This window comes from Massilia sp. SYSU DXS3249, from assembly GCF_053668055.1.
This window is the reverse complement of sequence record NZ_JBSIPX010000005.1, coordinates 1-57,671: the sequence shown is the minus strand read 5'-3', so window position 1 is coordinate 57,671 and position 57,671 is coordinate 1. Positions and strand designations below refer to the sequence as shown.

Genomic DNA, 57,671 nt, shown 5'->3' with positions numbered 1-57,671 from the left:
GTTGATGGCGTTGCTGAACGCGTGGTAGTTCGCCGAATTGCGCGAATCCTGGCTGGTGCCCACGCCGTCATAGGTGCCGGTGTGGTTGATCACGCGGTTGCCGACGGTGCCGGCGACCGAGTTGCCGGCTGGGCCCACTGCCGTGATACGGCCCCATGGACCGCCGCCGAGACCTGCGTCGAAGTGGTTCGGGCCGTACTGGAAGCGGGTCAGCGCGCGATCGCGTGCCCACACGGTGCCCTGCTCGGCGTGCGACAGGCCGAACATCAGGGAGCCCTTGTCACCGGCGATGCCGTACGACAGTGCCCAGTCTTCGGTCTTGCCGTCGCCTTCTTTGTTCTGGCCGACGTAGCCGCTGAACTGGCCGCCTTCCATCTGCTTTTTCAGGATGATGTTGACCACGCCTGCGATCGCGTCCGAGCCGTAAATGGCCGATGCGCCGTCTTTCAGGATTTCCATGCGTTCGATCATCGACGACGGAATGGTCGACATGTCGGTGAAGCCGTCAACCGACTGGCTCCAGCGCTTGCCGTCCACCAGCACCAGCAGGCGGTTCGAACCGAGGTTGCGCAGGTTCAGGAACTGGCCGCCCATCTCGCGGTTCGAGGTCAGCACCGCGCCACGCGAGAAGTCCGGGCTACCAGCCGAGGACAGCGTGTTCAGGATGTCGCCGACCGTCACCAGGCCGCTTTTCTGAATCTGTTCCTGGCTCATGATCTGGATCGGCTGAGCGGTGGCCAGGTCGACGGCACGAATACGGGAACCGGTCACTTCCACGCGCTGCAGTGGCGCGTCGGTGGTGGTAGCGGTTTGTGCAAAGGCGGACATCGCGCTGACTGCCAGGGTGACGGCAACCGCGATTTTGGTACGTTGATACATGGACTCTCCGAAAAAATAATTTTTGGGTGTTTCGTATGCAGCTGTATCGGCTTGTGACTTCGGACAAGCAGACAGGAAACCATCGCTGGCGCCCGGTCGAGACTCGTATTTATTGTCGACAAGACTTGCGTATGGAACACTTTCAGTTGATCAATGTCAACAGGCGGTGCCAAAAATCGTCTTAAAAGCAACACAACAAAGACGGCCAAAAATTTTGTTTTTCTTTTACTGGTTTTTGTGCATACATAAATACAGGCGCGAACGCTTGCCCGCCCTGCATGAAAGCAGGGCGGCGGCGCATTGTCATAGGGAGAGGGTGCACCGAAGTGGTGCATTGCAGCAATAAAAAGTGCAGCCCGGCTGGAATCGGGCGGAAACGCGGATGGACCGCCGTTGATGCTTATTTGATACTTAGCCGAAAATGCTGTCCCACAGCGCGCGCACGTTGGCGCTGTGTTTCTCGACCAGCGCGAGCGCCAGGCGGGCTTCGCGGCCTTGCAGCCGCAACTGGTGCTGCAGCTTGCGCATGGCGCGGTAGGCATCGGCCGCGGCGACCGCAAGCGCCTTGTCGACCAGGCCGAGCTCCGCGCTGCGATGCAGCAGCGCGATGTTGCCGGCGTTCGCCGTGAGCTGCGGATGGACCGCCGAATAACGCAGCACCAGGTACTGGACGATGAACTCGATGTCGATCATGCCGCCGCTGTCCTGCTTCAAATCGAACAGGTCGGTGCGGTTGGGATAGGCGTCGTGCATGCGCTTGCGCATCTTGACGACTTCGGCCTTGAGTTCTTCGGCTTGCGCGCTGCGGTCGCGCCGCAACACGCTTTCCCGGATCGCCTCGAAGCGCGCGCCGATGGCGGCGTCGCCTGCGCAGAAGCGGGCGCGCGTGAGCGCCTGGTGTTCCCAGACCCAGGCCGCGTTGTGCTGGTAGCGCTCGAAGGCGGACAGGGAACTCACCAGCATGCCGCTGGCGCCGTCCGGGCGCAGGGCGGTATCGATGTCGAACAGGATCCCGGCCGGCGTATGCGCCGTCATCCAGGTAATGAAGCGCTGCCCCAGCTTCGCGTAGTTCGACGGCGCCATGTCGTCCTCGTCGTCGAACAGGAAAATGACGTCGAGGTCGGACACGTAGCCGAGCTCCTTGCCGCCCAGCTTGCCGTAGGCGATGACGGCGAAGCGCGGCTCCTCGATGTGGCGGGTAGCCACCGTGCGCCAGGCCCAGCGCACGGTAGCGGCGACGACGACGTCGGCCAGCGCCGACAGGTGGTCGGCCAGGCGCTCGACCGACAGCTCGCCCGCGAGGTCGAGCGCCAGCAGCCGGAACAGCTGGGCGTGGTGGGTCTCGCGCAGGATGTCGAGCTGGCGCTCGGTGTCGCCTGCGGCTTCCCCGAGTTTCGCGTCGAGGCTGGCGGCCAGATGGGCCGGCTCGTCGATGCCGCCGCGGTCGTCCAGCAGTTCGTCGAGCAGGATCGGGTGCAGGGTCAGGAAGGTGGCGGCCCAGCCGCTGGCATGCATCATGCGGATCACGCGTTCCAGCGTGTGCGGGTATTCGGTCAGCAGCGACAGGTAGGCCGAGCGGCGCGCGATCGCCTCCAGGAAGTCGAGCAGGCGCGCTAGGGTGGCGCCGTGGCTGCCGACCCCGGCTTCCTCGACGATGCGCGCCACCTGAGGCAGCGCCAGGTTGACCAGGGCCAGCAGGCGCGCGCGGCTGGCGTCGGGCAGTCCCTGCAGGCGCGGCGCGTTCCAGGTGCCGGCCAGGCGCCGCGCGCTGCCGGCCGCATCGTCGTAGCCGAGCCCGGCCAGGTGGGCCTCGATCGCGGCCACGGCTTCCGGATCGGCCGCGATGGCCTCCAGCCCGGCGCTTTCCTCGGCGGCGGGGGCGCTCTTGTCGGCGAACATGTCGTCGAACTGGCTTGCGACGAAGGCGCGCTCTTCCTCGAGGCGCTCGAGCATGGCGGCCACGCTCGAAAAACCCATCATCGTCGCCACGACCAGGCGGTCGGCGTCATTGGCGGGCAGGGTATGGGTTTGCGCGTCTTCCAGGTATTGCAGGCGGTGCTCGAGATTGCGCAGGAAGTTATAGGCGTCGAGCAGGCGCGCGACGGTGTCGGGCGCCATCAGCTCGCGCTCGGCGAGCAGGCGCAGGGTCTGGCGCGTGGAGCGCTCGCGCAGGGCCGGGTCGCGCCCGCCGCGGATCAGCTGGAACACCTGGGCCAGGAATTCGATCTCGCGGATTCCACCGCGCCCCAGCTTGACGTTGTTGCTGCGGTCCGGGTGCAGGCGTTCCTGGCGGTTGACCTCGGCGCGGATCTGGGCGTGCATATTGCGGATCGCGTCGATCACGCCGAAGTCGAGGTAGCGGCGGAACACGAAGGGGCGCACGATCGCTTCCAGCGCCGCGATGTCTTCCTGGGTGCCGGTGACGGCGCGCGCCTTGACCCAGGCATAGCGTTCCCACTCGCGTCCCTGGACGATCAGGTATTCCTCGACCATGTTGAGGCTGGCGGCCAGCGGCCCGGAATTCCCGTTCGGGCGCAGTGCCATATCTACACGGAACGTAAAGCCGTCTTCCGTCACTTCCGACAGGGCGCCGATCAGGCGCCGCCCGAGGCGGATGAAGAATTCGTGGTTCGACAGCTGGCGCTGCCCGGGCCCGGCCGCTGTCTCCCCATCTTCCGGGTAGACGAAGATGAGGTCGATGTCTGACGACACGTTCAGTTCGCCGCCGCCCTGTTTTCCCATCGCCAGCACCAGCATCTCCTGCGGCCGCTGCGATTCGGCGCCGACCGGCATGCCGTGGGCCGCCACCAGTTCGTCCATCAACTCGGCCACATGGGTGCGGATGGCGAAATCGGCCAGGCCGGTCATGGCGCTGACGACTTCGTCCAGGTCGGCCAGTCCGTCGAGGTCGCGCCGGATCAGGCCGCAGACGACCAGGTTGCGCAGGCGGCGCATGGCGCCCGGCAGCTTCGCTCCGCCGGCCAGTTCCTGATCCAATAACGCGCCGAAATCCGGGCAGGCCAGCGATAATCGGGCCAGGTCGGCCACGCGCTCGGCGCGGCCGGGCGCGGCATTCGTCCAGCGCTGGTAGTAGCGGGACCCGAGATGGGGAGCAGGCTGGGATGCAGGGGCGTCGGAAGCAGGGGGCATGGGAGGGTCCGGCAGGAGTGGAAAAGCGGGTCCGGCAGGCATGCTTGCGGTAAAATTGCCCGCCGTGCTGCCCCGGTCAGCACGATGGTAAGGTAGACGCCGCATTCGTAGCAAGCGCTCTTCTTTCAAAGATTTCAGTTGTTTATAAGTACTTTACGGCGAGCCTTTTTATTAGCACCTTGATGCACAATCCGGAACCGCAGGCAGCTGAGGCAGTCGACGCGCACGAGCCGCACCAGCCGCTTGCGGCGCGCTGGAGGCGCCTGCGTGCGGCCTACCGCTATGCGAACCTGGCTTCGCACCACGTGCTCGGGTTTACCGTCAAGCTGGTGCTGTTCGTGTATTTCGCGCTGGCCCTGCTGTTCCTGGCCTTGCGCTACGCCATCCTCCCGAACATCGACCTGTATAAAGACGACATCGAGCGCCTGGCCAGCCGCGCGCTCGGCAACCAGGTGTCGATCGCGCGCATCTACGCGTCCTGGGACGGCCTGAATCCCTCCCTGTTCCTGGGCGATGTCACCCTGGTCGACAAGGGCAGGCGCCAGGTGCTGGCGCTGCCCTCGGTATCGGCCACCCTGTCGTGGTGGAGCGTGCTGGCGGCCGAGCCGCGCTTCGAGACGCTCGAACTGATCCGGCCGCACCTCGACGTGCGGCGCGACGCGGCCGGCGTCATCCATGTGGCCGGCATGCGCATCGACCCTCAGGACGAGGAAAAGGGCGGGCCCGGCGGCGACTGGGCGTTTCGCCAGCGCGAAATCCTGGTCCGCCAGGGCCGGGTCGACTGGGTCGACGCCCAGCGCGGCGCGGCGCCGCTGGCCTTGCGCGACGTCACGCTGGTGCTGCAGAACCACTGGACCACGCACCGTCTCGCGCTGAAGGCGACGCCCCCCGCGGCGCTGGCCCAGCCGCTGGACGTGCGCGCCCGCTTCACCCATCCGCGTTTCGGCAGCCGCTCGTCGGACATCGCGCGCTGGAAGGGCGAGATTTACGCCGACCTGCGCGAGGCCGACCTGGCCGCCTGGCGCCAGTACCTCGACTATCCCTTCCAGGTCGGCAGCGGACGCGGTTCGCTGCGCGCCTGGATGGAACTCGACCAGGCGCGCCTGGCTGGTTTCACCGCCGACCTGGCGCTGGCCGGCGTGGCCGCGCGCGTCAAGCCCGACCTGCCGGCCCTGCGCCTGGCTAGCGTATCGGGCCGGCTGTCGGCGCGCGAGGAGCTCGTGCCCGGCAAGGCGGACGGCAAGCCGACCTTCGGCGCCAACGGCCACACGGTCAGCCTGGACAATTTCGTCGTCGTCACCCGCGACGGCCGTGCCTTGCCGCCGGCGACGATCAGCGAAACCTTCACGCCCGCGCGCAACGGCAAGCCGCAGCGGGTCGCGGTCCAGGCGCGCCAGGTCGACCTCGCCGCGCTGGCCGAACTGGCCGCGCAGCTGCCGCTATCCAGTGTGCAGCGCCAGGCGCTCGCCAGTTTCGCGCCGCGCGGCCGGCTGCTCGATTTTTCCGCCTCCTGGGACGGGCGCCTGGATGGACAGGCTCCGCGCCTGGCGGGCTACCGCGTCAAGGGCAGGGTGGCAGGGCTGAGCCTGCAGCCGCAGGCGGCACGCGCCGCAGTCGCGGCGGCGCCCGGCGTGCCTGCGCAGGCCGCCATGCCGGCCATTCCCGGTTTCGACAATCTTTCCGGCAGCATCGACGCCACCGACACCGGGGGCAGCCTGACGCTCGACTCCTCGGCACTGGCGCTGCGCATGCCGGCCTGGTTTGAGGAAGCGGCGATGCCGCTCGACCGGCTGGCGCTGGGCGCGCGCTGGAGCTACCAGCCCGGGGAACAGTTGCTGGTCGAGGTCGACAAGCTCGAGTTCGCGCAGGGCTCCTTGCGCGGCAGCCTGTCCGGACGCCATCAACTGCCGCTGGGCCAGGGACATGGCCCGGGCGTGGCCGACATCACCGGCACCCTCGACGGCTTCCAGATCGCCCAGGTCGGCCGCTTCCTGCCGCTGGCCACGCCGCCCGGGCTGCGGGGCTGGCTCACCTCGGCCCTGCAGGGCGGGATGCTGAACGACGTGCGCCTGCGCCTGCGCGGCGACCTGGCCGATTTCCCCTTCCGCGCCGACAATGCGGCCGAGCGCGCACGCGGCGAATTCCGCGTCGCGGGGCGCCTGGCGGGCGCCGTGCTGGAATACGCGCCCGGCCACCGCCTGCCGGACAACAAGCCGCAGTGGCCGCTGGCCGAGGGCATCGACGGCAGCATCGTGTTCGACCGCGCGCGCATGGAGATCCACGGCGAGTCGCTGCGCACCCTCGGCCTGCAATTGAAGGACGTGCGCGCCGTGATCCCGAGCCTTGGCACCCACGACATGATGCTCGACATCGACGGTACGGCCAGCGGCGCGCTGCAGGACTTCCTGCGCTATGTGGCAGCCAGCCCGGTGCTGGGCTGGATCGGCCATTTCACGCAGGACACGCAGGGCAGCGGCAACGCCCGCCTCGGGCTGAAGCTGCAGATGCCGCTGGCGCACCTGCCCGATACCAAGGTGCAGGGCGCGCTGCAATTGCAGAACAACGACGTCCAGCTGCTGCCCGACCTGCCGCCGCTGCAGGCCGCCCTCGGCAAGGTCGAGTTCAACGAGCACGGCTTCAACCTGAACGGCATCGGCGCCAGTTTCCTCGGCGGCCCGCTGGCGCTCAGCGGCGGCACGGGGCGCGACGGCGCGATCGCGATCCGCCTGGGCGGCACCCTGATGGCCGACGGCATGCGGCGCAGTGCGCCGCCGGCGCTGGCGCGCCTGGCGGGACGCCTGTCCGGCAGCACGCGCTACACGGGCGCCATCACGGTGCGCGAGCGCCGGCTCGGCGTCACGATCGACTCGACCCTGGCCGGGCTCGGGATGGAACTGCCGGCGCCGCTGAACAAGGCGCAGGCGGACAGCCTGCCCCTGCATTTCGTGCTGGACGGCGCGCCGACCGTCGACGGCGTCGGCCGCGACGAGCTGCGCCTGTCGCTGGGCAACGCGGTGGCCGCGCGCTACCTGCGCAGCCGGCAGCCGAACAGCGCCTGGGTCGTGGAACGTGGCGGCATCGGCGTCAACGTGCCGGCGCCCGAGCCGGACGAGGGCATGAGCATCAACGTCGACATGAAGTCGCTCAACGTTGATGCATGGCTGGCGGCGGGGCGCGCGATCGCCGGGGAAAGTGATGGCGCCGCGCCGGGTGCTGCCGGTGGAGCTGGCCCGAACTTCGCCCAATACGTGATGCCGACCACGATCGCGGCGCGCGCCACCGAACTCTTCATCGGCGAGCGGCGCATGGCCGACGTGGTGGTGGGCGCCTCCCACCGCGGCAGCGCCTGGCAGGCGAACCTGAATTCGCGCCAGGCCTCGGGCCACCTGACCTGGAGCCAGGGGCAGGGGCAGGGCGTGGGCAAGGTCACGGCGCGCCTGGCCTCGCTCGTGATCCCGGCCTCGTCGGCGGCTGACGTCAAGGATCTGCTGGAATCGAACCGCGGCGCGAGCGCGACCATTCCCGCGCTCGACATCGTGGCCGAGCGCTTCGAGCTGTTCAACAAGCAGTTCGGCCGCCTGGACCTGCAGGCGAGCAACGTGCAGGCGCTGGCCGGCAAGGAGTGGCGCATCGACCGCCTGACCCTGACCAACCCCGACGGCCAGCTGAAGGCGACCGGGCGCTGGCTGACCAAGGACGGCAAGAGCAATACCGGCATGAATTTCACGCTCGACATCCTCGACGCGGGGCGCCTGCTCGACCGTCTCGGCTTCCCGGAAACCCTGCGCCGCGGCAAAGGCAAGATGTCGGGCGACATATCCTGGAGCGGGCTGCCGTATTCGCTGGACATTCCGACGCTGTCGGGCCAGATCGAGATGAACGTGGGCGGCGGCCAGTTCCTGAAACAGGACCCGGGCGCGGCCAAGCTGCTGGGCGTGCTCAGCCTGCAGGCCCTGCCGCGCCTGCTCAAGCTCGACTTCCACGACGTGTTTTCGGAAGGCCTGGCTTTTGATGGCATCAGCGCCAACGCCATGATTACCCGCGGCATCATCAAGACCGACAATCTCAAGATGCACGGCGTGGCGGCCACCGTGCTGATGGACGGCACGGCCGACATCGCGAACGAATCGACCAACTTGCGCGTCGTCGTCATTCCCGAGTTCAACCTCGGCACCGGCCCGCTGGTGTACGGCCTGGCGGTCAACCCGGTCATCGGCATCGGCTCGTATCTTGCGCAATTGTTCTTGCGCGCACCGGTCATGAAAGCGCTGACTTATCAAATGCAGATTACCGGGCCGTGGAAATCGCCTACCATTACCAAGATCGACAACCCGCCGCCGCGTCAGGCGGCCTCAGCGAAAGAGAAATAAGATGACTCGTGTCGCCGCAGTCCAGATGGTATCCACGCCGATCGTCGAGGAAAATCTTGCCACCGCGCGCCGCCTGGTGGCCGAGGCCGCCGCGACCGGCGCCACGTTGGTGACGCTGCCGGAATACTGGCCGATCATGGGCATGACGGACACCGACAAGGTCGCCCATGCCGAGCAGCCTGGACAGGGTGCTATCCAGGAATACCTCTCCGGCCTGGCGCGCGAACACGGCATCTGGCTGATCGGCGGCACGCTGCCCCTGGTCTCGCAGGACGCCGGCCGCGTGCTCAACACCACGCTGGTGTACGACCCGCAAGGATCGGCCATCGGCCGCTACGACAAGATCCACCTGTTCGGTTTCAACAAGGGCAGCGAATCCTATGACGAGGCGCGCACCATCGTGCCCGGGGACGCCGTCGGCAGCTTCGACGCGCCCTTCGGCCGGGTCGGACTGTCGATCTGCTACGACTTGCGCTTCCCGGAACTGTTCCGGGCGATGGGCGAGTGCGCACTGATCGTGGTGCCGGCCGCATTCACCCACACCACCGGCCAGGCGCACTGGGAAGTCCTGCTGCGCGCCCGCGCCATCGAAAACCAGTGCTACGTGCTGGCCGCGGCCCAGGGCGGCACCCATGCGAACGGCCGCCGCACCTTCGGCCACAGCATGCTGGTCGACCCCTGGGGCGAGGTCAAGTCGGTGCTGCGCGAAGGCGAAGGCGTGGTCGGCGGCGAGCTCGATGCGGCTTTCCTGGCCGGCGTGCGCGAGAGCTTGCCCGCCCTGCGGCACCGCAAGATGTAAACGTAGGGTGGTCGGCTCCACCCATTGCCGATGCGCGTTCGCGCCGCATGCGCCTGCTTCGCGTTCCGCGGGAATTGAGCCCGCTTCACCCCACGCGTCGATCGTTGACGGCGAGACCGTCCGGACCGATCACGGAGCCGTCCACCTAACGGACACCGGAATCGCCGCGACAACGCCCGCCGTGCCCGCCCGTCCCCGCACCTGTACGATCCGGACGGATATGGCACAATGCCCCAATCCACACGAGACACAACGCAAAATGATCCCATTCGAACCGAACCTTTCCTCCCTGGCCGTCGCCCGCGATGTGCTGCTGACGCCGTTTGGCCTCGATGAAGGCAAGCTGCTGCGCACCCTCGGGACGATGTTCACCCATAAAGTCGACTACGCCGACCTGTATTTCCAGTTCACCAAGAGCGAAGGCTGGAGCCTGGAAGAGGGCATCGTCAAGACCGGCAGCTTCTCGATCGACCAGGGCGTCGGCGTGCGCGCCATTTCCGGCGACAAGACCGCCTTTGCCTATTCCGACGAAATTTCCGAAATCGCGCTGCTGGACGCGGCGGCGGCCACGCGCACGATCGCGCGCGCCGGCGCCGGCCGCGTGAAGGTGGCCAGCGTCGCCCAGCCGACCGGCGGGCGCTCGCTCTACCTGCCGCGCGATCCGCTCGCCTCGCTCGACGCCACCGCCAAGGTGAAGCTGCTCGAGCGCGTCGAAAAGATGGCGCGCGCCAAGGACCCGCGCGTGGTGCAGGTGATGGCCGGCCTGGCCGGCGAATACGACGTGGTGCTGGTGGTGCGCAGCGACGGCGTGCTGGCGGCCGACATCCGCCCGCTGGTGCGCGTCTCCGTGACCGTCATCGCCGAGCAGAACGGCCGGCGCGAAACCGGTTCTTCCGGCGGCGGCGGACGTTTCGATTACGGTTATTTCGACGACGCCATCCTCGAGCGCTACGCCGACGAAGCCGTCAAGGCCGCGCTGGTCAACCTCGACGCGCGCCCGGCCCCGGCCGGCCCGATGACGATCGTCCTCGGACCGGGCTGGCCCGGCGTGCTGCTGCACGAAGCGGTCGGCCACGGCCTGGAAGGCGACTTCAACCGCAAGGGCTCCTCGTCCTACGCCGGCATGATCGGCCAGCGCGTCGCCGCCAAGGGCGTCACCGTGGTCGACGACGGCACCCTGCAGGACCGCCGCGGCTCGCTGAACATGGACGACGAGGGTAATCCAACCCAGTGCACGACGCTGATCGAGGACGGGATCCTGAAGGGTTATATCCAGGACACGATGAACGCGCGCCTGATGAAGATGCCGATCACCGGCAACGCCCGCCGCGAATCCTTCGCCCACCTGCCGATGCCGCGCATGACGAACACCTACATGCTGGCCGGCGACAAGGACCCGGCCGAGATCCTGGCTTCGGTCAAGAACGGCCTGTACGCGGTGAACTTCGGCGGCGGCCAGGTCGACATCACCAACGGCAAATTCGTGTTCTCGGCCAGCGAAGCCTACATGATCGAGGACGGCAAGATCACCTACCCGGTGAAGGGCGCCACCCTGATCGGCAACGGCCCGGACGTCATGAACCGCATCTCGATGATCGGCAACGACATGTCGCTCGACTCGGGCGTGGGCGTGTGCGGCAAGGAAGGCCAGAGCGTGCCGGTCGGCGTCGGCCAGCCGACGCTGCGCATCGATGGCGTGACCGTGGGCGGGACGGCGTAAGCCTCGTCCCCGGCGAAGACGACATGCCCGGCACTGCCGGGCATTTTTTTGCGCTGCGGGCCGCCAGCGCTTGTGCTTGACAGGTAGGGTGGACGGCTCCACCGGGCCATATGCAAGCACGCGGCAGGTGCGCCGTCCACGCGTTCAAGCTGTGCATCGCGGAGTCGTAAGGAACAAGTGTCGCCACTGTCATTGCGACGCCATGGTTCACTTCTCAGAACTTGTACGTCAGCCGCATGTACACCGTCGTTCCCAGCGGGTCCGTATAGCGCGGGTCGTAGCCCAGCTGGAAGTTGGTGACCTGGTTCGTAAACGGCGGCTCCTCGTCGAACAGGTTCTTGATGCCGGCGGTCAGTTCGAACTGCTTGTTGCCCGTGTAGGTCGTCGACAGCGACCAGATCGAATAATGGTCGACGTTGTTGGCGAACTCGGGTGCGACGGCCGTGTTCTGGTCCTCGTAGTGCGACATGTAGCGGTTGGCGAGGTTGAAGGTGTAGTCGCCGCGCACCAGTGTCAGCAGCAGGTTGTGGCGCCAGCGGAACACGGGCGTGGCGTCGGCATAGCGGCCGGCGTTCTGGGTGAACGCGCCGCCGGGCTCGTTCTGGTACTCGTACTTGTCGACATAGGTGCCGTCGATGCTGAGGCTGAGGTTGCCCCAGGGGTTGCGCGGTAGCCGGTACAGCAGCGACAGGTCGAGCCCGCGGGTACGCACCTCGCCCAGGTTGTCGGTGATGCCGAGCACGTAGTTCAGGCGGGTGCCGGTCGGGTCGTACACGAACAGGTCCTGGTAGCGCGCGAAGTTGCCGAAGATGGTCTGCTCGGCCAGCGCGCTGATCTGGTCCTTGAGCTTGATGTGCCAGTAGTCGGCCGACAGTGTCAGCGAAGGGATCGGCTCGAACACGATGCCGACGCTGTAGGTGCGCGAGCGCTCCGGGTCGAGGTCCGGGTTGCCGCCGCCGCGGATGAGCTGCTGCTGCCCGCACACGATGTTCGGGTTGGCGCCCGGCACGGCCGCGCCGCCCGGGCACAGCCGCGGATCGTCATAGGTGTCGGACGTGTTGGTGGTCGATTGCGGGCCGAACAGGTCGAACAGCGTCGGCGCGCGGAAACCCTTGTTGAAGGACCCGCGCACCAGCACCTGGCGGGTCGGCTGGTAGCGCAGCGAGACCTTCGGATTGAAGCTGCCGCCGACGTCGCTGTAGTGGTCGTAGCGGCCGGCGAAGTTCAGTTCCAGGTCCTTGATGACCGGTACGTTCAGCTCGGTGAAGATGGCGGAAATGCTGCGCTGGCCGGACTGGTCCTGGGCGTCGGCATAGCCCGAGCTGGAGGCCTGTCCGGCCAGAGCCCGGTTGACGAAATACTTGGCCCGGTCGCGCCGGAATTCGGCGCCCACCGCAAAGCCGAGCGGCCCGGCGGGCAGCGTCATCAGTTCGCGGCTGGCGCGCGCATCGACGGCGCTGCTGGAAATGCGCGCATGCACATATTCGCCCAGCAGCAGGGAGTTTTGCAGGAAGTCGGCGCCCTCCGGGCTCTGCGGGCCGAAGGGGTTCAGGATGCCGGCGCCGACGCCGTCGATGATGCGCTGGTCGATCAGGTAGCCGCCGCGGAAAGAGCTGCGCGCGCGTCCCAGCGAGTGCGAGATGCCGGTGTTGTAGTCCCAGCCGGCGATGGTGCCCTCGAGGCTGGCCAGCAGGCGCACGGTGTTGCTGCTGTCGTAGTTCAGGCGCCGGCCGGACTCGATCGGGCGCCAGCTGATGTCGAGGGCTTCGCCGGTCAGGCCGGGGAAGGCCGGCACGATGCCGTTGCCGGGATAGTAGGGGCTGGCGGCGGTCATGGTGATGCCGAGGTTCGACATCGGCGGCGGCGCCACCTGCGATTCGTTGGTGCTGCGGCCCCAGAGGAATTCGATGCTGGCCAGGTGGTCCGGGGTCAGTTGGCGGTTGAACTTGCCCATCGCGCTGTACTGGCGCGTTTCGGGTATCAGGTCGATATATTGGGTGTAGTCGAATTCGCACACCTGGTCGCCGTCCGTCGCGGGTGCCGTGTCGGGCGGGCGGCAGCCGGTCGCGAAATACGGGTTGCCGGCCACGCCCAGTTCGGAGAAGAAGTTGGCGGGGAAGGTGGTGCGGCTCACTTCGTTCATGCCGCGATCGGGACGCACGCCGGTGCGCGCGAAGCTGCGGTCGGTCGCGCGCAAGGGGCTCTGCTGGTGGTAGTCGAGCACGCCGAACATGCTCCAGCCGTCGCGGCCCAGGTCGCCGTAGCCGCCGGACAGGTTGAGGCGCTGCTCGTTGCCGCCGCCGCGGCGCCACGGCTCGTATCCTTCGAAGGTGAGGGCGCCGCCCTTGACCGAGCGCTTGGTGATGAAGTTGATGACGCCGCCGATGGCGTCGGTGCCGTAGATGGCGGAGGCGCCGTCGCGCAGCACCTCGACCCGCTCCAGCGCCGCCACCGGGATGATGTTCAGGTCCACCGTGTCGGCGAAATACGGGTGGTTGGCCAGCCGCCGGCCGTTGAGCAGCACCAGCGTCTTGTCCCCGCCGAGGCCGCGCAGGTCGGCCGTGGAGCGCCCGCCGGTGCCGGAGCCGACCGCGGATGCGCCGACTTCCGAGGCCTGGTTCATCGGGATCGTGTTGAGTACTTCCTGCACGGTCGTCAGACCCTGTTTGGCGAAGTCGGCGGCGCGGATGGTGGTGATCGGCAGCGAGCTTTCCGTGGCGATCCGTTTGATGGACGAGCCGGTCACTTCGACGCGCTGGATCGGCTGGCCGGTGGTGTCCTGCGCGCCGGCGAGCGGACAGGCCAGCAGGCCCAGGCCTGCGGCGGCGCCGAACAGCCGGCGCACGGAACGGGACAACAGTGTTTCATTCATTTCCGGCTCCTGGTATCGGGTTGTTGGGTGCCCGCTGCAGCACATCATGATGTCGAGCGCCTGGCAAAACCTCCATGGCGGCGTTGCATCGTCCCGCCGTACTCCCGAACTGTCTTCAACGATGCGTCGGGTGGCCGCATCCCTTGAAGGTTTTGTCAGGCGCTCTTAAACGCAAAGAAATTTATCGTTAGCATGAACAAGCAGCGTGTGGCAGATTGGTGAAACAAGTCTTGCATCGCAGGTCGCGATTCGGGTCGATTCGCTCAAAAAAATCCGGTTTTGTGGAATAACTGCGACTCGGCAGACCATGCGATGTGCGGGCGTCCGGGCACACCGGACGCCTGTCCTCGCGCGGCCGTCACGGGCGCCTGCCCGGGACGGCCGCCGCATCACAACGCATCAGAACGGATCAAAACGTGTAGCGCGCCCCCACCTTGAAGTTACGCCCGAGCGCGCCGTAGAAATCGAGCGGATTGTAGGCCTGTGCGCCATAGGTCAGCGGGTCGAGCGGCGCGATCTTGTCGAACAGGTTCTCGATCGTGCCGAACACTTCCCAACCTGGCTGCGGCTTCCAGCGCACGACCAGGTCGAAGGTCGTAAACGAGGCCAGCTTGCAGCCGGTCGGTGCATCGTCGCCGTTGGCAAAGTGGCTGGCGCAGCCGGCCGGGTCGTTTTTGAAGAGCACGTTGTCGATCGCCCCGCGGTAGTTGGCGTTGAGCGCGACCCGCCAGTCGTCACGGTCCCAAGCCGCGCGCAGGTTGACGCGGTGGTCTGGGGTGCCGACGCAGTTGGAGACGTCGCAGTTGCCGTGGGTGCCGGCGAAGTCGCGCGAGCTGCCGTCCTGCTCGGTGCGCTCCCACTTGTCGATATAGGTCCACTTGCCGTCGAGCAGGATGTTGCCCCAGCCTCCAGGCAGGCGTACCGTGTGGCGGGCGTCGACGTCGAGGCCGCGCACCTTGGTTTGCGCGGAGTTGACGTAACTCGCCAGCACGGCCGTGATGGCGCCGGGATCCCCGACGACGCCTGGTTCGGCGGTCGTGGGGTCGCGGGCCACGCTGCCGGCGGCAATGGCGGCGTCGATCAGTTGCTGGTTGATCTCGTTTTTGCGCTTGATCTGCCAGACGTCGACCGAAATGCTGGTGCGCGGCAAGGGGTCCCAGATGACGCCGAAGTTGATGCTGCGCGAGCGTTCCGGATCGAGGTCCGGGTTGGGTGAGGTGATGAGCGCGACCTGGGCCGGGTTGCAGGCGGCTTCGACACCGAGCGCGCAGCGCAGCGGGTCGGATGCGGTGGAGAAGGCGGCCAGGCCGCCGACGCCGTTCTCGGCCGCGCTCGGGGCACGGAAGCCCTTCGCGAAGGTACTGCGCAGGGCGAGCTGGGGCAACGGCGTCCATTTGACGCCGACCTTCGGCGTCCAGGAGTTGCCGACGTCGGTAAAGCGGTCCCAGCGCAGCGCGCCAGTGACTTCCAGGCCCGGCAGCACCGGCGCCAGCGCCTCGCCGTACAGCGCGAATACGTTGCGCGCGCCGCTGTAGGCCGAGTAGCCCAGCCCGATCACGTTGCCGCGCTCGGTGCCGGTGACCGGATTGAGCTCGGTCTCCTCGCGCCGCCATTCGGCGCCCGCCGCGACCCCGATCGCGCCGCCCGCCAGTTTGCCGAACTCGCGCGTGACCTTGACGTCGCCCTGGATGATCTTGGTCGCGGCATCGCTGGCGATCCTGGGGGACAGCGCCGCGTACACCGCCGGGTCGTTCAGGCCCGCGTTCTCGGCAATGCGCCAGAAGGTGCCGATCGGCAGCGCCGCGTAGGCCGGGCTGGTGCCGAGCGCGGCGGCGATGTTCGCCGCGCTCGGGTCGAGCAGGGCGAAGGCGACGTCGCGCTGCAGGAAGCCGGAGCGTTCGTTGGTGACGGTGCTGCGTGAAAACAGCAGGGAGGTGTCATACTCCCAGCCGGCCAGGGTACCCTTCACGCCGGCCAGGGCACGCACGAAAAAGCCGTCGATGGCAGCCTGGCGCGGGCCGACGTCGCCGGCCAGGTAGCGCAGGCGGGCCGCCGTGCCGAAATACGGGTTGTCCGGATGGTTGGGACCGAACTGTACCCCGGCATTGCTGACCGGTCCGCCCGGGAACCCGACGTTGGCGCTGACGGTGGACGGCGTGGTGGACGTGTTGGTCTTGCTGCTGTAGAGGTTCCACTCGGTATAGGCTTCCATGGCCGGCGCCAGGTTCCAGGTGCCGCGCCCGAACAGGCTGTAGTTTTCCTGTTGCGGCTGGATCTGGTTGTACACCAGTGTCGAGTCGATCAGGCAACCGCCGCCCGGGTCTCCCTGGGGCTGGCTGGTGAAGTTCGCGCAGGCCGCGCCGGGGAAGGTGCGGGTGAAGCCGCTCGCCGGGTCGAGGCTGCCGCGGTTGTAGTAGTTGTTGGTGGCCGGGTTGCGCACGTTGCCGTTGATGGCGCTGCCGGCCGCGTTGGGGCCGGTGATGGCGCCGGTGCCGCCGAGCGCCTCCTGCGCCGAAAAGCCCCATGGACGCAGGTCGATGCGGCCGATGTAGCGGCGGTCGGCGCGGTCGCGCAGCCAGACGTCGTTCTTGCGCTTGAACTCGAAATTGAGCAGCACGTTGTAGCGGTCGGCATCGAGGTCGCCGAAGCCATGGGTGACAGCCAGGTTCTGCTCCTCGCCGTCCCACTCTTTGGTGATGCCGAGAGAACCGCGCACCGTCGTGCCCTTGAAGTCGTGCCGCAGGATGATGTTGACCACGCCGGCGATGGCGTCGGAACCGTAGATGGACGAGGCGCCGTCCTTCAGGACCTCGATGCGGTCGACGGCGTCGGTCGGGATCACGTTCAGGTCGGTAAACACCTTCTGGCCGTCGTCGGCCAGGCCATACGGGGCCATGCGCCGGCCGTTGAGCAGCACCAGGGTCGACGCCGTGCCGAGGCCGCGCAGCGAAATGCCCGCGGCGCCGGCTGCGAAGCCGTTGCCGAAGCTGGTGGGCACCGAGCCCTGGTTGTCCACCGCCAGCGTCTGCAGCAGTTCGGTCACGGTGCTCTTGCCCGAGCGCTCGATGTCGGCACGGTTGACCACCAGTACCGATGAGGCGGTCTCGGCTTCGGCGCGGCGGATGTTACTGCCGGTGACAACGACACGCGCGACCGGCCGCTCGGCCGCTTCCTGGGCAGCTGCTGGCGGTAATGCCATCAGCGGTGTCAATGACATCATTCCGACGGCGCCGCCGCCGGCAAACAGGCGGCGCACCGACCGGGATAACAGGGTTTCAATCATGTCCGGACTCCAAGGGTCGTAAGAGAAAATCCCTGTCCGCTGGCTACAGCTTGCGCCGGCTCATGTATTGGATGCAGAGAAATTGACCCAGTACAAAGATGTGTGCAGGCCGGACGGGGGCTTGCCCAGACTTTTGCATTGCTGACAACGGGACGTCTGATATCTCTCAATTGTCAGCAGTGCGCTTAGAGAGCTGTCGGTTTGGCGCAACTGGTTGCATGCAAACGCATTTGCATGCGGCGGAAAAAGCGCGTGCTGCGCTGCGGCATAAAGAGCTTGCCAATGTTCACACGTTGGCGTTATAGTCAATTCGACCTTACTCGGATCTGCTCATGCGCAACGCCGCTTTTTTTACCCGCTATTTTTGGTTTAGCCATTCCGGCCTTCAGGCGGTGGAGTAGCGGCAGGTTCACGCAATCACGAACAGACCGAACGACCAGAAACCGCCAGAGATGGCGGTTTTTTCATTTGCAGCCCAGATAAACGAAACGGAGTACCGCATGCCCCGCACCGACGATCTACGCATCCGCGAAATGAAGGAACTGACGCCGCCTTCGCACCTGATCCGCGAGTTTCCGGTCACCCCGGCGGCGGAGGAAACCGCCAGCGCGGCGCGGGTGGCGCTGCACCGCATCCTGCACGGCCAGGACGACCGCCTGATGGTGGTGATCGGCCCATGCTCGATCCACGACCCGAAGGCCGCGCTCGAGTACGCGCGCCGCCTGGCCGAGCAGCGCCGCCGCCTCAAGGGCGACCTCGAGATCGTGATGCGGGTGTACTTCGAAAAGCCGCGCACGACGGTGGGCTGGAAGGGGATGATCAACGACCCCTACATGGACAACAGTTTCCGCATCAACGACGGCCTGCGCATGGCGCGCGAACTGCTGCGCGACGTGAACGAAATGGGCCTGCCGGCCGGTACCGAATTCCTCGACGTGATCAGCCCGCAGTACATCGCCGACCTGGTCAGCTGGGGCGCCATCGGGGCCCGGACCACCGAGTCGCAGGTGCACCGCGAACTGGCGTCGGGCCTGTCGTGCCCGGTTGGCTTCAAGAACGGCACCGACGGCAACATCAAGATTGCGGTGGAGGCGATCAAGGCGTCCTCGCAGCCCCACCATTTCCTGTCGGTGACCAAGGGCGGGCACTCGGCAATCGTCTCGACCTCCGGCAACGAGGATTGCCACATCATCCTGCGCGGCGGCAAGACGCCGAACTACGACGCCGCCAGCGTCGACGAGGCCTGCCGCCAGATCGCCGCGCTGGGCCTGGCCTCGCGCCTGATGATCGACGCCTCGCACGCGAACAGCTCGAAAAAGCCCGAGAACCAGGTGCCGGTGTGCGCCGACATCGCGCGCCAGATCGCCGGCGGCGACGAGCGCATCGTCGGCGTGATGGTCGAATCGCACCTGCTGGGCGGGCGCCAGGACCTGGTGCCCGGCGCCGAGCTGGCCTACGGCCAGTCGGTCACCGACGGCTGCATCGACTGGGAAACCAGCGTCGGCGTGCTCGAAGGGCTGGCGCAGGCGGTGCGCCAGCGCAGGTTGCGCCAGGAATAAGAGCGCTTTCGGAATAAAAAACGGCAGACCGCGAGGTCTGCCGTTTTGCTTTGCCGCCCTCTGGAATCAGAAAGTGGCGGTCAGGTTCATGAACACGCGGCGGCCGAACGCATCGTAGACCTGCGGGTAGGTGTTGCCGTTGCCGAAGACCGCGGCCACCACGCCGGTGATCGGCGGATCCTTGTCCAGCACGTTGTTGATGCCGGCGCGCAGGGCGAACATCTTGTTGATCTGCCAGTTGCCTGCCAGGTCAAGGTAGTTACGCGAAGCCAGGGTCTCGTCGGCCGGTTCGAACTCGGTTGCCAGCAGCGGGTTGCTGCTCGTTGCATCGAGCTTGACCGAGTCGATGTGACGCCAGGTCACGGCCAGTTCGACGCCGCGCCATGGGGTGCTCCAGGTTGCGCGCAGCTTGTGGCGCCATTCCGGCATCGGGGTGCCGCAGCTGGTGCCGTGCAGGCCGGCGCAGTCGTACTGGCCCGAGCCCGGGAAGTCTTCCTGCTTGAACTCCTTCAGCCAGGTGCCGCTGAAGTTGAAGTCCAGGCCGCCCCAGGCGCCGAACTTGGCGCCGTAGTTGGCGCTCAGGTCGACGCCCTTGGTCGACATCACGCCCAGGTTCTGGTTGGTGGCGATCACGTTCGCGGTTGGCAGGGCCCACAGGGTGCCCAGGCGGTCACGGGTGATCAGCGAGCAGAAGGTCGGGTCGCCGGTTTCCAGGCACTGCGCCAGCGTGGTCGATGCCGGCAGGCCGCCGATCACGTCTTCGACTTTCATGTCGAAGGCGTCGATCGTGAAGCTCAGGTTGCGCATCGGAGTCAGTACCAGGCCCAGCGTGTAGGAGTCCGAGGTTTCCGGCTTCAGGTTCGCGTTGCCGCCGAAGATGGCGTTGTACTGCTGTGCCGGGCTGTCTTCGATGTTGCCGTATTGCGCTGCGGTGACGCCGGTCAGGGCGCACTGGGCAAGCGTCGCTTCCGGCGCCGTGCCGGCGCATGGGTCGCTCGACATGCCGAACAGGCCCAGGCCTTGTGGCGTGAACAGCTCGACGACGTTGGCGGCGCGCACCGCGCGCTGGTAGGAGAAGCGCAGCTTGGCCATCTCGATCGGCGCCCATTCGATGCCGAGGCCGTAGGAGTCGGTCTTCTGGCCGGTCGAGTAGTCGGAGCGGCGGGCGCTGGCATTCACGCTGAGCAGATCGGCGAACGGCTGCTTTTCCAGCACGGGGATGCGTGCTTCGGCGTAGAAGTCGCGCACGCTGAACTGGCCGGAGACGCCTTGGGTCGGGCCGCCCTGGCCGGCGAGGTCGCCGGTCTGGTAGGCCGCATCGGTTGCCAGTTCCAGCTTCTCGGTGCGGTGCTCGGCGCCGAAGGCGAGGCCGATGCCTTGCGTCGAGGTTGGCAGCTTCATGCCGTACTCGCCCAGGTCGGTCGACAGGGTGATGCCCTGCACGCTTTGCGAGGTGCTGCCTTTCTGGAAGCCCGGGGTCTGCAGGTAGGCCAGCGCTTCAGGCGTGACCTTGCCCAGCGCCCAGATGTTGTAGGGGACGCAGTTCGGATCGGTGCCGTCGATCACGCTGGCACAGGTCGGCACGCCGCCAGGACCCGGGACGACGTTGACGGCGCGCGCGCTGCGGGCGATCGAGAAGTCGTTCAGGTAGGTTTCCGAGTACAGGACCTTGCCCATTTGCGCGAACACGTCGTAGTTCCAGTTGCCGATCTCGCCCTTGACGCCGATCACGCCGCGGTAGGAGGTATGGCGCTGGTCATCCTGGCGGCCGCCGCCTTCGACGTTGCGGCGGAAGATGAGGGCGTCGGCGGTGTCGCCGGGGCCGGTCAGGCCGAGCGCATTGCGCCATGCCGTCGACAGGAAGGGGTTTTCCCAGCGGATCGCATTCGGACCCGAGGCATCAAGGCCGAACAGGCCCGATGGCGCAATCTGGGCCACGGTACGGTCATCGTGGAAACTGCCCTCGGCGTACAGGCGCGCCTTGTCGTTGATGTCGTAACGGACGAAGGAGCTGAAGGTGTAGCGCTCGGACGGACGCTGGTAGTAGTTCAGGGGACCGAAGTTGTACTGGTCGGTGGCGGCGACATACGGACGTACGCCGCCGTTGGCGTCGGCCACGGTAACCTGGCCGGAATCGGTGAAGAAACGACCCGGGAAACTCGTGCCGGAGCCGCCGCAGTTGAAGGTGTTGCCCGAGCTGAAGCCGTCGAGCGAGCAGGCCGAGTAGTCGCGCTCGGACTGCAGCAGCGGCTTTTCTTTCTTGTAGCCGAAGAAGACCACGGCATTGCCCTTGCCGTCGGCAAAGTTACCGCCCATCAGCAGGCTGGCGTCGCTGATCTTGCCGTCCGCGCCTTTGTCGTCCGGCGTCGGGAAATTACGGCGCTTGGCCGCCTGTGCGGCAGGACCGTCGTTCTGCTGGTGGTTGTAGAAGCTGTGATTGGCTTCGATCTGGACGCCCTGGAAGGAGTCGTTCATGATGAAGTTGACCACGCCGGCGACCGCGTCCGAGCCGTAGATGGCGCCGGCGCCGCCGGTGAGCACTTCGACGCGGCGGATCAGCGGGGCGGGAATCTGGTTCAGGTCGGCCGCGGTGTTGCGCGGGCTACCGGACGGCAGGCGGCGGCCGTTAACCAGCACCAGGGTGCGGTCGGCGCCGAAGTTGCGCAGGTTGACCGTCGCGGTGCCGGTCGAACCGTTGGAAATCGTGCCGCCCTGGTCGGCGAAGACCTGGGGCAGGTTGTTCAGCAGGTTCTCGACGGAACGAACGCCGTCCATGCGGATTTCCTTGGCCGTCACGACCGAAATCGGGCTGGTGCTTTCCAGGTTGGCGCTCGGGATGCGCGAACCCGTCACCTCGACGCGCTGCATGCCTTCGGGCGCTGCTGCCGCCGTCGCTGCTGTGGCGTCCGGGGTTTCCTGGGCATAGGCCGACCCCATTGCGACGGCCATGCCGCCCGCACAAATCAAACGAACCGAACGAGATAAAACTGTTTCAACCATCATCGTGATTTCCCAGTGAATCTGCGCGTCTTCTGGGTACGCGCAGCGGTTTCGAAAATATTGCCGCTTCAGCCGACAAAAGCGACATCAATTGACACCCGTCAATACAAACATTTGTAGATACAAGTTGTCAATTAAGAAGACATTGCGCTGGCGAAAATACAACTGTTGTGCTGAAGCTAATAAAAAGTTCACAAAAAGTTATGCGTGTGATATAGCCTGGAATGGCCAATGCCCCGTCGCGGCGGCAATTAGCATGGGTCGGCGCCATGGATTTGCGTTATCGTTACGCCTTTTCGATACCGCCGAGCGCAAGGGCAGGGACCTTGCCGGGGCACTGGATGCGTGATGCTGGCTTACATTTTTCGGCGGCTGTGGCAGATGCTGCCGACTATGGCGGGTGTGATCGTGCTCGTCTTCCTGCTCTTCAACTGGGTGGGCGGCGATCCAGCCTATCTGCTGGCGGGCAAGATGGCGGACGAGGCGGCGATCGCGAATATCCGCGCCCAGCTCGGCATCGACCAGCCGTTCTACGTGCAGCTGGGTATTTTCCTGAAGCAGATCGTGACGGCCGATTTCGGTAACGCCTGGAGCACGGGCGAGCCGGTTGCGCACATCATCGCCAGCCGGCTCGGGCCCTCGCTGACCGTGCTGGTGCCGCTCACCTTGCTGGAAACCGTCTTCGGCATCGCGCTGGCGCTCGCCATTGCCTTCGTGCGCGGTTCGCTCACCGACCGCGCCGTGATGGTGGCCTGCACGGTCGGCATGTCGATTTCGATCCTGGTCTACATCATCGTCTTCCAGTACTTCTTTGCCTACAAGCTGGGGCTGTTCCCGGTCCAGGGATGGGGTAACAGTCTCGGCGAAAACCTGCTGCGCTATGCGCTGCTGCCGATCATCATCGGCCTCGCAGTCTCGATCGCGCCGACCTTACGCTTGTATCGTAGTTTTGTGCTCGACGAGGTCGGCCAGGATTACGTGCGCACCGCGCGTGCCAAGGGCCTGAAGGAGCGCCGCATCGTCTGGGTGCACGTGCTGAGGAACGCCGCCATTCCGATCATTACCCACGTGATGGCCAACCTGCCGGCGCTCCTGATCGGCGCCTTCCTGCTCGAGCGCTTCTTCGGCATTCCCGGCATCGGGCGCGAAGTGATCCTCGCCGTCGAGCGCAGCGATTTCCCCGTGATCAAGGCCATTACCGTCTACGTGGCCGCGGCCACGATGGTGTTCAACCTGCTGGCCGACCTGCTGTACCGTGCGGTCGACCCGCGCGTGCAACTCAAGTGAGGCCGGCCCCATGCGCGATATGAACGAGATGGTGTCCCCCGGCCTGTGGGCGCTCGCCTGGCGCCGCCTGCGTGCCGACCGGGTCGCGATGGCCGCCCTGGCCGTCGTCGGCCTGTTCCTGCTGATGCTGCTCGCGTCCAGCACGGGCCTGCTGGCGGCCGACTGGGAAGAAGAGGTGGCGGTCAACTATGCGCCGCCGTCCTTCATGGGGGCCGACCCGGCCGTGGCCGCGCTGGCGCGCCCGCAGCGCCCAAGCCCGCCGAACGCCTTCGATCCGCTCGCGGCCGAACTCGCGGCCTTGCAGGCCGAGGTGCGCGCCGCGCATCCCCCGCGCGAGAAGGCCCTGACCCTGCCGTTCGGCGCCGACAAGTGGGGCCACGACATCCTCAAGAAGACCATCAAGGGCGGCGAGACCTCGATCGTGGTCGGTCTGGTGGCGGCCTTCGTCGCCGTTGCCTTGGGCACCCTGTTCGGCGCCATTTCCGGCTTTTTCGGCGGCGTGGTGGACGACCTGTTCAACTGGTTCTACAGCATTTTTACGTCCATTCCCTCGATCCTGATGATCCTGACCGTGGCCGCCGTCCTGCAGCAAAAGGGCGTGACGACCATCGTGCTGATCCTGGGCCTGACGGGCTGGACCGGGCCCTACCGCCTGATCCGCGCCGAGTACATCAAGCACAAGGCGCGCGAATACGTGATGGCGGCCGACGCCATCGGCGCCTCGGGCTGGCGCAAGATGTTTTCGCACATCTTCCCGAACGTGTCGCACGTGGCCCTGGTGCAGCTGTCGATCCTGGTGGTCGGCTTCATCAAGGCCGAGGTCATCCTGTCCTTCCTCGGCTTCGGCGTGCCGGTCGGGACCGTGTCCTGGGGCAGCATGCTCAACGAGGCGCAGAACGAACTGATCCTCGGCAAGTGGTGGCAATTGACCGCCGCCGCAGGCGCGATGGCGCTGCTGGTGACGGCGTTTTCGCTGTTCACCGACGCGCTGCGCGATGCGCTCGATCCGAAATTAAAGTGAGGCCGCGATGAATCAGCAAAATGCGCCAGAGCCGACCATGCCGCAGGTGCCGCTTTTACAGGTCCGCAATCTGCGCATTGCCTTCCGTGTCGACAAGCAGAACACGGTCGAAGCGATCAAGGGCATTTCCTTCGACGTGCCCCACAACGCCACCGTGGCGCTGGTCGGAGAATCGGGCAGCGGCAAGTCGGTCAGCTCGCTGGCGGTGATGGGCCTGCTGCCGCCGGATACGACGCGCGTGGATCCGGATTCGAGCGTGCGCTTCGAGGGGCGCGAGCTGCTGCAGCTGCCGGTCGCCGCACGCCGCGCGCTGTGCGGCAAGGACATCGCCATGATCTTCCAGGAGCCGATGTCCTCGCTCAATCCGGTGTTCACGGTCGGCTTCCAGATCGGCGAGGTGCTGCGCCTGCACATGGGCATGAACAAGCGGGAAGCGCGCGCCCGCACTCTCGCCTTATTGGAGGAGGTCGGCATTCCCGACCCCGCCGCCAAAATCGACGCTTATCCGAGCCAGATGTCGGGTGGGCAGCAGCAGCGCGTCATGATCGCCATGGCCATTGCCTGCGAACCGAAGCTGCTCATCGCCGACGAGCCGACCACGGCGCTCGACGTGACGATCCAGAAACAGATCATGGAGCTGATCGCCGCGCTGCAAAAGAAGCACCGCATGTCGGTGCTGTTCATTACCCACGACCTGGGGCTGGTGGCCGAGATCGCCGACCGTGTGATCGTGATGCGCCATGGCGAAGTGCGCGAGGAGGGCAGCGCCGCCCAGGTGTTCGGCGCCCCGCGCGACCGCTACACCCAGGCGCTGCTGCACTGCCGGCCGAAGCTGGACGAGCGTCCGCTGCGGCTGCCGGTGATCGACGATTTCTTGAACGGGCAGGGAGAGAAACAGATCGTCGTGCCGCAGCGCACGCGCGGCTATGCGCCCAGCGACGAGGACGTGCTGGTCGTGAATAACCTGCAAAAAAGCTTCTGGCTGCGCGAGGGGTTGTTCGGCAAGCGCGAGTTTCGCGCCGTGAAGGATGTGTCGTTCACGCTCCCGCGCGGCAAGACGCTGGGCGTGGTCGGGGAATCGGGCTCGGGCAAGACCACGGTCGGCCTGACCCTGCTGCGCCTGCACCGCGCCACCGGCGGCAGCATGCTGTTCGAGGGGCGCGACCTGCTGGCCATGCCGGAGCGCGAATACGCGGCCTATAAGCGGCGCATCCAGATCATCTTCCAGAACCCCTACGCCTCGCTCAATCCGCGCTTCACGGTCGGCCAGATCCTGCTCGAACCGATGCGCATCCACCGCATCGGCGCCGACGATAGGGAACGCATCAGGACGGTGCACGCGCTGCTGGAGCGGGTAGGGCTGCCTGCCTCCGCCTTCGGCCGCTATCCGCACGAGTTTTCCGGCGGCCAGCGCCAGCGCATCGCGATCGCGCGCTGCCTGACGATGAAGCCGGAGATCCTCGTCTGCGACGAATCGGTCTCGGCCCTCGACGTGTCGGTGCAGGCCCAGGTGCTCAACCTGCTGCAGGACCTGCAGGACGAATACAAGCTGAGCTATATCTTCATTTCCCACGACCTGTCGGTGGTGCGCTACATCGCCGACCGGGTGATGGTGATGCATCACGGCAGCGTGGTCGAAATGGCGGATTCGGACGAGTTGTATCGCAATCCGCAGCATCCGTACACGCAGAGCCTGCTGGCGGCGATTCCGCGCGGGGCGTAGGTGCGTTAGCGCGTGCGCCGCGGCACCCTGTCGCAAAACCGCCACCAGCCAGCCGGAAATGGCAATTTCGGCTACCATGACCGGATGTCCCAACTCGCCCTCCTGATCCAGAACCACGGTGCCCTGCTTGTCTTCGGCATGGTGCTGCTGGAGCAGTTCGGCCTGCCGATCCCGGCCTTCCCGGTGCTGGTGCTGGCCGGGGCGATGGCGATGGAGGGCGGCGCCAGTTGGCAGCTGTGCCTGCTTGCGGTGCTGCTGGCTTGCCTGGTGTGCGACGTCTTCTGGTTCCGCGCCGGCCGCTACTACGGCAAGCGCGTGCTGCGCCTGCTGTGCCGGATTTCCCTGTCGCCCGATTCCTGCGTCAACCAGACCGAAGACCGTTTCCGCCGCTACGGCGCGAAGTCGCTGCTGGTGTCGAAATTCATCCCCGGTTTCAATACCATCGCCGCGCCGATGTCCGGTGCGCTGGGTACGCCGCCGCGCGCCTTCCTCGGCTTTGCCGCCACCGGTGCGCTGCTGTGGGGCGGGACCGGCATCGCCGTCGGGGCGATCTTCCACGACAGCGTCGACCGCGTTCTGACGACCCTCGAATCGCTGGGCAGCACGGCCCTGGTCGCACTGGGCACCCTGCTGGCGCTGTTCGTCCTCTATAAGTATGTCGAGCGGCGCCGCCACCGCGCCGCCCTGGCGGTGCCGCGCATCGATGTTGCCGCCTTGCGCGCGCTGATCGACGGCGGCCACGACCCGCTCGTCATCGACGCCCGCAGCGTGACTGCGCAGGCGCTCGAGGCCGCCATTCCGGGCGCGCTGCTCTACAGCGATTGCGAACCGGGTCAGTTGATGGCCGGCCTGGACAAGAATCGCCATATCGTCATCTATTGTTCGTGCCCGAACGATGTGACGGCGGCCGAGGTGGCGAAGGCCTTCCTGGCCAACGGCTTCCACCGGGCGCGGCCGCTGCAGGGCGGGCTCGATGCGTGGAATGCGCAGCACGGGGGCGAGGCGCCACAGCCGGTAGCTTGCTGAGCGGCGCGGCTTTTAGTTCTTTCCTCGTTGGCACTGTGCGAGTGCTTTACTACCTCCTTTTCCGAAGTACGTAGCCCTGATCTTCGTAGGGTGGCCACTCGTGTCCACGCGGTGACACGCATCGATACCCCGACGCTTGCAACAAACTCACGTCGTGGCAAACGTAGTCGTACTACTCGATCTGAATAGAGTAATGTCGTATTTACTCCGAAGCCTTGTACCTAAACTACAAAATCCTCTTGTAAGTCCGTAAAGAAATCCAGTAAGCTTGGACATCCGCTTCCACGTGTCCTGCAATGACTGCTTCTTTGCCCGCAACCATCGTTTCCTCCGCCGGTCCCTTCGACGCCCCGCGCCTGCTTGCCGATATCGGCGGCACCAACGCGCGCTTCGCGCTGGAACTGGCGCCGGGACGGTTCGAGCAAGTGCAGGTGCTGGGCTGTGGCGACCATCCAACGCTGGCCGACGCCGTTCGCGTCTACCTGGCCTCTCCGGAAGTCGCTGCTGCAGGGCAGGTACGGCATGCGGCCGTGGCGATCGCCAATCCGGTCGATGGCGACCAGATCCGCATGACGAATCACCACTGGCAGTTCTCGATCGAGGCGCTGCGCCTGGAGCTGGGTTTCGAGACGCTGTTGGTGGTCAACGATTTCTACGCGCTGGCGCGCTCGCTGCCGCACCTGCGGGACGGCGACAAGGTCAAAATAGGTGGCGGGGAGCCGCGTAGTGGGGCCCCTCTGGGCCTGCTCGGCGCCGGCACCGGTCTCGGCGTGTCGGGCCTGATCCCGGCAGGGGCGAGCTGGACGGCACTGTCCAGCGAAGGCGGCCACGTGAGCTTTTCGCCGGCCAACGAGACCGAAGTCGCGATCCTGCAATATGCCTGGCGCGAGTTCGAGCACGTGTCGGCCGAACGTTTCCTGTCCGGCGCCGGCGTCGAACTGATCCATCGCGCGCTGTCGGACGTGCTGGGGCAGCCTGCCGCCAACCTGTCGGCGCCCGAGATTTCGCGCCGCGCGCTGGCCGGCGAATGCCCGCTGTCGAACCAGGTGCTCGACGTGTTCTGCGGCATGCTCGGCACCGTCGCCGGCAACCTGGCCGTCACCCTCGGCGCCCAGGGCGGCGTGTACATCGGCGGCGGCATCGTCCCGCGCCTGGGCGAGCGCTTCGCCGCGTCGCCGTTCCGCCGCCGCTTCGAACAGAAGGGCCGGTTCCAGTCCTACCTGGCGGCGGTGCCGACCTATGTGATCACGGCCGAGTACCCGGCTTTCCTTGGTGTATCGGCCATTTTGTCGGAAAAACTCTCGGCCTGATCCCGAAACCGCCGCGCACCCACTTGCGCAAATGGCGCTTCTTGTGTTTTATCGGGTACAATGGCCCGCAGTTGGAAGAAACGATGTCGATTGCCGCCATGGTGCGCCTCCGAGCCACGCCTCGATGCCGCATGCCGAACCCAGCGTTTCTTTTGAAATTTCTCTTGAAATTCACTAATCGGCAGCCCGCCTGATACGCAGGCTGCCCAGTGGCCGGGTCCTGTCCCGCCATCGTATTCCGCCCGTCGTGTCCAAGCGCGGGCCACGGATTCCTGTTTCAACGAGCCGTACCCACGAGCCGCAGCCGAGTCGCATCCGTCCACGACGGCCGCCGGTATGCCTCGAACCGAAGCGCCGGCGGCATGCCGCACGGCGGAGCGTTGAACCGTTTTTGTTTGAACTTTCTGAGCGCGAGCCTGACGACATCGAGAATGAAGACTGATGAGGCCAAGCGGATCCTCGAGACCGCCTTGCTGTGCGCGCGCGAGCCGATGTCGCTGCACGGCATGAAAAAGCTGTTCGCCGACGTCGACGCGGGCGGGCGCCAGGTCGGTCCCGGGGTCGGCTCCGATACGATCAAGCTGCTGCTCGAAGAATTGCGTCACGACTGGAAAGACCGCGGCATCGAAATCGTCAGCCTGGCGTCGGGCTGGCGCTTCCAGAGCCGGCCGGAGATGAAGCCCTACCTCGACCGCATCACGCCCGAAAAGCCGCCGAAATATTCGCGCGCCACGCTGGAGACGCTGGCCATCATTGCTTACCGGCAGCCGGTGACCCGTGGCGACATCGAGGAAATCCGCGGCGTCGCGGTGAACTCGCAGACCATCAAGATGCTCGAGGACCGCGGCTGGATCGATGTCGTCGGGCACCGCGAAGTGGTCGGCCGGCCGGCCCTGCTGGGCACGACCAGGCAGTTCCTCGACGACCTCGGCCTGGCTTCCCTGGGCCAGTTGCCGCCGCTGGAAAGCATTGCCGACGCCCAGGACGGGCGCAGCCTCGAAGCGCTGGAAGCAGCGCTGCAACAGAATTTTGAGAAAGCGGACGCCAGCGCGCCCGCCGACGACGAACAAGTTACTTCACCCGTTGAAGTTCCGATTCATGACCCGCAACCGGCCTCTGGCTCGGTCCCCGGTCAGCACAACAACGAAACGAATGATGAATCCAACTGACACCACCGAGACCACGCCCGCCGAGCCGGGCAAGGACGACGCGGCCAAGCCGAAGCGCCGCACCAGGGCCGCTGCTGCCGCAACGCCTGCCGCTGCCGCTGCCGACGCCGCCGCGGGCGATGCCAAGGCCGAAGCCAAGCCGAAGCGCCGTACCAAAGCCGCAGTCGCCGCCGAAGCCGGCGCCGCCGCATCGGCCGAGCCTGCCGTAGCCGCGCCGTCGGCCGACGCGCCGGCCGCCGCGCCGCGCAAGCCGCGTGCGACGAAGGCCAAGCCGGCCGCTGCGCCGGTCGAGGCCGCAGCCGAGCCGGCAGCCGCCGCTCCGGCCGCCGTCGAGCCTGCTCCGGCCGCCCAGTCCCAGGCCGCTCAGTCCCAAGCCGATACTCCGCGCCAGGAGCAGGGCAACCGCAAGCCGCGCGGCCCGCGCCAGATGCGCGAGCAGCGCGTTGTGCGCGAAGCGCGCCAGCCAGCGCCGGCCCCTGCGGCCGCTCCCGTGACCGCCGAAGCGGGCGAGGATGCTCCCGTCCAGGCGCAGGGCGAGGCGCGCCGCGAAGGCCGCCACGCCAAGGGCAAGGGCCGCAACCAGAAGGGCGCCCAGCCGAACGCGCAGGCCAACGGCCAGCAGGGCAACCGCGGCCAGCAGCCTCAGCAGGGCAAGGGCGGCAAGCAGAACGGCCGCCAGCAGCCGGGCAAAGGCGCGGGCAAGCCGGGCGCCGGCAAGCCGAGCGACGCCGACGCCGTGTTCTCCTTCGTCACCTCGGATGCGTTCGACGCCAACGAAGGCGGCCGCGGCCAGCAGGCCAAGCCGGTGCGCCGCGACCTGACCGCCGACGACGACGCGCCGAAGCTGCACAAGGTGCTGGCCGAAGCCGGCCTCGGTTCGCGCCGCGACATGGAAGACCTGATCGTCGCCGGCCGCGTGTCGGTCAATGGCGAGCCGGCCCACATCGGCCAGCGCATCCTGCCGACCGACGCCGTGCGCATCAACGGCAAGCTGATCCAGCGCAAGGTCAACAACAGCAAGCCGCCGCGCGTGCTCGTGTACCACAAGCCGGCCGGCGAGATCGTCAGCCACGACGACCCGGAAGGCCGCCCGTCGGTGTTCGACCGCCTGCCGACCATGAAGACGGGCAAGTGGCTGGCCGTGGGCCGCCTCGACTTCAACACCGAAGGCCTGCTGCTGTTCACCACCTCGGGTGACCTGGCGAACCGCCTGATGCACCCTCGCTACAACATCGACCGCGAATACGCCGTGCGCACGCTCGGCGAGCTGGAAGAGGGCATGCGCCAGAAGCTGCTGGCCGGCGTCGAGCTCGACGACGGCATGGCGAACTTCACCAAGGTCGTCGACGGCGGCGGCGAGGGCATCAACAAGTGGTACCGCGTGGTCATCGGCGAAGGCCGTAACCGCGAAGTGCGCCGCATGTTCGAGGCGGTCGGTCTCACCGTCTCGCGCCTGATCCGTACCCGCTACGGCGCCATGACGCTGCCTTCGGGCCTGAAGCGCGGCCGCTGGGAAGAGCTGGAAGAAAACGACGTGCGCAACTTCATGGCCGCCTTCGGCATCGAGAAGAAGGGCGGCGCCCAAGGGGGCGGCAAGGGCCAGAGCAAGGGCCAGCAGCCTGATCCGCGCCGTTCCGACGGCAACCGCATCGACCGCGCCGACGCCAACCGCAATGTCGATCCGTTCGGCCCACCGGTGGCGCGCGTGGGCGTGCCGCCGCGCGGCGGTGCCGCACCGGTCGGCCGTGGTGCCGGTGCCGGCGGCGGCAAGGGCCGTGGCGGCAACGCCGGCGGCTTCGGCGGTGGCGGTGGCGGTTCGGGCCGTCCCGGCAGCGGCGGCAGCAGCCGTCCGCGCCAGCCGGATCCGCTGCAGACCACCTTCGGCTTCGCCGGCACGGGCGGCGGCGGTCGCCGCGGCGGCCAGGGCCCGCGCGGGTCCGAGCATGGCTTGCCGCGCCGCGGACGCCGGGGTTGATACGTAGGGTGCGCACTTGTGCGCACGCGGTTTCATCGCTTGAAATGCGCCACCCATGTCGTCATCTAGGGTGCCCGATAAGCTCCGGCATCGGCGTGCATGTGATGTGACCGCGTGGGCATGAATGCCCACCCTACACACGGTCGCTCCGGTCGTTGCGATCCTGCTACCTGCCATGTCCGCTTTGATAACGTGCGCGGCTGTTGTTTGCTTGCTCATAAAATGGTATGTCGATTGCAGCGTGCCCTCGAATACGTTATAATTTGCAGCCTAATCGAAGTCCTTCCCGAGTATTAAATTGGTGCAAGTGCTTTCATCTGGTTGGGTTGTAAATACAAAAGATGGGCAGATGCCCATTTTTTTTTTGGTAAACGGTTTTAACGCCCTGGAGAAGTGTCGTGCAGCAGTTTGATTTGATCGCCAAGACAGTCGGTGGCCTGGGCTACGAGCTCGTTGATGTCGAACGGGGCGAGCGTGGGGTTCTGCGCGTGTTTATCGATTTTCCCGCTGCCGTCGCGGAAGAGAAGGGCCTGATCACGGTCGAGGATTGCGCAACGGTGAGCCACCAGTTGTCGCACGTGCTGACCGTGGAGAACGTCGATTACGAACGTCTCGAAATTTCGTCGCCCGGGCTCGATCGCCCGGTGCGCACCCTGGCCGATTTCGAACGCTTCGCCGGCCACGAGTGCACGGTGAAGCTGCGCGTCGCCATGCCGGGTACCGCGAACCGGAAAACCTACACGGGGATCCTGGTCGCGCCGGAAGGCGACAAGATCGGTCTGGAATTTGAAGGTAAAGATGGGCCGGCGTTGTTGGAATTTACGCTGGCCGAATTGGACAAGGCACGTTTGGTGCCGCAGGTGGATTTTAGGAGTCGCAAAGCATGAGTCGCGAAATTTTGTTGTTGGTTGATGCGCTTGCGCGCGAAAAAAACGTCGATAAGGAAGTGGTGTTCGGGGCGCTCGAGTTCGCCCTGGCCCAGGCCACCAAAAAACGCTATGAAGGCGAAGTCGACATTCGCGTGAACATCGATCGCGACACTGGCGAATTCGAAACCTTCCGCCGCTGGCACGTGGTGCCCGATGAAGCGGGCATGCAGCTGCCTGACCAGGAAATCCTGCATTTCGAAGCAAAAGAACAGATCGCCGACATCGAAGTCGACGAATACATCGAAGAGCCGGTGGAATCGGTCGATTTCGGCCGCCGCTTCGCCCAGGACACCAAGCAGGTCGTGCTGCAGCGCGTGCGCGATGCCGAACGCGAGCAGATCCTGCAGGACTTCCTCGAGCGCGGCGATTCGCTGGTGACCGGCACCATCAAGCGCATGGAGCGCGGCGATGCCATCGTCGAGTCGGGCAAGATCGAAGCGCGCCTGCCGCGCGACCAGATGATCCCGAAAGAGAACCTGCGTATCGGTGACCGCGTCCGCGCCTTCATCCTGCGCGTGGACCGCAACATGCGCGGCCCGCAGGTGATCCTGTCGCGCACCGCGCCGGAATTCATCATGAAGCTGTTCGAGCTGGAAGTGCCGGAAATCGAGCAGGGCCTGCTGGAAATCAAATCGGCTGCCCGCGACGCCGGCGTGCGCGCCAAGATCGCCGTCTTCACGAGCGACAAGCGCATCGACCCGATCGGTACCTGCGTCGGCATGCGCGGTTCGCGCGTGCAGGCCGTGACCGGCGAACTCGGCGGCGAGCGCGTCGACATCGTGCTGTGGTCGGACGATCCTGCCCAGTTCGTCATCGGCGCCCTGGCCCCGGCCAATGTGTCGTCGATCATGGTTGACGAAGAAAAGCACGCGATGGACGTGGTCGTCGACGAAGAGAACCTGGCCATTGCGATCGGCCGCTCGGGCCAGAACGTGCGCCTGGCGTCGGAACTGACCGGCTGGAAGATCAACATCATGACGGCCGAGGAATCGGCCAACAAGGTGGCCCAGGAGACGGCGGCGATTCGCGTGCTGTTCATGGAAAAGCTCGACGTCGACCAGGAAGTGGCGGACATCCTCGTCGAGGAAGGTTTCTCGAGCCTTGAAGAAATCGCGTATGTACCAATTTCCGAAATGCTTGAAATTGAGTCGTTCGACGAAGAAACCGTCAACGAACTGCGTACCCGTGCTCGCGATGCCCTCGTCACCGAAGCGATCGCTTCGGAAGAAGGCCTGGAAGGCATGGAAGAGGAACTGGTCAACCTCGAAGGCATGGACCGTACCACTGCCGGCAAGCTGGGACTGGCCGGCATCAAGACGGTCGAAGCATTCGCTGGCCTCGCGTACGACGAATTCGGTGCCATCCTGGCCCTGTCGTCAGACCGTGCCCGTGAACTGATCAAGAGTGAATTTAATGATGTGACCGACGATGAGATGAAGCTGGTCGACAGTAAATATGATGACCGAGCCAAGGCACTGCAGGCGAAAGCCTGGAGCCTGGTAGAAACGGCCAAGGCATAATTTGCAAATCTTTATCATCTCCGCGACACATAGAAAAGAGGACTGAATGGCGAGTAACAACGTAGCCCAATTTGCCACCGAACTGAAGATGCCTGCAGATTTGCTGCTGACGCAGCTGCGTTCTGCCGGCGTCGATAAAAGTTCGACGTCAGATCCCTTGTCAAAGGATGATAAGGACAAGCTGCTGAATCACCTGCGCCGTACCCACGGCGCCGGGGAGGCGACCGAGAAAAAGAAGATCACGGTCACCCGCAAGGAAACGAGCGAGATCAAGCAGGCTGACGCGTCGGGCAAATCGCGCACGATCCAGGTTGAAGTACGCAAGAAGCGCACCTTCGTGCAGCGGGACGATGTCGTGGCTACCCCGGCGCCAAGCGCCCCGGCAGCCCCGGTGATCGACGAAGCCGAAATCGCACGCCGCGAGGAAGAGTCGCGCCGTCACGCCGAGCTCGTCGCCCGCCAGGAAGCGGACCTGCGCGAAAAGCAGGAACGCCTGGCCAAGCTCGAAGCCGAGCGCGCCGAGCAGGCCAAGGCCGAGGAAGAGCAGGCCAAGCGCGATGCTGCCGAAGCCGCCAAGCGCGACGCCGCCGCGGCTGCCGCCGCCAGCTCCGCCGCAGGCGAGCAGGCCAAGCAGGCCGCCGCCGCCGAAGCCAAGCAGAAAGCCGACGAAGCCGCCAAAGCCGCCGCCGAACGCGCTGCCGCCACCGAGCGTGCACGCAAGGCCGTGGCCGACGAAGTGGCACAGATCAAGCTGATGATGGCGCAGCCGCGCCGCGTCATCAAGGCGCCGGAACCGGCGCCTGCGCCGGTGGCGGCCAAGCCGGCCGCACCTGCCGGCACGCTGCACAAGCCTGCCGACAAAAAGCCGGCCGACGCGACCTCGGCCAAGCCGGGCGACAAGAAGCCGGGCGACAAGAAGTCGATCAAATCGGCGAACGTGTCCTCGACCTGGTCGGACGACGCCAAGAAGCGTGGCGCGCCTGGCGGTGCCAAGACCCGTGGCGGTCCTGGCGCGCCGAGCGGCGGCCGCGACGGCTGGCGTTCGGGTGGCCGCAGTGGTGGCCGCCGCAACTCGCACGACGACCGCGAAACCAACTTCCAGGCGCCGACCGAGGCGATCGTCAAGGACGTCCACGTTCCTGAAACGATCACCGTGGCCGAACTCGCCCACAAGATGTCGGTGAAGGCCTCGGAAGTCATCAAGCAGCTGATGAAGCTGGGCCAGATGTGCACCATCAACCAGGTGCTGGACCAGGAAACCGCGATGATCGTGGTGGAAGAGATGGGCCATAAAGCCTTCGCTGCCGCCGAGGACGATCCGGAAGCGATCCTGGCCGACCAGGGCGAGCACGCCGAGTTCGAGTCGACCCCGCGTGCACCGGTCGTGACCGTCATGGGCCACGTCGACCACGGTAAAACCTCGCTGCTGGACTACATCCGCCGCGCCAAGGTTGCCGCGGGCGAAGCCGGCGGCATTACCCAGCACATCGGTGCATACCACGTGGACACCCCGCGCGGCATGATCACCTTCCTGGACACCCCGGGCCACGAAGCGTTCACCGCGATGCGTGCCCGCGGCGCCAAGGCGACCGACATCGTCATCCTGGTGGTGGCGGCGGACGACGGCGTGATGCCGCAAACGAAGGAAGCAATTGCTCACGCAAAAGCTGCCGGCGTGCCGCTGGTGGTTGCGATCAACAAGATCGACAAGCCGGGCGCCAACACCGACCGCGTGACCCAGGAACTGGTCGCCGAAGGCGTGGTGCCGGAAGAATACGGCGGCGATTCGCCGTTCGTGCCGGTGTCCGCCAAGGTCGGTACCGGTATCGACGACCTGCTCGAGCAAGTGCTGCTGCAGGCCGAAGTGCTGGAACTGAAGGCGCCGGTCGGTTCGCCGGCCCGTGGCCTGGTGGTCGAATCCCGTCTGGACAAGGGCCGTGGCCCGGTCGCAACGATCCTGGTGCAATCGGGTACCCTGCGCCGCGGCGACGTGGTGCTGGCCGGTTCGGCTTACGGCCGTGTCCGTGCAATGCTCGATGAGAACGGCAAGGCGATCGCCGAAGCCGGTCCATCGATCCCGGTCGAGATCCAGGGCCTGACCGAAGTGCCGGCTGCCGGCGAAGAAGTCATGGTCATGGCCGACGAGCGCAAGGCGCGTGAAATCGGTCTGTTCCGTCAAGGTAAGTTCCGCGACGTGAAGCTGGCCAAGCAGCAGGCGGCGAAGCTGGAAAACATGTTCGACCAGATGGCCGAAGGCGAGGTGAAGAACCTGCCGCTGATCATCAAGACGGACGTGCAGGGTTCGCAGGAAGCGCTGGTCGGTTCGCTGCAGAAGCTGTCGACTTCGGAAGTGCGCGTGCAGGTCGTCCATGCGGCGGTCGGCGGCATCACGGAATCGGACGTCAACCTGGCGGTGGCCTCGAAAGCGGTCATCATCGGCTTCAACGCCCGTGCCGATGCACAAGCACGCAAGCTGGCCGAAGCCAATGGCGTCGACATCCGTTACTACAGCATCATTTACGATGCGATCGACGAGATCAAGACGGCACTGTCGGGCATGCTGGCTCCGGAAAAGCGCGAGACCATCACCGGCCAGGTCGAGATTCGCCAGGTCATCCTGGTGTCGAAGGTCGGCGCGATTGCGGGCTGCCTGGTCACCGATGGCGTCGTCAAGCGCACCTCGTCGGTTCGCCTGCTGCGCAACAACATCGTCGTGTGGACCGGCGAGATCGACTCGCTCAAGCGCTTCAAGGACGATGCGAAGGAAGTCCGTGCCGGCCTCGAGTGCGGCCTGTCGCTGAAGAACATGAACGAAATCCAGGTCGGCGACGTGCTGGAAGTGTTCGAAGTGACCGAAGTGGCCCGTACGCTGTAACGCATTCAGCTGTTACCGCGCGCGGTACCAAAGCGCCATCCGCCGGGCCCATGCCCAGCCGATGGCGTTTTTTTTACCGTTTGCAAATATCCTCCGCATTGCAACCCGTACGCCTGCCGGCCCCCGATAGATGTACCATCGTCAGAAAAACATAAAGTAATCACCATGGCAAAACACAGCAAAACCATCCCGCAGCGCGGCCTGCGCGTCGCCGACCAGATCCAGAAAGACCTGTCGGAACTGATCGCCTTTGAACTGAAAGACCCGCGGGTCGGCATGGTCACGCTGACCGAAGTCCAGCTCACCCCGGACTACGCGCACGCGAAGATCTATTTCACCCTGCTCAAGGACAGCAAGGAAGAAGTCAAGCAGACGCTCGACGGCCTGAGCAAGGCGGCCGGCTACCTGCGCAACCAGCTCGGCAAGCGCCTGCACATCCACACGCTGCCGCAGCTGCACTTCGTGCACGACACGTCCACCTCGCGCGGCCTGCAGATGTCGGCCCTGATCGACCAGGCGAACGCCGTGCGCGCCGCCGACTTCGAGCAGGACGAAGCAGAGGCGAACCGCAACACCGACACGGACGCAGACGCCGAGTGAACGCCCGCCCGCAAAAAAAGCCGCGCGACCCCGTCGATGGCGTGCTGCTGCTCGACAAACCCGTCGGCCTGTCGTCGAACGACGCCTTGATCAAGGCCAAGCGCGTCATGAACGCGAAAAAGGCCGGCCACACCGGCACCCTCGATCCGTTCGCCACCGGCCTCTTGCCCCTGTGCTTCGGCGAAGCGACCAAGTTCTCGCAAGACCTGCTGGAAGCGGACAAGACCTATGATGCGACGGTCCACCTCGGCATCGTGACGACCACCGGCGACACCGAAGGCGAAGCCATCGAGACGCGCGGGGTCGACGTGACGCTCGAGCAGATCGAAGCGGCGCTGGCGCGCTTCCGCGGCCCGATCCTGCAGGTGCCGCCGATGTACTCGGCCCTCAAGCGCGACGGCAAGGCTTTATACGAGTACGCGCGGGAAGGCATCACGCTCGAGCGCGAAGCGCGTCCGGTGACCATCCACGGGCTGGAACTGATCGGCTATGAAGCGCCGATGCTGAAGATCCGCGTCACCTGCAGCAAGGGCACCTACGTGCGCGTGCTGGGGGAAGACATCGGCGCGGCGCTCGGCTGCGGCGCCCACCTGAACGCGCTGCGCCGCATCCAGGTCGGCGCGCTCACTACCGCGAAGATGATCACGCTGGAAGAGCTGCAGGCGCATGCCGAGCCGCTGTCGCTGCTGGCGCCCGTCGATGCGCTGCTGTCGAGTTTCCCGTCGGTGGAGCTGACGCCGGAACTGGCCAAGCGTTTCCTGAACGGTCAGCGCCTGGCGCTGGGCAAGGAGCAGGTGATGGTGCCGCAAGAGCTGGGCAGGGTGCGCGTGTACCACGAGGGCAAATTGCTGGGGACGGCGAATTTGCAGGAGTATGCGATCCTGGCGCCGGAACGGCTGATCGCTGCGCAGCAATAGCTCAGACCCGTAGGGTGGACGGCTTCGCCGTCCACGCGTTCAATCCGAGCAAGCACACTTGCATCGCTATTTCATGCGCTGGCTGAACGCGTGGACGGCATAGCCGTCCACCCTACGCCTGCAGCATGCGTCTTCGACGGCACCGAAACCGTGCAAAACTGGTCAAAAACGCTTGAAAACTCAGCAAGCCGTTGAAAATGCGGGCCTTTTCACGGAAAGGCCGCATTAACCTGCTATACTAGTCGGTTTCCGAAATTGGCAGCACCGTACACATCCGTACACCACGCAAATCCACGCTGAAATCACATGTCAAATACCAAACGCGCAATTCGTAATATTGCAATCATCGCCCACGTTGACCACGGCAAGACCACGCTGGTCGACCAGCTGCTGCGCCAGTCGGGCACGTTCCGTGAAAACCAGGCCGTGGACACCCGCGTGATGGACTCGAACGACCTCGAAAAAGAACGCGGCATTACGATTCTGTCGAAGAATTGCGCGGTCGAGTACGAAGGCACCCACATCAACATCGTCGACACCCCGGGCCACGCCGACTTCGGCGGTGAAGTGGAACGCGTGCTGTCGATGGTCGACTCGGTGCTGCTGCTGGTCGATGCGCAGGAAGGCCCGATGCCGCAGACGCGCTTCGTGACCCGCAAGGCGCTGGCCCTGGGCCTCAAGCCTATCGTCGTCGTCAACAAGGTCGACCGTCCGGGCGCGCGCGCCGACTGGGCCATCAACCAGACCTTCGAACTGTTCGACAAGCTGGGCGCCAACGACGAGCAGCTGGACTTCCCGATCGTCTACGCTTCGGGCCTGAACGGCTACGCCGGCCTGACCGAAGACGTGCGCGACGGCGACATGAAGCCGCTGTTCGACGCCATCCTGAAGTACGTGCCTGTGCGCGACGACAACCCGGACGGCCCGCTGCAGATGCAGATCACCTCGCTCGACTACTCCTCGTACGTCGGCAAGATCGGCATCGGCCGCGTCAACCGCGGTACCGTGAAGACCGGCCAGGATGTGATCGTCATGAACGGCCCTGACGGCACCCCGATCAAGGGCCGCATCAACCAGGTGCTGAACTTCAAGGGCCTGGAGCGCGTGCTGGTGGACTCGGCTGTCGCCGGCGACATCTGCCTGATCAACGGTATCGAAGAAATCGGCATCGGTTCGACCATCTGCGCAGTCGATACGCCTGAAGCGCTGCCGATGCTGACCGTCGACGAGCCGACCCTGACCATGAACTTCATGGTCAACAACTCGCCGCTGGCCGGCCGCGAAGGCAAGTTCGTGACCAGCCGCCAGCTGCGCGAGCGTCTCGAGCGCGAACTGAAGGCCAACGTCGCACTGCGCGTCTCGCCGACCGACGACGACACCACCTTCGAAGTCTCTGGCCGCGGCGAACTGCACCTGACGATTCTGCTGGAAAACATGCGCCGTGAAGGCTTCGAGCTGGCCGTGTCGCGTCCACGCGTGGTCTACAAGATGGTCGATGGCGTCCGCCACGAGCCGTACGAGAACCTGACCGTCGACGTCGAAGAAGTCAACCAGGGCGGCGTGATGGAAGAACTGGGCCGCCGCCGTGGCGACCTGCAGAACATGGAATCGGACGGCAAGGGCCGCGTCCGCCTCGAGTACCTGATTCCTGCGCGCGGCCTGATCGGCTTCCAGGGCGAGTTCATGACCCTGACCCGCGGCACCGGCCTGATGAGCCACGTGTTCCACGAGTACGCACCGGTCGACAACACCAAGGGCGAACTGGCTGGCCGCCGCAACGGCGTGCTGATCTCGCAGGACGACGGCGCCGCCGTTGCCTACGCGATCTGGAAACTGCAGGACCGCGGCCGCATGTTCGTCGAGCACAACACCCCGGTGTACGAAGGCATGATCATCGGCATCCACTCGCGCGACAACGACCTGGTCGTCAACCCGATCAAGGGCAAGCAGCTGACCAACGTGCGTTCGTCGGGTACCGACGAAGCAGTGCGCCTGGTGCCGCCGATCCAGATGTCGCTCGAGTACGCCGTCGAGTTCATCGAGGACGACGAGCTGGTCGAGATCACCCCGAAATCGATCCGCCTGCGCAAGCGCTACCTGAAGGAACACGAGCGCAAGAAGGCTTCGCGCGAAGCGTAATCCTGTTCGGAGCCCGCTCCGGCACCAGAAACCCGCTGCTCGCAGCGGGTTTTTTTATGCCTGCCGCGAAAATGCCGCGCCCCGACCGCTGGCTCATCGGTGCGCGCCCGTCCTGCCGCGGTTGGTAACATGGGCCATGCGCATCCTTTGGACCTACCTCAAGCCGCACTGGCGCCTGGGCCTGCTGGCCTTATTGTTCGCCGGGACCGCTCAGGTACTGGCGCTGGTCGATCCGATCATCTTCGGCCGTATCATCGACAGCGTCACCGGGCCGCGGCGCCTGCCCGAGTCCGAACTGATGCCGCACGTGATGCGCCTGCTGGGGCTGGCGGTGCTGGTGGCCGTGCTGTCGCGCCTCGCCAAGGCCTTGCAGGAATACGTGACGCGGCTGGTCGTGCAGAAGCTGGGCGTGGCGATCTTCAACGACGGCCTGCGGCACCTGCTGCGGCTGACCTTCCAGGAATTCGAGGACCTGCGCAGCGGCGAGATGCTCTCCTTGCTGCAGAAGGTGAGGGCGGACAGCGAACGCCTGATCAACACCTTCATCAACACCGCCTTTGCGGCGCTCGTCGGCGTGAGCTTCCTCACCTGGTATGCGGTGACCAAACACTGGCTGCTGGTGCCGGTGTTCCTGGTCGGGGTACTGGTGCTGGGCGGGCTCACGGGGCTGCTGAGCCGCGAGATCAAGACCCAGCAGCGCTCAATCGTGCGCGAGACCAACCGCAATTCCGGCTTCATCACGGAGTCGCTGCGCAATATCGAACTCATCAAGAGCCTGGGGCTGACCTTCCCGGAAATCCGGCGCCTGCGCAGCCAGACCGACGCCATCTTCGCGCTCGAGATGGAGAAGGTGAAGCGCGTGCGCCTGCTGTCCTTCCTGCAGGGCTCGACGCTGAGCCTGCTGAAGCTGGCGATCCTGTTTGCCCTGCTGTGGCTGATCTTCCGCGACGTGCTCTCGACGGGCGAACTGATCGCAATGCAGTTCATTTCGGTGTCGATCTTCGCGCCGCTGCAGGAGCTGGGCAACATCATCCTTGCGCACCGCGAAGCGGAGGCCTCGCTGCTGAACTTCAAGACGCTGATGGACAAGCCAGTGGAACGGCGCCCGCCCGATCCGGTCGAGATCGGTCCCTTGACGGAGCTGCGTTTCGACGAGGTGCGTTTCCGCCACAAGGGCGCGACTGAGGACGCGCTGGCCGGGGTCTCGTTCTCCGCGACCCTCGGCCAGACGATCGCCTTCGTCGGGCCGTCGGGCTCGGGCAAGTCGACTCTGGTCAAACTGCTGGTGGGCCTCTACACGCCGAACCAGGGCGAGGTCTCGTACAACGGCGTGCGCACGACCGACCTGCGCTACAACCGGGTGCGGCGCCAGATCGGTTTCGTCACGCAGGAGACTTATCTGTTCGCGGGGACGATCCGCGACAACATCCGCTTCGTGAAGACCGACGCCACGGACGAGGAAATCGTGGCGGCCATGCGGCAGGCCTCCTGCGCCTACCTGCTCGAACGCTCGCCGGAAGGGCTCGACACGGTGATCGGCGAGCGCGGCATGAAGTTGTCGGGCGGGGAAAAACAGCGCCTGTCGATCGCGCGGGCGCTGGTGCGCCAGCCGGCGCTGCTGATCTTCGACGAGGCGACCTCGGCCCTCGATTCGATCACCGAGGAGCAGATCACGAACACAGTGCGCGAGATCTCACGCCGGGCGGCGCAGATGACGATCCTGATCGCGCACCGGCTGTCGACCGTGATGCATGCGGATACGATTTTCGTGCTGGAGAAGGGCAGTGTGGTCGAGAGCGGGTCGCATGCCCAACTGCTCGAGGCGCGCGGTTTGTATTACGCGATGTGGCGGCAGCAGATTGGGGAAAGGCCGGTGCCGGCCGAAGGGTAGGGGTCATCGAGACCGGTGGCCTCGATGACTCCCTACGAGATCATTAGCGCATGCCCAGCAGGGCCAGCACGCGTTCGCGGCTGACGCCGACCAGCGCCGAGGTGATCGCCAGCAGCGACTCGTAGTCGTGGCTGGCGGCGGTGGCGGCGAAGTCCTGGGCGCTCATTGCCAGGGCTTCCGGGCTCATTTCCGGCTGGGCGGCGCGCTGGGTGGCGGCGCTCAGGGCGGCGCTGGCGGCGGCCTGGGAGCGGCGCACGCGTTCGAGGGCCTGCACCACTTCGCGCAGGCTCTGGCGCAGGGCGTCGGGGTTGCCAGTGTCGAGGTCCTGCAGCTTGAGGTCGGGCGCCACGGCTTCGGTGGCGACCCGGCCGCGGCCGGAAATGGCGATGCTGTCGCGCACCGCCGGCCAGTTGGCCTCGGCCGTGGTGAATTCGATGCGGCCCTGTCCGTCCAGCCCGGCGCGCACGTTCAGCGGGGCCAGGGTGCGGTCGAGGCGGCCGGCGATCTGTTCGGGCGTCATGCCAGGCTCGATGGCCGCGGCCAGTTGCGGGCCGCCGGCGCTGCCGATCGAGAACGCCAGCGACAAGGGCGCCGCCGCCTGCAGCTGGTTCACGTCGAGCCCGTTGATGCGGAAGCGCTGCCGCGCCGGTGCGCCGTCGGAAAACGCGAGCTGGGCATCGACCGAGCCGCCGGCGCGCGCGCTGCGTGCGGCGATCGAGGCGCCCAGCTGGCGTGCCCGTGCTTCGAGCTCGCGGGCGCCGCTCTTCATGCCGGCCAGCTTCGCGCTGAGCGCGGCCTTGACCGCTTCGAGTTCGCGTGCGACCTGGTCGAGGTAATCCTGGGCCTGCTGGGCGCTGGCGACGTCGCCCTGGAGGCGCGTGTCCCAGTCGGCCTTGCTGCGCCGTGCGGGCGCGGCGGCGGGCGTGCGCTGCGCGAGCCGGGTTTCATGGAGATCGCCTGAGACCGGCTCGGTGCGCGCGGGGGCTGTCGGAGTGCGGGCGGGAACGATGCCGGCGCCGCTGCTGGCCGGGCCGATCGTCGCCGGGGAAATGCTGGTACGGAGCGTCGTATCCATCGATTACAGGGCGGAGAACAGGGACAGCGAGCCGATCCGGCCATAGGCCTTGTAGGTGGCCTGCAGCGCCGTCGAGTAGCCGTTCAGCTCGGTGGCGGCGAGGCCCATGTCGAGCTGGCCGATGTCGGTGATCGCCATCTGGTTCGACAGGCTGACGTTGCTGTGGTTGGCCGCGAGCGTGTCGAGGATGTTCTGGCGGCCGCCGAGGACGGCGATCTTGCCGGTGACCGCGTTGAGCCCGTCGTCGAAAGCGCGCAGGTTGGCCGTCAGGACAGCGCGGGTGTCGGGGTCGTTGACGTTCAGATTCGTTGCGAACCTGTTGATGGTGTCGTCTATGGCGTTGAGCAGCTTCTCCATGCCGTCCATATTGTCGTTGGCGACTTGCGTCAGGCCGTTGCCGACCACTACCTGCTGGTCGTTGGTATTGCCGCCGAACTCGTAGCGCTTCGTGTCCTTGTTATAAACGATGGCTTCGTTCGAGGTCTTGGTGCCCGAGAAAATGTACTTGCCTTCCTGGTCGACCGTGTTGGCGCTGAAGAGCAGGCTGTCGCGCAGCGACTCGAGCGGCGCGATCATCGCTTTCAGGTCGTCCGGCGTGTTGGCGCCGTCGAGCGCCCAGACGATCTGGTCGCGGCCGGACACGATGTCGTTGACCATGCTGGTCATGTAGCCTTCGGTCTTGGTCAGGCGGATCTTGATCGTGGCGATGTTGTCGCGGTACTGGGTAATGGCGGCTTCTTCGCGCTGCAGGCGCGACAGGCGCACGCTGTCGACCGGGTCGTCCGAGGGCACGAGGATGCGCTTGCCCTCGGCCATCTGCTGGGTGATGGTGCTGAGGCGCTCCTGGTTCAGCTGGAGCGACTTGTTCATGTTCGACTGGTACTGGGCGGTGGCGATACGCATGGTGCTTCCTTAACCCATCATCGCCAGCGTGGCGTCGAACAGGGAATTGGCGACCGACATGACTTTCATGTTGGCCTGGTACATGTTCTGGTATTCGACGAGGTTGATCGCTTCCTCGTCCTGGTTCACGCCGCTGGTGGACTGCCAGTCTTCTTCCGCGTGGGTGCGCATGGTCTGGGCGGTGGCCAGGGACGCCTGGTTCTGCTGGCTGAGCACGCCGAGCTTGCCGACCAGCTGGGCGTCGATATCGGAAAACATCACTTCGCCGAGGTTGAGGGGATCGTTGGCAGGTTTCGCCGGGTCGGGGTCGCGGCCGATAACGATCTTCTTGCTGTTGATCGTTACCAGCAGAAGCAGGTTGCCCGAATCGGCCTCGGTGGTATCGGCCGAGAACGCCAGGTCGGCCGGCTTGAGATCCACGACGCTCAGGAGATTGGTCCCTTGTGGCGTATTCACGAACAGCTCCTGGCCGGCGCTTCCATCCATGGCGAAACCGTCCTTGAGCTGCGCGTTGACCTCGTCGGACAGGTCCTTCGCCATCTGTTTGACCACCTGTTGCATCGGCCTGAGCGTGTCGCGCTCGTAGACGGTCAGGCCGCCGAGCATGCCGCCGAGCTTTGCCGCATCCAGGCCGAAGGTGTTCGAGGCAAACTCGAGCTCGAAACCCTGGTCGGCATTGCTGCCCTTCGCGATCAATTTGCCGGTAACGTTCCCGATCACCAGTGCCTGGCCGGTCTTCAGCGATACATCGCGTAGTCCGCCCGGTTGCTCCGAGACCTCGATCGCCACCTGGCCGGCCAGCTCGTCGATCGCGAGGTCGCGCGCGTCGATCAGCGCGGACGCCGGCGCGCCGACTGCATTGGCCTGGGTGATGCGCGCGTTGAGGGCGGCGATCTTGCCGATGTTGGCATTTGCCGAGTCGACGATCGCGCTGCGCTGCTGGCTGATCGAGGTCTGCTGGGCGTTGTAGACGTTGTTCAGGCTGTTGAAGCGCTGCGCCAGCAGCTTCGACGCGGTCAGCACCTGCTGGCGCAGCGGGGTCGAGGTGACACTCTCGCCGGCCACCGCGTTGAGCGATGCGAAGAAGCCGTCGATCGCCGTGGAGAGGCTGGCCGTATCGTCGCCCATCACGCGCTCGAGCTGGGTGAGGTAGGGCTGGGTCTGCGAATAGGCGCCCGCTTCGGACGCCGCGCGCCACATCTGCTGGCTTTTGTAGCCGTCCGAAAAACGGATCAGCGAGCTGACCTGCACGCCATTGCCGACCGCCTTGCCGCTCGAATCGGCGCCGACGGCGGACAGCAGCGCGGCCTGGCGCGTATAGCCCTTGGTCTGCAGGTTGGCGATGTTCTGGCTGGTGGCCGAGAGCGCGAGCTGGGAAGCGAGCGCGCCCGACAGCGCGTTGGACAGGATGGTCATGGCAGGGTCTTTCTCGAGAAACAGGGCCTACTATAGATAGGCGACCAGTTACTTTGGATTATTAAGCGTTGCTGGCAGTAATTGACGCAGGATCGCGTCGGCGACCCCGAAGGCGCGCTGGCCGGCCATCTGTTTCGCCAGGATGCCGTCGGCCATGTCCTGCATGTCCTGGTTGACGCGGTCCTTGAAGACGCTGTCCTCGTCGGCCATTTCGCGCGTGGTGGCGCGCATGTCCTTGAGCATCTGTGCGATGAAGAAGCTTTCGAATTCGACCGCGGCCTTGGTGGCCTGCGCGGTGTAGACCGGGTCGGCGGCGCCTTCGGTGGCCGGAGCGACCGCTTCGAGACCGGTGGCGCCGCGGTTGGGCAGTGGGAGGAGGTTGTTCTTCGTTTCCATCAGATCACCACCAATTCGCCTTCGATCGCGCCGGCCTGGTCCAGCGCCTGCAGGATCGCCATGATGTCGTCCGGCGACGCGCCCAGGCTGTTGACGACGTCGATGATCGTCTGCAGCCTGGCGCCTGCCGGCCACTTGAACATTTGTCCGGAACCCTGGTCCACCGACAGCTGCGACTGCGGCGTGACGGCGGTCTGGCCGCGCGACAGGGGGCCGGGCTGGCTGACGTTCGCGCTCTCGGAAATCACGACCTTCAGCGCGCCGTGGGTGACGGCGGCCGATTTCACGCGCAGGCCGTCGGCGATGACGACGGTGCCGGTGCGCGAGTTGAACACGACCTTCGGCACTTCGGCGCCGGCCTCGACCTGCAGGTTGGAGAGCTTGGCCACGAAAGCCACGCGCGCGGTCGGATCGGACGGAGCGACGACTTCGACGCTGGTGCCGTCGGCCGTGGTGGCGACCTGGCCGAAACGGCGGTTGATCGCTTCGACCACGTTGGTTGCGGTTTCGAAGTGCGGCTGGCGCAGGCGCAGCAGCACTTGCGGGCGGGTGGCGAAGTCGGTGGCGATTTCGCGCTCGATCATGGCGCCGTTCGGGATGCGGCCGGTGGTCGGCGTGTTCACCGTCACCGAGGAGCCGCTCTTGCCCGAGGCCGACAGGCCGCCGACCACCAGGTTGCCCTGGGCCAGCGCATAGACTTCGTTGTCCGCCGCGCGCAGCTGCGTCAGCAGCAGGGTGCCGCCGCGCAGGCTCTTCGCGTCGCCCAGCGAGGACACGGTGATGTCGATCGCCTGGCCGCGGCGGTAACCCGGCGGGAACACGGCCGAGACCATGACGGCGGCCACGTTCTTGTTCTTGGCGTCCTGGCCTTCGGGCAGCTTGACGCCGAACTGCTTGAGCATGTTCAGCACCGACTGGCTGGCGAATTTCACCTGGGTCGAGTCGCCCGAGCCGTTGAGGCCGACGACGAGGCCGTAGCCGACCAGCGGATTCTCGCGCACACCCTCGATGCTGACCAGGTTGCGCAGCGCCTGCGCGGCCTGCGCGGGCATGGCTGCGCTGACGGCGAGCGCGGCGGCGAAAATGATACGGCTGAGGAGGGCGGTGCGACGGAACTGAATCATGTTCATCCTAAAAAAAGCGTCCGACAACGCGCTCAGGGCAAGGCGCAGCGTCGAAGACAGTACGTTAGTACGGCGAGGCGATGCAACGCCGCCATGAGCGCGTTTTCGGGCGCTTTAAAAGGGCATCAGGGGGCCGGTGAAGAAGCGGGTCAACCAGCCGGGCGAGTTGGCATCCGCCAGCACGCCCTTGGCCGAATAGGCGATGCGCGCATTGGCCACGCGCAGCGACGACACCCGGTTGTCGGCGTCGACATCGGCTGCGCGCACATAGCCCTTCAGGCGCACGAATTCTTCGCCCTGGTTGAGGACCATGTTCTTTTCCCCTGCCACGCGCAGCAGGCCGTTCGGCAGCACTTCCTGCACGATCACGGTCAGCGCGCCGGACAGCGCGTTCTGCTGGGTGCTGGTCGAATCGCCCGAGAAGCCGCGTTCGGCCGCCACGTCGATGCCGGTTTTCGCGAAGGTCTTGCCGAGCGCGCCCAGCGGGGAGACGCCGACCGACGACTCCTTGCTGAAACTGGTGCCGGCGCGCTTGCTGGCCTGGGTGGTCTCCTGCAGGATCACGGTGACGACGTCGCCGACACGGTAGGCGCGGGCGTCCGAGGTGAGCGACAGCGCGTCGCTGCTGAAGACGCCGCCCGACACGCCGCGCGCCGCGGTGGGCGCGACCGGGACCGGGGCTTCGTCGGGCACCACGACCGGCGCGCGCGAGGCGCAACCGGCCAGCAACAGCGTTGCGATGCCGAGGGCAAGGCCAAGGGATTTCATCAGCGTGCCGCCTGTGCCAGGTATTGCAGCATGTTGTCGGCCGCCGACAGCACCTTGGTGTTCATCTCGTAGGTGCGCTGGGCGGCGATCATGTCGACCATCTCTTCGACCACCTGCACGTTCGAGCCTTCGAGCGAACCCTGCTTGAGCTTGCCCAGTGCGCCGTCGCCCGGACGGCCTTCGGTCGGCGCGCCGCTGGCGGCCGTTTCCTGGAACAGGTTCTCGCCCAGGGCCAGCAGGCCGGGCGGGTTGACGAAGCTGGTCAGCGTCAGGGCGCCCAGTTCGGTCGGGGCAGACTGGCCGGGGATGGTCGCCGAGACGGTGCCGTTTTCGGCGATGGTGATTGCGGTGGCGTTGTTCGGGACCGTGATCTGCGGTACCAGCGGCAGACCCTGGGCATTGACCAGGGTGCCGTTGGCGTCGATCTGCAGCTGGCCGGCGCGGGTGAAGCCGGCTTCGCCGTTCGGGCGGCGCACCTGCAGGAAGCCATTGCCGGAGATGGCGACGTCGAGCTGCTGGCTGGTCGTCTGCAGCGAACCGTTGGTGAACACCTTCTGGGTGCCGACCAGGCGCGTGCCGTTGCCGAGCTGGACGCCGTTCGAGACGGTGTTGTCGGCGCTCTGGGCGCCCGGCTGGGCGTCGACCTGGTAGTGCAGGTCCTCGAACACGACGCGGTCGCGCTTGAAGCCGACGGTGTTGACGTTGGCGAGGTTGTTGGCGATGGCCTGCAGCTTGGCGTCCTGCGCCTGCACACCGGTCTTGCTGATCCACATTGCTGGATTCATGAATTTCTCCTTGGATTGTCAACGACTTAGCGCGCCTGAAAAAGCCCTCAGGGCAAGGCGCATCGTCGAAGACAGTACTTCAGTACGGCGAGACGCATGCAACGCCGCCATGAGGGTTTTATCAGGTGCGCTAAGCGCCGAGCAGGCGGTTGCCCGCCTCATTCATCTTGTCGCCGGCCTGGAACAGCTTCATTTGCAGCTCGAAGCTGCGGTTCAAGGCCATGGTCGCGACCATCTCTTCGATGGCCGACACGTTGCTGCCCTCTAAAGCGCGCGAGCGCACCGTGATGTTGGCGTCCGCCTGCAGCTGGTCGCCGTTGCGGGCGACGATCAGGCCGGCCTCGTTCTTGGTCAGCTCCGGGCCTTCGGCATTCACCAGGCGCAGCTTGTCGATCACCTGCATCGTGACCGCGCCTTCGGCCAGCACCGAGATCGTACCGTCGGTGCCGATCTCCACCGCCGAGTGGGGCGGCAGCACGATGGGGCCGCCGTCGCCCAGCAGCGGGCGGCCCGCGACGGACAGGGCGCCGGTGGCGTCGATGTCGATGGCGCCGGCGCGGGTATAGGCTTCCTGGCCGTTGAGTTCGACCGCGAAGTAGCCGCTGCCGTTGATCGACACGTCGAGCGCACGGCCCGTTTCGCGCACGGTGCCCGGCTTGGTCGAGATGGCGTCGGCCTGGGTACGCGCCATGTGCACGTCGTCGTAGCCGTAGCCGCCGAGCTGCTGGCTGGTCACCAGTTCGAGGTTGGCGCGAAAGCCCGGCGTGTCCATGTTCGCCAGGTTGTTCGCGTGGACCTGCTGGGCACGCAGCGTGTGCTCGGCGCCGGAGACGGCGGTGAAGATCAGTTTATCCATGCCGGTCTGGTCCCTTTATTACAGTGCCTGCATCAGCGACTGCATCATCTGGTTTTCGGTCGTGATGACCTTCGAGTTCGCCTGGTAGTTGCGCTGCGAGGTCATCAGGCCGACGAGTTCGGACGTGATGTCGACGTTCGAGCCTTCCAGCGCGCCGGTATTGAGCTTGCCCGACAGGCCCGCGCCCGGGGTGCCGTACAGGGCCAGGCCCGATGCGGCGTTGGCCTGCCAGCTGGTGTCGCTGGTGGCGGTCAGCGCGCCTTCGTTGCCGAAGGTGGCCAGGGCGATGGTGCCCACAGTCTGCTTCTGCTCGTTGCTGTAGCGGGCGACGACCGAACCGTCGGCTGCCAGTTCGACGCCGACATAGGTGCCCGAAGCGTAGCCGTCGGTGCTGTTGGTCGTCGTCGTCGCTTCACCTGCGAAGCGGGTGGTGCCGGTGTAGTCGACCGTGAAGGCGATCGGGGCGGCGCCGTTGGTCGGGGTCAGGGTCAGGCTGGGGTTCGGGGCCGGCACGGTCAGCTTGCCCTGGTTGTCGAAGGTCAGGGTGGTAGGCGTGCTGCCGACAGGGCCGTTGTCGAAAGCGTAGTACACGTTCACCTGGTCGTTGCCTGCATTCTTCACGAAGTATTGCGACACGGTGTGCTGGGTGCCGAGCGAATCGAACAGGACCGATTGCTTGACCATGTTGTAGGTCTCCGGCTTGGTGCTGTCGAAGGTGCCCGGTGCTTTCGTTTCCCAGTCTGCCGACAGGTTACCGACAAATTTCACGTTTTCCGAAGCCTTGGCCGCGATCTGGCCGGTCGGGATCTTGATGTCGCCCATCACGCCCAGGTTGCCGTTGACGGTCGGGCCATAGCCCTGCACCTTGCGGCCGGCGGCGTCGACCAGGTTGCCGTCCTTGTCGGCGGCGAAGATGCCGACGCGGCTGTACGACAGCGTGCCGGTGGTGTCGCGGCTCACAAAGAAGCCGCGGCCGTCGATGGCGGCGTCGAGCGAGCGGCCGGTCGATTCGACCGAGCCGTTCAGGCCGATGTTCTGGGTCAGCGAGCCGACCTGCACGCCGGTCGCCTGGTCGCCCGCATACATGGCGGCGAAGTTGGCGCGGCTGCTCTTGAAGCCGTAGGTGCTCGAGTTGGCGATGTTGTTCGATACGGCTTCCAGCTGCTCGTTGATGGCCTGGATACCGGAGAGGGCGATGTTAAAGCTCATGGGATTATCCTAAATTTTAGTTGGCGGCGACCTGGGTGGCCTTGCCGTTGAAACCGGTGATGGCGGACGGGTCGACTTCGCCGACGCCGGCCACCTGCAGGACGACGGCGCCGCTGCCCGACAGGCGTACGCTGTCGACGCGGCCGGCGATTTCGACCGGCAGGCGGCCGCCCTCGGCGGTCTGGGCCGAGATGGCGTAGCTGCCCGGGGCCAGGCCGAGCGCGGCCGGGTCGAGCGTGAATGGCTGGGAGCCGGCCGTGTGGAAGGGCAGCGACACGGCATGCTGCTGGCCGTCGGCGCCGGTCAGCACCAGGTTGGTGGCGCCGGCCGAAGGAAGCGTGATGCTGCCGCTGAGCGGGCTGCCGTCGAGGCGCACGCGGTCGGTGGCGACGGTGACTTGCGAGCCGACCTGGCCGCCCATCGCCAGCACCTGCAGGCTTTGCAGCACGCTGGCGCTGGCGCTGGTGGTCTTCGAAAGGCTTTGCAGCGCCTCGGTCTGCGACAACTGCGACAGCTGGTTGACGAACTGGCTCGGGTCCGAGGGCGCGAGCGGATCCTGGTTGCGGATCTGCGCCACCAGCAGCTTGGTGAACATGTCCTTGTTGGCGGAGACGTCGGCGCTGGCCGCGACCTTGTCGGTGGAGCCGGCGTTGTTCGAGGCCGCGAGGGAGTTATTGGTCAACATAATTAGCCTTCGCCCAGTTTCAGCAGCGACTGCTGCATCGTTTTGATCCGGCCGAGCACCTCGACGTTGGTCTCGAAGGCGCGCGAGGCGGACATCATGTCGGCCATTTCGGCGACCGAGTTGACGTTGCTGTAGACGACCATGCCGTCGGCGTCGGCCAGCGGGTTGCCAGGCTCGTAGACCTTGCGCACCGGGTCGGCGCTTTGCACCACGTCAAGCACCTGCACGCGGCCGCCCGCGTCGTTTTCCATGATGGCCGCGAACACCGGCTTGCGCGCGCGGTAGGCTTGGGCTTCCGATGGTGCTGCGGTGTCGGCGTTGGCCAGGTTCGAGGCGATGGTATTGAGGCGCACCGACTGCGCCGCCATCGCGGAACCGGCAATGTTGGAGATATCCTTGAAGCTCATGGCGATTACTGTCCGTTGATTGCTTTGGCCAGGCCGCGCAGCTTCATATTGATGAAGGTGAGGCTGGTCTGGAAGTCCGAGGCGTTTTGCGAGAAGGCCGCCTGCTCGACGCCGATTTCAACGGTGTTGCCGTCGGCGCTGGGGTGGAAGGGCACGCGGTAGAGCGCCTCGCCTCCATCGAGCGAAGGCATGCCCTCGCCAGCCTCGGCGTCGATGCGCTCCTGCAGCACGGCGCCGAAGTCCAGGTCGCGCGCCGTATAGCCCGGCGTGCTTTCGTTGGCGATGTTCGCGGCCAACACCTTGGTGCGCTCGGCGCGCACGTGCAGCGCGTCGGCATGCACTCCCAGTGCGTCCTTAAAATTAATCGTCATTCGCTTGTCCTCCGTCGTGAACTGCAGGTGTTTCGTTAGAATGGGTAATTCTTCGATTGCCAGGGTGTGTTGCAATGATTCGTCGTACTGCTCGTGTTCTTGTCTTGCCGCTGCTGCTTGCTGCGCTTTCGGCTTCGGCTGCACCTTCCATCACCCGTCAGGTCGAGGAGGCCGCGCGCGCCGAGCTGGAAAAACAGGCTGCCGCCATCGGCCTTGCCGATCCCCGCTTCGAGCTGACCGTCATACCGCCGCGCGTTGCGCCCGCCTGCACCGGTCCGGTCGAAGTCGACACGCTCGACACCCGCCAGCCCAACCGGATGCGCTTCGCGGTGCGCTGTCTCGGCCCCGGCACCAGCCGCCAGGAATACATCGTGCGGGCGCGCATCTGGGCGGAGGTCGCCGTACTCGCCGCGCCGGTCGCCGCCAACGAAGTGCTTACCGATGCACATGTTACCGTAGGGCAACGCGACATTACCAGCATTGCGGACCCCGTAATCCATCCAGTTGATGCGGTAGGGCAAACCAGCCGCAGATTGTTGCGTGCAGGAGACGTTCTGCGTAACAATTCGCTAAGCGCGCCGGTGCTGGTCAAGCGCGGCGACGCCGTCGTGATGATCGCGCGCATCGAGGGCATCGAAGTCAGCACGGCAGGCGAAGCGCTCGACAGCGGCGCCCGTGGCGCCACGGTCCGGGTGCGCAACAGCGCCAGCGGGCAGACGGTGCGCATGCGCGTCACCGCGCCGGGCACGGTCGAACCGGTGGACATGCCGCGCATCAGCCGTTGATCTCGCCCAGTTTGCCGGCCAGGCGCGCCAGCTTGGCGGCGTAGGCCGGATCGGTGGCATAGCCGCCACGGGCCAGTCCCTGCGCAAAGGCGTTGGCATCGCTGCCGGCGCCGATTGCGCCCTTGTAGCGCGGGTTATCCAGCAGCATCTGGGCGTAGTCGCGGAAGGCGCTGGCGCCGTCCGGATAGGCGCGGAAGCGTGCGCTGGTCTTGATCGCGACGCCGCCCACGTATTCCGTGGTGGCCGTGTCGCTGACGGCGCCGTTCCAGTGGGCGCCGGCCTTGATGCCGAACAGATTGTGGCTGTCCGCGCCGTTGGCGTTGCGGATCGGACGCTGGCCCCAGCCCGATTCGAGCGCGGCATGGGCCTGCACCAGTTCCGGCGCCACGCCGAGCCGGTCGGCTGCTTCCTTTGCCCACGGGGCGATGCTGTCCAAAAATGCCTGCTGTTCCTCGCTGGTCGAACCTTCGCCCTCGGGCGCAGCCAGCACGGCGGCCGCGCTGCGCGCATGCCAGACGCTGCCTTCGGGAGTGAGGGCGGGCGCGGTATCGCCGCCGCCGTTCTGGATGAAGGCGGCCACTTCGCCCTGGACGTCGGCAAACGCGCGGCCGAAACCGCTGCCGCCGCCGATCGCGGCCGTTGGGCGGGTGGGGGCGGTCGGCAGGATGGCCGAGATCGCCGTTGTCGAAAACTCAGCGTGGCGCATAGGTACCGTCCGAGTTGTGCAGCACGCGCTGCATGGTCGTGAACTGGTCCGCCAGCAGGTTGCCGTTGCGCGTGGTCGCCGCCTTGCAGGCCACCACCACGCGTTCGAGTTCGCTCCAGGCGGCGGCCAGCGGCGCGCGGCCCGGTTCCGGCTGGGCGGCGATGAAACCTGCCATCGTGCCCTCGTCACCGTGCAGTGCGCGCACCAGCGCCACACGCTGGCGGCGCCGTGCGTCCATCGCGTCGAGCGCCGGCGTCAGTTCTTCGGCCAGCCTGGCCAGCTCCGCGCCCTGGTGGCGCAGGGCGGCTTCGAACTGGCGCTCGAGCAGGGCAAGGATGTCGCTGGCAGCCGCCAGGTCCTGGCCGACACCCTCGGCGAGGGCGGCGGCGGCCTGCTGGCGCGTCATGCGGGTCGCGGCCTGGGTCATCAACGGCCTCCGTGGAAGCGTTGGATCAGGCCGGCCAGGCGCGACGGGTCGAAAGGCAGCTCGCCCTTGGCCAGCGCGTCGCGCAGTTCGGCCACGCGTGCGGCGTCGAAGTCGGGCATCGCGCGCAGGGCCTTGGCGGCCGGTTGCAGCACTTCCGATTGCAGCGCGGCCGGTGCTTCGTTCACGGGGGCAGCGACGGGCGCTGGGGCCGCGGCAGGAGTGCTGCCGACCGCGGACGCGATGCCGGCGGCGCCGGTTCCGGTGATTTTCATGCGGGTACCTCGGGTTTTCGATTGGATCGTCATGGTTACTTCGCCAGTTGGCCGCGCAGCGTGGGCAGTTCGCCGCTGCCGTCTTCTTTGTTTTCCGTCGTGCGGGCAGCGCTGACGGACACGCCGTCGACCAGTTCGCGGGTCGCGCCGGGCGTGCCGAACATCGCGGCCACCTGGCGCGACTGCGCGCGCGTCAGGATCATCAGTTCGATGCGGCGGTTCACGGCGGCGTCGGTGCGCGCGGCGTCGATCGGCGCGCGGTCGGCCATGCCCACCACCTGCAGCACGCTGTCGGGGCGCATGCCGCCGCTCAGCAGCTGGGCGCGCGCGGCCATCGCGCGGTTCGAGGACAGCGACCAGTTCGACATGCCGGTCTTCTCGGCGAAGGTGTATTTCACCGAGTCGGTATGGCCGACGATCAGCATCTGGTTTTCCATCTGCGCGAACAGCGGGCCCATTTTCTCGAGCAGGCGCGCGAAGCGGCCGGTGGGCAGGGCGCTGCCGCGCATGAACATGCCCTGCTTGTCGGTATCGTGCAGCATCACGCGCAGGCCGTAGGGCGTCACGGTCGCTTCCAGGTTCGAGGCCAGGCCGGCGTCTTCGCTCATCTTTTCCAGCTTCTTGGACAGGGCCGCGAGGTCGGCCGGCGAGTCGTACGACACCTTCGCCGCCTCGCCATCTTTCCCGGGACCGGTACCGTCATGCATGGTCGGGAAGCGCTCGATCAGGCTGCCGCTCGGGCTGCTGTCGATTTCCGGACGCTTGCCCGGGCCTTCGAGCTGGCCCGCGGACAGGTCCTTGAGCATGTTCTGCGCTGCTTCCTTTTCGCGCGCGGCCATCAGCCACAGCACCAGGAACAGCGAGAGCAGGGCGAGGCAAAAGTCGGCGAACGCCACTTTCCAGGCGCCGCCGTGCTCGTCGTGGTCGTGCTTGCCGCCGCCGCGCTTGACGATGGTCTCGCCGTGATGCTTGTCGTTCAGCTTCGACACCGCTTACCCCGTCATCCGGTCGCTCGAGCGGCGACGCTTGTTCTGCGATTCGTCCTCGCCGCCGCCCATCGCGTTGATCCAGCTTTCCAGCTGGGCGAAGCTCGGCTTGGTGTTCAGCTGGATCAGGCGGCGACCGGCGTCGATCGCCAGCAGCGCCGGCTTGCCGGCCACGTGGGTGCACAGCACGACCTTGACGGTTTCCATGGTTGCCGCTTCGGCGTTGACGAGCTGTTTCATCATGTTCGACAGCGGGTCGAGCAGGCCGTAACAGAAGAAGATGCCGATGAAGGTGCCGACCATGGCCGCACCGACTTTTTCCGCGATCAGGCCCGAGTCGGCGCCGTCCGAGACCGAGTACATCGCCATCACGATGCCCAGCACGGCGGCCAGGATGCCGAAGCCCGGCATGCCTTCGGCGATCTTGTGCAGCGACTTCGAGGGCTGGGTGAGTTCCTCGTGGATGGCGTCGAGTTCCTGCTCCAGCACGCCTTCAAGTTCGTGGGCGTTGATCTTGCCCATCGCCATCAGGCGGAAGTTATCGACGATGAAGGCGAGCAGCTTGGGTTCGTCCAGGATGCGCGGGTAGCGCTGGAAGATCGCGCTCTCGCGCGGCGCCTCGACGTGGGCGTCGAGCGCCTTCAGGCCGCCCGAGGCCAGTTGCAGCAGTTCGTACATCAGCAGCAGCAGCTGGCGCTGGAATTCCGAGTCGTGTTTTTTACGCGACGCGATCTTCTTGAGCTGGTGCCACATCTCGGTCAGCACGTGCTTTTCGTTGCCGATCACGAGGGCGCCGAAGGCGGCGCCGACGATGATCAGGATCTCGACCGGGTGCCAGATCGCGGTGACCGTGCCACCCATCAGCGCGAAGCCGCCGAACACGCAGCCGAGCACAATGAGGATACCGATTAATTGCTGCATGACGGGCCTTTCAGGATGATGGTCATGGTGAGTGTTTTCATTAACGCGCCCCGAGGGCGGCTTTCATCTTGGCCAGCGCGCTCTTGTTGAGCTGGCAGACGCGGGCATCCGACAAGTCGAGCACGGCGGCGATTTCTTTGTAGCTGAGCTCGAACTCGTAGATCATCTGGATCACGCGCTGCTCGCGCTCGTTCAGGGCCGACAAGGCCTGCTCCAGGCTGCGGCGCACCATGTGCGCTTCTTCCGGGCCGGGCGTGGCGTTGGCGCCCTCCATGGCTTCCTGCAGCACTTCGTCGAAGCTCAGCATCTCTTCGGCGCCGTCGTCGAGCAGGTGCTGGTAATAGGCTTCCTGGGTGATGCCCAGCGAATCGGCCGCTTCCTGCGGGGTCGGCTCGCGCCCGAGCGAACGGGTGAGCGCGCGCAGGCCGTCGCGCACGCGGTGCGCGTCCTGGCGCACCGTGCGCGGGCGCCAGTCCTGGCGGCGCAGCTCGTCGAGGATCGCGCCGCGGATGCGCAGCGAGGCGAAGCTGCCGAACCCGGTGTCCGGCGTGCCGTAGCGGCGCAGCGCTTCCAGCAGGCCGATCAGGCCGATCTGCTCCATGTCCTCGCGCGACATCGCGCCCGACACCTGCGAGTTCAGCTGGCGCACGATGCGCTTGACCAGCGGCGCATAGGCCACCAGGTGCTGCTGCTCTTCGCGCGGGCTCATGCTTGACGCCATGGCGGCACCGGCATAGTCGCCTGCGCAGGCGGTATCAAGGTAATCGGCGGAATAGGCCACGTGGTCCCCAGGCGTTATTCGATGATCAGTTTGCCGATCATGACCTCGTCGAACGGCTTGTCGCGTTCTTCGCTGGCATAACTGGCGTCAAAGGTCTTGTTCAACTGGGCGGCGAACTGCTCGACCGTCATGGCGGACGCTTCCGCCAGCGTGTGGGCTGACAACGCACGTACGGCCACCGCGCGCAGCAACGGCAGGTGTTCCTTGGCCTGCTTTTCCTGGTCCGCGGTCGTGGCCAGCACCAGGTCGGTCGACAGGTAATGGGCGCTCGCTTCGTTCGGGCCGCGGCGCAGCATCACGATCACCTTGTCGAGGGTGACGTACTTGGCCGGCTTGTCCGATTTTTCCTTCTTCTTTGCTTCCTGTTTCGCCTCGGCGCCGGGTGCTGCCTTGGCCGCTTCCTGCGATCCCATCCACCACATGGCGCCACCGGCCGATGCCGCGCCTACCAACACCACGGCGATCACGCCGATCATTATCTTGAGCTTGCTGTTCATTGTTCGTTACCGTCAGGTCGATGCGCGTCCGTTCAGCGAGAACGGGGATGCGCCGAGGTTGGCTTCGGCCAGGGCCTGGCCCGGTTGTTGTTCCTGCTGGCCGCCGTCCTGCTGGCGCCCGCGTCCGCTGCCGTCGCCGGCAAACAGGTTCATGTTGCCGGCGGGGGGGGGGGGGGGGGGGGGGGGGGGGGGGGGGGGGGGGGGGGGGGGGGGGGGGGGGGCGGGGGGGGGGGGGGGGGGGGGGGGGCGGGGGGGGCGGGGGGGGGGGGGGGGGGGGGGGGGGGGGG

Annotated in this window: 44 protein-coding genes (1 of these 44 running past the window's edge); 19 read left to right on the top strand and 25 right to left on the bottom strand. The window is 66.1% G+C overall.

Translation table 11 applies throughout. The features are described from left to right. Both ACWCIA_RS08025 and glnE read right to left on the bottom strand, forming a co-directional pair. Nucleotides 1-879, bottom strand: partial view of a TonB-dependent receptor domain-containing protein gene (locus tag ACWCIA_RS08025; RefSeq protein WP_454162156.1) — the beginning only. The gene continues 2,004 nt to the left of window position 1, outside the view; the window shows 879 of its 2,883 coding nt (coding positions 1-879); it begins with the start codon at nt 877-879; its stop codon lies beyond the left edge, outside the window. Nucleotides 880-1,290: 411 nt separating this feature from the next. Then, on the bottom strand, nt 1,291-4,029 hold the full coding sequence (gene glnE / locus ACWCIA_RS08020; RefSeq protein ID WP_454162155.1) for a bifunctional [glutamate--ammonia ligase]-adenylyl-L-tyrosine phosphorylase/[glutamate--ammonia-ligase] adenylyltransferase: 2,739 nt from the start codon (nt 4,027-4,029) through the stop codon (nt 1,291-1,293). A 182-nt stretch (nt 4,030-4,211) separates the two neighbouring features. On the opposite strand from glnE, the gene ACWCIA_RS08015 reads away from it, so the two are divergent. The 3 genes from ACWCIA_RS08015 (at nt 4,212) to tldD (ending at nt 10,918) form a co-directional block, all read left to right on the top strand. Continuing rightward, nucleotides 4,212-8,399: a YhdP family protein gene (locus ACWCIA_RS08015; protein ID WP_454162154.1), complete on the top strand. Its 4,188-nt coding sequence runs from the start codon at nt 4,212-4,214 to the stop codon at nt 8,397-8,399. Nucleotide 8,400: 1 nt separating this feature from the next. Beyond that, nucleotides 8,401-9,198: a carbon-nitrogen hydrolase family protein gene (locus ACWCIA_RS08010; protein WP_454162153.1), complete on the top strand. Its 798-nt coding sequence runs from the start codon at nt 8,401-8,403 to the stop codon at nt 9,196-9,198. A 259-nt stretch (nt 9,199-9,457) separates the two neighbouring features. Beyond that, nucleotides 9,458-10,918 carry a metalloprotease TldD gene (gene tldD, locus ACWCIA_RS08005; protein WP_454162151.1) on the top strand — a complete coding sequence of 487 codons (1,461 nt, stop codon included), beginning with the start codon at nt 9,458-9,460 and terminating at the stop codon, nt 10,916-10,918. Between the two features lie 214 nt (nt 10,919-11,132). Here the strand turns inward: tldD and ACWCIA_RS08000 are convergent, their stop codons facing one another. Continuing rightward, nucleotides 11,133-13,790: a TonB-dependent receptor gene (locus ACWCIA_RS08000; protein ID WP_454162150.1), complete on the bottom strand. Its 2,658-nt coding sequence runs from the start codon at nt 13,788-13,790 to the stop codon at nt 11,133-11,135. A gap of 409 nt (nt 13,791-14,199) precedes the next feature. Next, a complete protein-coding gene (locus ACWCIA_RS07995) occupies nt 14,200-17,073 on the bottom strand; it encodes a TonB-dependent receptor (RefSeq protein WP_454162148.1) in 2,874 nt (957 codons plus the stop codon). Between the two features lie 500 nt (nt 17,074-17,573). On the opposite strand from ACWCIA_RS07995, the gene aroG reads away from it, so the two are divergent. Next, the gene (aroG, locus tag ACWCIA_RS07990) at nt 17,574-18,632 is read left to right on the top strand and encodes a 3-deoxy-7-phosphoheptulonate synthase AroG (RefSeq protein WP_454162146.1); all 1,059 of its coding nucleotides are present in this window, start codon (nt 17,574-17,576) and stop codon (nt 18,630-18,632) included. A 66-nt stretch (nt 18,633-18,698) separates the two neighbouring features. Here aroG and ACWCIA_RS07985 read toward each other — a convergent pair whose 3' ends face one another. Continuing rightward, entirely contained in the window at nt 18,699-21,581 is a 2,883-nt protein-coding gene (locus ACWCIA_RS07985) for a TonB-dependent receptor domain-containing protein (RefSeq protein ID WP_454162144.1), read from the bottom strand. Nucleotides 21,582-21,980: 399 nt separating this feature from the next. Here ACWCIA_RS07985 and ACWCIA_RS07980 point away from each other — a divergent pair, with 399 nt between their 5' ends. The 14 genes from ACWCIA_RS07980 (at nt 21,981) to ACWCIA_RS07915 (ending at nt 42,014) form a co-directional block, all read left to right on the top strand. After that, nucleotides 21,981-22,919 (top strand): ABC transporter permease, encoded by a 939-nt coding sequence (locus tag ACWCIA_RS07980; RefSeq protein WP_454162142.1) that lies wholly within the window; start codon nt 21,981-21,983, stop codon nt 22,917-22,919. A 10-nt stretch (nt 22,920-22,929) separates the two neighbouring features. After that, entirely contained in the window at nt 22,930-23,940 is a 1,011-nt protein-coding gene (locus tag ACWCIA_RS07975; protein ID WP_454162140.1) for an ABC transporter permease, read from the top strand. Between the two features lie 7 nt (nt 23,941-23,947). Then, the gene (locus ACWCIA_RS07970) at nt 23,948-25,663 is read left to right on the top strand and encodes an ABC transporter ATP-binding protein (protein WP_454162138.1); all 1,716 of its coding nucleotides are present in this window, start codon (nt 23,948-23,950) and stop codon (nt 25,661-25,663) included. An 84-nt stretch (nt 25,664-25,747) separates the two neighbouring features. Further along, nucleotides 25,748-26,689 (top strand): VTT domain-containing protein, encoded by a 942-nt coding sequence (locus ACWCIA_RS07965; protein ID WP_454162137.1) that lies wholly within the window; start codon nt 25,748-25,750, stop codon nt 26,687-26,689. Nucleotides 26,690-26,985: 296 nt separating this feature from the next. Next, nucleotides 26,986-27,999, top strand: a complete 1,014-nt coding sequence (locus ACWCIA_RS07960; protein WP_454162136.1) for a glucokinase — start codon at nt 26,986-26,988, stop codon at nt 27,997-27,999. Between the two features lie 431 nt (nt 28,000-28,430). Continuing rightward, nucleotides 28,431-29,168: an SMC-Scp complex subunit ScpB gene (scpB, locus tag ACWCIA_RS07955; RefSeq protein ID WP_454162135.1), complete on the top strand. Its 738-nt coding sequence runs from the start codon at nt 28,431-28,433 to the stop codon at nt 29,166-29,168. Continuing rightward, nucleotides 29,155-31,143, top strand: coding sequence for a 23S rRNA pseudouridine(2605) synthase RluB (rluB, locus tag ACWCIA_RS07950; protein WP_454162472.1), 1,989 nt, complete (start codon nt 29,155-29,157; stop codon nt 31,141-31,143). Before scpB ends, rluB begins: the two co-directional genes overlap by 14 nt. Before the next feature lie 398 nt (nt 31,144-31,541). After that, entirely contained in the window at nt 31,542-32,030 is a 489-nt protein-coding gene (rimP, locus tag ACWCIA_RS07945) for a ribosome maturation factor RimP (protein WP_454162133.1), read from the top strand. Next, nucleotides 32,027-33,592 (top strand): transcription termination factor NusA, encoded by a 1,566-nt coding sequence (nusA, locus tag ACWCIA_RS07940; RefSeq protein WP_454162132.1) that lies wholly within the window; start codon nt 32,027-32,029, stop codon nt 33,590-33,592. Before rimP ends, nusA begins: the two co-directional genes overlap by 4 nt. 46 nt (nt 33,593-33,638) lie before the next feature. Beyond that, nucleotides 33,639-36,467, top strand: coding sequence for a translation initiation factor IF-2 (gene infB, locus ACWCIA_RS07935; protein WP_454162130.1), 2,829 nt, complete (start codon nt 33,639-33,641; stop codon nt 36,465-36,467). 165 nt (nt 36,468-36,632) lie between these two features. Then, the gene (gene rbfA, locus ACWCIA_RS07930; RefSeq protein WP_454162128.1) at nt 36,633-37,067 is read left to right on the top strand and encodes a 30S ribosome-binding factor RbfA; all 435 of its coding nucleotides are present in this window, start codon (nt 36,633-36,635) and stop codon (nt 37,065-37,067) included. Then, entirely contained in the window at nt 37,064-37,984 is a 921-nt protein-coding gene (gene truB, locus ACWCIA_RS07925) for a tRNA pseudouridine(55) synthase TruB (RefSeq protein WP_454162126.1), read from the top strand. Before rbfA ends, truB begins: the two co-directional genes overlap by 4 nt. Before the next feature lie 306 nt (nt 37,985-38,290). Further along, entirely contained in the window at nt 38,291-40,123 is a 1,833-nt protein-coding gene (typA, locus tag ACWCIA_RS07920; protein ID WP_454162124.1) for a translational GTPase TypA, read from the top strand. Nucleotides 40,124-40,259: 136 nt separating this feature from the next. Further along, nucleotides 40,260-42,014, top strand: coding sequence for an ABC transporter ATP-binding protein (locus tag ACWCIA_RS07915; RefSeq protein WP_454162122.1), 1,755 nt, complete (start codon nt 40,260-40,262; stop codon nt 42,012-42,014). Nucleotides 42,015-42,057: 43 nt separating this feature from the next. Here ACWCIA_RS07915 and ACWCIA_RS07910 read toward each other — a convergent pair whose 3' ends face one another. From ACWCIA_RS07910 to flgB, 12 genes are all read right to left on the bottom strand, one after another. Continuing rightward, nucleotides 42,058-43,089 carry a hypothetical protein gene (locus tag ACWCIA_RS07910; RefSeq protein ID WP_454162121.1) on the bottom strand — a complete coding sequence of 344 codons (1,032 nt, stop codon included), beginning with the start codon at nt 43,087-43,089 and terminating at the stop codon, nt 42,058-42,060. 3 nt (nt 43,090-43,092) lie between these two features. Beyond that, a complete protein-coding gene (flgL, locus tag ACWCIA_RS07905; RefSeq protein ID WP_454162119.1) occupies nt 43,093-43,992 on the bottom strand; it encodes a flagellar hook-associated protein FlgL in 900 nt (299 codons plus the stop codon). A 9-nt stretch (nt 43,993-44,001) separates the two neighbouring features. Beyond that, nucleotides 44,002-45,408: a flagellar hook-associated protein FlgK gene (gene flgK / locus ACWCIA_RS07900; protein ID WP_454162118.1), complete on the bottom strand. Its 1,407-nt coding sequence runs from the start codon at nt 45,406-45,408 to the stop codon at nt 44,002-44,004. Between the two features lie 48 nt (nt 45,409-45,456). Continuing rightward, nucleotides 45,457-45,804, bottom strand: a complete 348-nt coding sequence (locus ACWCIA_RS07895) for a rod-binding protein (protein ID WP_454162117.1) — start codon at nt 45,802-45,804, stop codon at nt 45,457-45,459. Next, nucleotides 45,804-46,928 carry a flagellar basal body P-ring protein FlgI gene (locus ACWCIA_RS07890; protein ID WP_454162116.1) on the bottom strand — a complete coding sequence of 375 codons (1,125 nt, stop codon included), beginning with the start codon at nt 46,926-46,928 and terminating at the stop codon, nt 45,804-45,806. Before ACWCIA_RS07890 ends, ACWCIA_RS07895 begins: the two co-directional genes overlap by 1 nt. A gap of 114 nt (nt 46,929-47,042) precedes the next feature. After that, the gene (gene flgH / locus ACWCIA_RS07885) at nt 47,043-47,696 is read right to left on the bottom strand and encodes a flagellar basal body L-ring protein FlgH (protein ID WP_454162115.1); all 654 of its coding nucleotides are present in this window, start codon (nt 47,694-47,696) and stop codon (nt 47,043-47,045) included. Further along, entirely contained in the window at nt 47,696-48,481 is a 786-nt protein-coding gene (gene flgG, locus ACWCIA_RS07880; protein WP_454162113.1) for a flagellar basal-body rod protein FlgG, read from the bottom strand. Before flgG ends, flgH begins: the two co-directional genes overlap by 1 nt. Nucleotides 48,482-48,611: 130 nt before the next feature. Next, nucleotides 48,612-49,337, bottom strand: a complete 726-nt coding sequence (locus ACWCIA_RS07875) for a flagellar basal body rod protein FlgF (RefSeq protein ID WP_454162111.1) — start codon at nt 49,335-49,337, stop codon at nt 48,612-48,614. Nucleotides 49,338-49,355: 18 nt separating this feature from the next. Continuing rightward, nucleotides 49,356-50,546 (bottom strand): flagellar hook protein FlgE, encoded by a 1,191-nt coding sequence (locus ACWCIA_RS07870; protein ID WP_454162110.1) that lies wholly within the window; start codon nt 50,544-50,546, stop codon nt 49,356-49,358. Between the two features lie 16 nt (nt 50,547-50,562). Then, a complete protein-coding gene (locus tag ACWCIA_RS07865; RefSeq protein WP_454162108.1) occupies nt 50,563-51,231 on the bottom strand; it encodes a flagellar hook capping FlgD N-terminal domain-containing protein in 669 nt (222 codons plus the stop codon). Nucleotides 51,232-51,233: 2 nt separating this feature from the next. Then, nucleotides 51,234-51,638, bottom strand: coding sequence for a flagellar basal body rod protein FlgC (gene flgC / locus ACWCIA_RS07860; protein ID WP_454162106.1), 405 nt, complete (start codon nt 51,636-51,638; stop codon nt 51,234-51,236). A gap of 5 nt (nt 51,639-51,643) precedes the next feature. Then, a complete protein-coding gene (gene flgB, locus ACWCIA_RS07855; protein WP_454162104.1) occupies nt 51,644-52,009 on the bottom strand; it encodes a flagellar basal body rod protein FlgB in 366 nt (121 codons plus the stop codon). 74 nt (nt 52,010-52,083) lie between these two features. On the opposite strand from flgB, the gene flgA reads away from it, so the two are divergent. Beyond that, nucleotides 52,084-52,794: a flagellar basal body P-ring formation chaperone FlgA gene (gene flgA, locus ACWCIA_RS07850; RefSeq protein ID WP_454162102.1), complete on the top strand. Its 711-nt coding sequence runs from the start codon at nt 52,084-52,086 to the stop codon at nt 52,792-52,794. Here the strand turns inward: flgA and flgJ are convergent. From flgJ to ACWCIA_RS07810, 8 genes are read right to left on the bottom strand one after another with little or no spacing between them, the layout of a single operon-like run. Continuing rightward, nucleotides 52,784-53,500, bottom strand: coding sequence for a flagellar assembly peptidoglycan hydrolase FlgJ (gene flgJ, locus ACWCIA_RS07845; RefSeq protein ID WP_454162100.1), 717 nt, complete (start codon nt 53,498-53,500; stop codon nt 52,784-52,786). The two genes, flgA and flgJ, sit on opposite strands and share 11 nt — an antisense overlap. Beyond that, nucleotides 53,487-53,927 carry a flagellar export chaperone FlgN gene (flgN, locus tag ACWCIA_RS07840; protein WP_454162099.1) on the bottom strand — a complete coding sequence of 147 codons (441 nt, stop codon included), beginning with the start codon at nt 53,925-53,927 and terminating at the stop codon, nt 53,487-53,489. The genes flgJ and flgN overlap by 14 nt, the downstream gene beginning before the upstream one ends. Then, nucleotides 53,927-54,199, bottom strand: coding sequence for a flagellar biosynthesis anti-sigma factor FlgM (gene flgM, locus ACWCIA_RS07835; protein WP_454162097.1), 273 nt, complete (start codon nt 54,197-54,199; stop codon nt 53,927-53,929). Before flgM ends, flgN begins: the two co-directional genes overlap by 1 nt. A gap of 35 nt (nt 54,200-54,234) precedes the next feature. Beyond that, nucleotides 54,235-55,188 carry a flagellar motor protein MotB gene (locus ACWCIA_RS07830; RefSeq protein ID WP_454162095.1) on the bottom strand — a complete coding sequence of 318 codons (954 nt, stop codon included), beginning with the start codon at nt 55,186-55,188 and terminating at the stop codon, nt 54,235-54,237. Between the two features lie 3 nt (nt 55,189-55,191). Beyond that, entirely contained in the window at nt 55,192-56,106 is a 915-nt protein-coding gene (motA, locus tag ACWCIA_RS07825) for a flagellar motor stator protein MotA (protein ID WP_454162093.1), read from the bottom strand. 40 nt (nt 56,107-56,146) lie between these two features. Further along, entirely contained in the window at nt 56,147-56,887 is a 741-nt protein-coding gene (locus ACWCIA_RS07820; RefSeq protein ID WP_454162091.1) for a FliA/WhiG family RNA polymerase sigma factor, read from the bottom strand. Between the two features lie 14 nt (nt 56,888-56,901). Then, a complete protein-coding gene (locus ACWCIA_RS07815; RefSeq protein WP_454162089.1) occupies nt 56,902-57,384 on the bottom strand; it encodes a flagellar basal body-associated FliL family protein in 483 nt (160 codons plus the stop codon). A 12-nt stretch (nt 57,385-57,396) separates the two neighbouring features. After that, a complete protein-coding gene (locus ACWCIA_RS07810) occupies nt 57,397-57,537 on the bottom strand; it encodes a hypothetical protein (RefSeq protein WP_454162088.1) in 141 nt (46 codons plus the stop codon). Nucleotides 57,538-57,671 lie beyond the last annotated feature (134 nt).

Coding starts and splice junctions, on each gene's coding strand:
- glnE (WP_454162155.1), bottom strand. CDS start 4,029: ATGCCCCCTGCTTCCGACGCCCCTGCATCCCAGCCTGCTCCCCATCTC.
- ACWCIA_RS08015 (WP_454162154.1), top strand. CDS start 4,212: ATGCACAATCCGGAACCGCAGGCAGCTGAGGCAGTCGACGCGCACGAG.
- ACWCIA_RS08010 (WP_454162153.1), top strand. CDS start 8,401: ATGACTCGTGTCGCCGCAGTCCAGATGGTATCCACGCCGATCGTCGAG.
- tldD (WP_454162151.1), top strand. CDS start 9,458: ATGATCCCATTCGAACCGAACCTTTCCTCCCTGGCCGTCGCCCGCGAT.
- ACWCIA_RS08000 (WP_454162150.1), bottom strand. CDS start 13,790: ATGAATGAAACACTGTTGTCCCGTTCCGTGCGCCGGCTGTTCGGCGCC.
- ACWCIA_RS07995 (WP_454162148.1), bottom strand. CDS start 17,073: ATGATTGAAACCCTGTTATCCCGGTCGGTGCGCCGCCTGTTTGCCGGC.
- aroG (WP_454162146.1), top strand. CDS start 17,574: ATGCCCCGCACCGACGATCTACGCATCCGCGAAATGAAGGAACTGACG.
- ACWCIA_RS07985 (WP_454162144.1), bottom strand. CDS start 21,581: ATGGCCGTCGCAATGGGGTCGGCCTATGCCCAGGAAACCCCGGACGCC.
- ACWCIA_RS07980 (WP_454162142.1), top strand. CDS start 21,981: ATGCTGGCTTACATTTTTCGGCGGCTGTGGCAGATGCTGCCGACTATG.
- ACWCIA_RS07975 (WP_454162140.1), top strand. CDS start 22,930: ATGCGCGATATGAACGAGATGGTGTCCCCCGGCCTGTGGGCGCTCGCC.
- ACWCIA_RS07970 (WP_454162138.1), top strand. CDS start 23,948: ATGAATCAGCAAAATGCGCCAGAGCCGACCATGCCGCAGGTGCCGCTT.
- ACWCIA_RS07965 (WP_454162137.1), top strand. CDS start 25,748: ATGTCCCAACTCGCCCTCCTGATCCAGAACCACGGTGCCCTGCTTGTC.
- ACWCIA_RS07960 (WP_454162136.1), top strand. CDS start 26,986: ATGACTGCTTCTTTGCCCGCAACCATCGTTTCCTCCGCCGGTCCCTTC.
- scpB (WP_454162135.1), top strand. CDS start 28,431: ATGAAGACTGATGAGGCCAAGCGGATCCTCGAGACCGCCTTGCTGTGC.
- rluB (WP_454162472.1), top strand. CDS start 29,155: ATGAATCCAACTGACACCACCGAGACCACGCCCGCCGAGCCGGGCAAG.
- nusA (WP_454162132.1), top strand. CDS start 32,027: ATGAGTCGCGAAATTTTGTTGTTGGTTGATGCGCTTGCGCGCGAAAAA.
- infB (WP_454162130.1), top strand. CDS start 33,639: ATGGCGAGTAACAACGTAGCCCAATTTGCCACCGAACTGAAGATGCCT.
- rbfA (WP_454162128.1), top strand. CDS start 36,633: ATGGCAAAACACAGCAAAACCATCCCGCAGCGCGGCCTGCGCGTCGCC.
- typA (WP_454162124.1), top strand. CDS start 38,291: ATGTCAAATACCAAACGCGCAATTCGTAATATTGCAATCATCGCCCAC.
- ACWCIA_RS07915 (WP_454162122.1), top strand. CDS start 40,260: ATGCGCATCCTTTGGACCTACCTCAAGCCGCACTGGCGCCTGGGCCTG.
- ACWCIA_RS07910 (WP_454162121.1), bottom strand. CDS start 43,089: ATGGATACGACGCTCCGTACCAGCATTTCCCCGGCGACGATCGGCCCG.
- flgL (WP_454162119.1), bottom strand. CDS start 43,992: ATGCGTATCGCCACCGCCCAGTACCAGTCGAACATGAACAAGTCGCTC.
- flgK (WP_454162118.1), bottom strand. CDS start 45,408: ATGACCATCCTGTCCAACGCGCTGTCGGGCGCGCTCGCTTCCCAGCTC.
- ACWCIA_RS07895 (WP_454162117.1), bottom strand. CDS start 45,804: ATGGAAACGAAGAACAACCTCCTCCCACTGCCCAACCGCGGCGCCACC.
- ACWCIA_RS07890 (WP_454162116.1), bottom strand. CDS start 46,928: ATGATTCAGTTCCGTCGCACCGCCCTCCTCAGCCGTATCATTTTCGCC.
- flgH (WP_454162115.1), bottom strand. CDS start 47,696: ATGAAATCCCTTGGCCTTGCCCTCGGCATCGCAACGCTGTTGCTGGCC.
- flgG (WP_454162113.1), bottom strand. CDS start 48,481: ATGAATCCAGCAATGTGGATCAGCAAGACCGGTGTGCAGGCGCAGGAC.
- ACWCIA_RS07875 (WP_454162111.1), bottom strand. CDS start 49,337: ATGGATAAACTGATCTTCACCGCCGTCTCCGGCGCCGAGCACACGCTG.
- ACWCIA_RS07870 (WP_454162110.1), bottom strand. CDS start 50,546: ATGAGCTTTAACATCGCCCTCTCCGGTATCCAGGCCATCAACGAGCAG.
- ACWCIA_RS07865 (WP_454162108.1), bottom strand. CDS start 51,231: ATGTTGACCAATAACTCCCTCGCGGCCTCGAACAACGCCGGCTCCACC.
- flgC (WP_454162106.1), bottom strand. CDS start 51,638: ATGAGCTTCAAGGATATCTCCAACATTGCCGGTTCCGCGATGGCGGCG.
- flgB (WP_454162104.1), bottom strand. CDS start 52,009: ATGACGATTAATTTTAAGGACGCACTGGGAGTGCATGCCGACGCGCTG.
- flgA (WP_454162102.1), top strand. CDS start 52,084: ATGATTCGTCGTACTGCTCGTGTTCTTGTCTTGCCGCTGCTGCTTGCT.
- flgJ (WP_454162100.1), bottom strand. CDS start 53,500: ATGCGCCACGCTGAGTTTTCGACAACGGCGATCTCGGCCATCCTGCCG.
- flgN (WP_454162099.1), bottom strand. CDS start 53,927: ATGACCCAGGCCGCGACCCGCATGACGCGCCAGCAGGCCGCCGCCGCC.
- flgM (WP_454162097.1), bottom strand. CDS start 54,199: ATGAAAATCACCGGAACCGGCGCCGCCGGCATCGCGTCCGCGGTCGGC.
- motA (WP_454162093.1), bottom strand. CDS start 56,106: ATGCAGCAATTAATCGGTATCCTCATTGTGCTCGGCTGCGTGTTCGGC.
- ACWCIA_RS07815 (WP_454162089.1), bottom strand. CDS start 57,384: ATGAACAGCAAGCTCAAGATAATGATCGGCGTGATCGCCGTGGTGTTG.
- ACWCIA_RS07810 (WP_454162088.1), bottom strand. CDS start 57,537: ATGAACCTGTTTGCCGGCGACGGCAGCGGACGCGGGCGCCAGCAGGAC.